Origin of the sequence: Photobacterium sp. BZF1 (genome assembly GCF_014349205.1) — a bacterium.
Lineage (GTDB): Bacteria > Pseudomonadota > Gammaproteobacteria > Enterobacterales > Vibrionaceae > Photobacterium.
Genome location: NZ_JACSOF010000020.1, coordinates 1 through 57,240, shown reverse-complemented (window position 1 = coordinate 57,240; position 57,240 = coordinate 1). Strand labels below are relative to the sequence as shown.

The window sequence follows — 57,240 nt, the reverse complement described above, 5'->3', positions numbered from 1 at the left end:
TAGGGATTTGAACCCTAGATACGCTATTAACGTATGCCGGTTTTCAAGACCGGTGCTTTCAACCACTCAGCCATCTCTCCGTAAGTGCGGCGTATAATACGGGCTGATTCGGCTGTTGTAAAGGGCTTTTCACGCCCATAACAATCGAACGGGCAACAAAGCCGCACCTCGTTCAAACACCCAGCAATTAGTTGTAGGCGCGAGCAAATTTACCTGTTGATGAAGCCTGGTAAGTACCAGCATTTGCAGGGATAAAGACAGACTCACCCTTATTGATAGTCACTGTTTCACCCTCTTCATGGCTCAACGTCAATGGCGCATCAACAGCAAATAGGATTTCAGCACTGTCAGTTGTCAGCGCTTGATTTTCCACTTGCTGGTAAACGCTGAACTTGAAGTCTGGCACTGGGATTGGGTAGTGCTCTGCACCATTTTCAACTTTCGGTGCCATCAATAGCGAATCGAAAGGAATTGGCTGGCAGGTAGTACACGCAACCAGCTCAAGCACGTCCATATACTTAGGTGTCAGGCCGGCACGCAGTACATTGTCAGAGTTCGCCATGATCTCAAGGCCCGTTCCCTTGATATATGCATGTGGGGTACAGGCATACAGGAACATAGCTTCACCTGGCTGCAAGGTCAGCGTGTTTAGCATCAGTGGAGCAAACAAGCCGATGTCGCCCGGGTACTGCTCTGCCAAGTCCAGAATCAGTGCAAACAGCTCTTGCTCTTTATTTGCTTCGGCATAAGCCAGTAGCTTGGCAACAGAAGTTTCTTTGACTTCGCCGTCCAGTGACAGCATCGCTTCAAAGAACGTCTCTAGGCCCGCTTCATTCTGGTTTGCTTCAAGTGCATCAACCAAAGCGTTGATCTCAGCAATTTCCAGTTTACGGAAATTAGCCACAATCTCTGCAAACTCACGGAAACCGTTCATGGCCTGGTAAGGCGTCAAGGCATAAACCAGCTCAGGCTTATGGTTTGGATCTTTATAGTTGCGGTTACCGGCCGTACGCAAAATACCCAACTCTTCTTCTTTGGCAAAACCGGCTTCCGCCTGGGCTTTGCTTGGGTGAACCTGGATAGACAAGGCTTTCTCAGCAGCTAGCACCTTGAAAAGATAAGGTAGCTCACCAAATGTCTCGGCAGTTTGCGCTCCTACTAAAGTCGCTTTATCCGCATCAATAAACTCTGACAGCAGAGTTGGCTTACCATCAACGTCAATTTGCGAACAACCATTTTGGTGTGCACCCATCCAGATTTCAGCCTGAGGCTTACTTTCCGGGTTTTCAATACCAAACAACTGACCAATCGAGGTTGTGCTGCCCCATGCATAATCTTGAATCACGTTATGCATACGATAAAAACGAGGGGAAGTAGACATAGCTTTCCTTATTTCTAATGCAGATTTCATTAAAGCCCGTAGCAAAAGGCTGGGACTCTGATGAAATTCGACTAGCTTGCCGCGCTCTGTTCATTCCAGCAGCGCATACTACCAAAATACACAAGCAAAGAGAGGCTTTTCATTACTTTTCGTCAATTCTTCATGGTTAATCATGCAAACCAACATCAGACATACAGAACAAGTCACCTCATGAGCCTTATGCCAAAAAGCTCCCTCAGACAAGGGAGCTTCAAGGACACGGTAACTCAGGCTTTACCGTATAGCGCTATTGCTAGCAGGGGGAATTAAGCAACAGCGGTTTGCTGTGTTTTGCCCTGACGCATCTTTTTCAGTGATACTGCAACGAGTGCTGTAACAACCGCACCTGCAGCCATACATGCTAGTGCTAGAACAGGTTTGTTCATCGCGCCAAGTAGCGCCACAACAGGGCCACCGTGAGCAACACTGTTTGTGATACCGAACGAGAAGGCCATAACTGCTGCAACCATTGAACCTAGCACGTTGGCAGGAATGACAGACATTGGATCCTGTGCTGCGAATGGGATCGCACCTTCAGAGATACCCACCAAGCCCATTGCGCCAGATGCTTTACCGGCTTCAATTTCAGACTCTTCGAAGATATTGAATTTACGACCAATCACTGTTGCTAGTGCCATACCCAGTGGAGCGACAGGGATAGCACACGCCATCGCACCCATAAATTGAGTCTGGCCGCTGGCAATCATGCCGACCGAGAACAGGAAGGCAACCTTGTTGAATGGACCACCCATATCGAAGCCGGCCATGCCACCCAAGACGATACCTAGCAATACAACGTTACCGGTACTCATGCTGGTAAGTAGCGCATTCAAACCATCCATCAAGCTCGCAATCGGTGCACCGATAACGAAGATGAACAAGCTCGAGATAAACAAACTACCGGTAATTGGCGCAATCATAATAGGCACAAGCGGCTGAATAAACTTGTGGTAATTACGAGTAACGATAAATTTAACGAAGTAACCCACCAACAGGCCGGCAACGATAGCACCGATGAAACCGGTCCCCGCCTCTGCACCGTAGAATGAGCCATTGTTGGCAATCCAACCACCGATCAAACCCGGGGCAAGCGCGGGACGGTCAGCAATCGCGTAGGCGATATAACCGGCCAGAATAGGGATCATCAATGTGAATGCAACGACACCAACATCCAGTACCTTGTTCCACATACTGCCATCAGGAATCGCCATACCTGCTTCTGTAGGCTGACCACCAATTGCCAATGCCAGGGCAATCAACAAACCACCGGTAACAACAAACGGGATCATGTGTGATACACCGTTCATCAGGTAGCGGTAGAGATCCGAACGGGCCTGGGTCACTTTGCTTTCTTTCTCGGCTGGCGCATCATCGCCAGACGCTTGGTATTGAGGCGCAGCCAAAGCTTGGCCAATCAAGCCTTGGGCGTCTTTGATTGGGGCCTTAACACCAGTCTTAATCAAACGCTTGCCAGCAAAACGGGTCATGTCCACCTGCTTGTCACAGCTGACAATAATTGCTTCGGCACGCTCGATATCTTCGGCTGTTGGGCTATTTTTCACCCCGATAGAACCGTTGGTTTCAACTTTGATTTCGTAACCCATTGCTTTCGCGCCTTTCTCTAGCGCTTCTGCTGCAAGGTAAGTATGCGCAACGCCAGCAGGACAACCGGTTACGCCAATAAGGAAACCATTTTCAGCTGCTGGTGCCTCTGCAGCTTCTGTTTTTTCCAGCAGTAAGGCAAGGGCATCTTTTTCAGATTTTGCTGCAAGGAAGGCATCAATAAAGCCGTCCTCAATCAACTTGGAAGACAGCTCTGCCAACACTTCAATATGATGGTTGGCACCACCGTCCGGAGAGGCAATCATGAAGAACAGCTTTGAAGGTAGACCGTCTTCGGCACCGTATTCAATACCACTGCGGCTGATACCGATAGCGACAGCCGGCTCGCACACGGCGGCACTCTTTGCATGAGGCAGGGCAACGCCCTCTTCAAAACCGGTATTGCCCAGCTCTTCGCGGGCATGGATGTCGGCCAAAAACTGCTGCTTGTCGCTGACTCGACCCTGCGCGTGCAGGATGTCGATCATTTCAACAAACACCTCTTCTTTCGTCGTTGCCTTAAGGTTCAGGCAAATCAACTGCTCATTAATCAGATTGGTGATCATGAGTGTTCCCCCTTTGATTATTTATATCGGCATACTGTTTGCCGTTGGGGATATTTTCGGCTTTTTAGCACACCTCTTATAGTGTACCAGAGGGGCATTTACTGGATATTTGTAACACCAGCATTGTTGTGTGATCGGACTCTCATACTGACAGCCTTAATTAAAGACAGCTTAAAACAGCATTTAACCATTAATAATCAATTACATAAAAGCAAAACAACAACTATAAATCCTGCATATATAAAATCAAAAATGAATAATAGCTAGATTTAAGTAACACGATTTTTCACCCTAGCACAGTGGATTTTAGTGATCCGCTTCACGATATCTGACCAAGTACAAGGACAATAGAGGCAAGCTCAAAAGATAATAGCCATTACGCAATCACTTCTGCCAAGGCCAATTTGTACTATGAGCCAAGTCTTCCACCAGCTACTAGAGACCCTGCTTGCCGAACGGGAGCATTTCAACCGCATTTGGTTTGCTGGCGATCATGTCACCCCACCACCATTTAGCTACCAGGTTAACTTTCCCCGGTTGGAAATGGTGATCAGTGGCGAGTACCTCAACGAGTTGGAAGATCCGGATCATGGTATTTCTGAAGTGAAGATCATGGCCGGAGATGCGCTGTATATTCCACCCAATAGCTGGAACAAACCCAATTGGGATACCGACTGCTCGGTGCTGAGCCTGCTGTTTGGCAAGCGCCAGCTTGGATTCAGCCTAGTCAGTAAATCCAAGGGGCAAGCGAGTTTCTACGATGTGCAAAAACACAGTATCCAGACCCGAACGGGTTTCGCCATAGACCACATACTTGCGGCATTAAATGCACTAGCCAAAGAGCCTCTGCAAAAACCGATGGATGAACATCTACTGCAAGCCTTAATGAGCTATTGCCAGCAAATGCTAGCGGCCCCGAGCAGTACCAATAAAAAACGCAGTGAAGATCTCTACCAAGGGATTTGTATCTATATCCAGGAGAATTTCCACCGCCCTATCACCCGCGACTCCATCGCCAAGCGATTCAATATCACGCCCAACCATCTATCGCGGCTGTTTCGCCAACAGGGGCATATGCGTATGGCTGATTACATCACCTGGGTGAGGATTGAGCGGGCAAAGTTCATGTTGAAAAAATACACCTTCCGTTTGAGCGAAGTAGCGACCCGTTGTGGTTTTCAGGACGTGAACTACTTCTACCGGGTATTCAAGAATAAAACGGGGATGACCCCGTCAGATTACCGGGGCAGGGATTAGAGTGGCACCTAGCTCAAGGGTCACTAAAGCACCAGCTTACCGGAAAGGAAGTGACAAGCTGTCGAGGACGACAGCACGCAGCACCTCTGGGCGCGCTTCCTCCGTTAGCAACTGGCAAAAATCAGGCTCCAGCAACCGTTTGGAGAATGACGAAAAGGCGATCAAATGCTCCCGCTGAGGAGGAGCTGGAAGCGCCAAACCGACAACACAGGTCACCGGGCCTCGTTTTGAACCCCAATCCAGCGGCCGCTCCAACGGCGCAATCACCAAGGTAGGTATGTCGACATCAGGGGTAAGTATATGTGGCAGAGCGACACCGTTTCCCATCGCCGTCGACGATACCGCTTCCCTCGCCTGCATTTGCTCGAATAACCGGTTGGCTTTGGTAGGTTGATTAGGCGAACACTGGCGGCAAATCTCGGTTAACACGTCTGATTTTTCAAAGTTACTGACCGATAACTGGGAAAGCGGGGGCAAAAAGCTCAGCTCGTAATCAAACGGTAGGGTGATACAACCGGTTCCCTCACGCTGGCTAATGTGGCGATGGCCGGTACAAATCAAGTGGCAATGCTCAGAGACAAAGTCGGTCAGCACCATACAAGCCAGTTCGGCATCTGAACCTTCAATCATCAACTGGCACAGGTCGCCCGGCATCGAACCCAGGCTCATCATCCGCATCGCCTGCTCGGCATTGGCCATTTTAAGCTGGGAGACATTATGTATCACCACTACCGAACGGAAAAAGCTCGCCAATGTTTTTAACCGGTTGAGCTTCCAGGCAGGTAGCCCCTCAGCATCGAGGGTAAAGGTGATACGGCGTTCAATCATAAGTTGTTTGAGTCTTTCATTATCTCGCAGGGTTGGGGGGATTACAGTTCTTTGCAGCGGTTGATCACCCCAACCGGGTCGGTCAACACCTCTTCGATTGTCACACAGTGGATCTTGCTGCCGGTAAATCGGGCCCGGTGTTCGATTTCGATATCCGAAGCAATCAGGACCACATCGGCCCGGCCGATATCCTGAAAACTCAGTTGGTTCTCGATTCCCATCGCACCTTGAGTCTCGACCATCATTTGTACTCCCAACTGCTGGGCAGCTTTGGTCAGTTCAGATGCAGCCATGTACGTATGGGCAATCCCTGTAGGGCAAGCGGTGACAGCAACAATTTTCATGGGTATTACGTCTCTTTATATTTCTCTTTTATGCCTGCTTTGTACCGTTTTCACCGCTAATAATCTAGCTAGAGAGAGAAGATTGGTTCAAATTTCAAAACAGAACTTGATCTACCCCAGCAATCAACCCGCCTTTCACACGGCCTTTCAATCTATACCCCTAGCCAGACCGCCTTGGTTCCTGATAAAATCCGCCTCCAACAGAAATCCCAAATATCTAAAAGAGAGTGATTCCTATGGGACGCAGTTTCGAAGTCCGTAAAGCCTCTATGGCAAAAACACAGGGCGCAAAAATCAAAGTTTATTCAAAGTACGGTAAAGAAATTTACGTAAGTGCGAAAAACGGTGGTATTGATCCTGATAGCAACCTTTCCCTGAAACGCCTAATTGAAAAAGCGAAAAAAGATCAGGTTCCAAGCCATGTTATCGAGAAAGCGATCGACAAGGCGAAAGGTGGCGGCGGTGAAGATTTCGCAACTGCACGCTATGAAGGTTTCGGTCCAGGTAACACCATGGTGATCGTTGACTGTCTAACAGACAACAACAACCGTACGTTCATGGACGTTCGTCAGGCGTTCGTTAAGAACGGTGCGAAAATCGGCTCTCCTGGTACCACTGCACACATGTTCGAGCACCAAGCTGTATTCCAGTTCAAAGGTGACGACGAGGAAGTAGTACTTGAGAACCTAATGATGGAAGATGCCGATGTATCTGACATCGAGTGCGAAGACGGCGTAATCACTGTATTTGCCCCTCACACTGAGTTCTTCAAGGTGAAAAACGCACTGGCTGCGACTATGCCAGAAGTAACACTAGACGTTGAAGAAATTTCTTTCGTACCTCAAACCATGACTGAAGTTGCTGGTGAAGACGTTGCGAAATTCGAGAAATTCCTTGATGCGCTAAACGATTGTGATGACGTGCAGAACGTTTACCACAACGCAGAAATCGCTGAATAATAGCGAAATCTCGAAAAATCAGCCGGCATTGCCGGCTGTTTTTTTATCTGCGTTTTTTCTCTAGCACTATCAATACTTCAGCTGGCCATAGCTGTTGAATGCCGAGCGGCTGGCAACGGTCAGGGTCGTCGTCACAGACAACGTGGCTGAGATAAAAATTGCCACCATAATCACCAACTGGTATTTCACCGCCAACAAAGGCTCGGTACCACCGAGGATCTGACCTGTCATCATTCCCGGCAAGCTGACTATTCCCAATGTCGTCATTGACGCCAATTGTGGTGCCAAGGCGGCTTTGACTGCCGTGCGAATAAATGGCTGCTCTGGCTTAGGGGCCCCCATCGCCAGATAAAACTGATATTCGTCCTGCTTGTCTTTCAAGCTGCTATACCAACGCTCCAATGCCAATACATTCGCTGCGAGGCAATTTCCCAACAACATACCCGCAACCGGGATCAAATATTGCGCCTGCCACCACGGCTCAGCCTGGATCACTCCCGCCAATAACAAGGGCAACACCACCAACAGCGCAACCATATGACCACTCAACACAGCGGGTAAAACAGATTTAGGCGGTACGCCTGCCCGGCGGCAGATACTAAACCCGGCGACTATGACCATCACCGACAACCACAAGGTGTTGAGCCATGGGTTCTGAAAAGCAAATAGCGTTTGTAAGTAAATGCCTACTATCGACAACTGTACTGTCATTCTGAGCACAGCCGACACCAAGGTCTTGCTGAGGCCAAACCCCCAACGGTGGAACAAACCTAGGGGAATAAGAAAGAGTAGATAAAACCCTCCCAGTGCCCAGTTACTGATCACCAGAGTATCACTCATTACTCCCTCCCATCATGTGCTGCAGCTGTGCCGAGTTAACCCATACAGGGTCGTGAGAAACAGATATCACGGTGAAGGACTGCTTGGTGAGCAGTGAAATGACGTTATCCCTGCTGGCAGGATCTAATGCCGAAGTTGGTTCGTCCATCAACCACAGAGAACGCTCCATCAACAGCGCACGGGCAATCCCTAAGCGTTGCTTCTCGCCGCCTGAGAGTTTGTGAGTTAGTTGCTCGAGAGAATGAGTGATTCCCAGTGTGGCCAAAACCTGCTGACATTTCTGATCTGAAGGGACAGGAAGCGAGCTGGCCTTTAAATACCAGGGCAGCAATAGTGCCTTCAATATCGTTTCTCCGCCCATGACAGCTTGTTGGGGTAAATAGCACAGCTGCTGACGCCACCAAGTTAGGTTTTGCTCTTTAATCGAGGTTTGTTGCCAGCGAATAGATCCAACAGATGCAGGGCGTAAACCTGCAATGACCTGCAACAAGGTTGATTTTCCGCAACCAGAAGGACCACTGATTGCCAAATGTTGCCCGGGCTGAAGGCTCACTGTCAAATGCGAGGCCTGATCGGCTTCAAAGCCAGAACCTAGCCGCTCGGCGCTGAATATTTCTGTACGTTGTTCTGTCATACACTACTCCAATCGTACAGAGATTTTACTTCTCCACCTACTATGATTCAAACCGTTGGTAATCATCAGAAACATTAGTTTAATTAATAACACCCCCAAGCTACTTCAAGATGCAGGTTCAGCGAGAAATTATAAGCTTCTAGACAAGACTTTGTTGTAAATGCACTGACAACCCTCTGAACCCTGCACTTTGAGGTGGTTTGGGTACATTACCGATTAACAGACTGAAATAACCGTCAGTGATGTGTAAATTCCGTTGCCTTGGATGCCCTAAATACCCTTTTCATGGTATGGTTGCCACTGCTAATAAAACAACATCCAAAATGGCGCGCAGCTGATTTTGCTGTGCTTTTTTCCTTTTGTCTTTCGCCTTCTTGCAATCATTATGCGCCCAGAAAATAACAAACATGCTGCGAACGAGCAGCCCACGTCGCCAGACGCATCAAACAGCAATGCATCAGCCGGAAGCAAGGCTGCTGCGACAGCGACAAAAACGGTCAAGTCACCCCTGAAGAAAATCACCAAGTGGGTAGGTCTTGGCCTGCTAACGCCTACTGCCATTATCACTGCCGCACTTGCCGTCGGCGTTAAGGTTGACCTCACCCCATACCGAGACGATATCAACCAGTGGCTAACCACCAACATGGAGCGCGAAACCCGTATTGATGGGGAGATGGGGTTGGTGCTGTCATTCCGCCCCGAAGTACACCTTGAAGGGGTACACATTGACAACATTGAAGCCTTCAACTGGCAGCCAATGCTGACCTCAGGCAAGATTAATGCAAAGGTCGCCGTGCTACCGCTGTTAAAAGGTACTTTGGCTGTTGATTATCTTGAGCTAGAAAATATCAACCTACACCTTGCCAAAGCCCATGATGGTCAGGCGAACTGGTTACTCGGCCCTCAAGATAACACTGCCAACTCAAATGATGACTCAGCAGCAGACAGCTCATCTGCTGGCGAGGGTTCATCGTTACAGTTAGCACTCACTGACCAAATCAGTGCCAGCAACCTCTCTGTTGTTTTCGAAGATCAAAGCCAAGGGCAATATTTCGACTGGTATCTGGACTCCCTGAACCTCAGCCAACCCGACGAACAATGGGAGTTTTTGGCTAGAGGGGCAATAATCGGCCAGCCTTATGATATCCAGCTAACTGGCGATCTGGAGCAACTGTTCAACCAGCAAACCGGCAAAGTCAAAGCCAAGGGCTCTTTCGCCGGAGCCGAGCTGAATATCGAAGCCGATGCCGCTGATATTGTCAACGCCGATATCAACCTGCAATGGCAGGATACCGGCCCCATTGAAGCGCTTTTCGGCCTAGATGTTAAACACGTAGCCCCACTAACTATTTCCACCCACGTTAGTGCGGCGGCCAATAACATCAAGGTCAGTGATCTAATTATCGACAGTCCGATCACCCACGGCGCTGGCTACCTTGATATCGAACTCGGCGATCACAACGTTATCGATGGTGAACTGAACATCCCATTGATAGACCTACGCCCTTGGTTGCAGCCAGAACCACAGCCTATGATGCGCGCCTTTTCCGCTGCCCCCCAACAGTCTCCGCTGCAGCGCGCGCTTGAACAATGGTTGGAAAAAACAACAACCCGTGTCGATCTCTCGATTGACGAAATAAAAGGGCTTGGTACCCCGGTTGAAAATCTCTCCTTGTCGGTCAATGGCAAGGCAGGTGTGCTATCTGCACCCATGACCGCTGACATTGCCGAAGTCCCTTTCCGTGGCCAAGCCTCCCTTGATGCCACGGGTTGGGTTTCTAACCTGGATATCCGCTTGGGTGCCGAGCAATCACCCTTGGGAGAAATGGCCCGCTGGCTGACCGGTATGCCCTACTCCCGTGGTCACCTTGACCGTGCCGAACTTGCTGTTACCACCAACGGCACCAAACTAAGCGAATGGCTGGAGCGTGCCGAACTGTCCCTTGCTATCGACAAGGCTTTGGTTGAATGGGGCAGCGAAGCCAGCTTCAGTATTGACCAAGCCAGGCTCAACGCAGGTATTACCCGTCCGTTCCAGTCAGATATCCAAGGCCAACTAATGGGCATTCCGGCCCATGTCAAAGCCGAAGCCGGAACCCTGCAAGATATCATGATGGGCCGTGACTGGCCGACAACGCTAACATTCGACTCCCCGGCAATATCGGTCGAAGCCAAAGGTTTACTGAAGCATACCCGCTGGGAAGAAGGCAGTTGGTTTGATCTCAAGGTCAATAGTGAAGATGCTAGCTTGCTTAACCCGTGGTTAGGGACCCAGACCAACATCTCCGGCACCATCAATATTGACGGTAAACTCAGCTATCACAATGGCTGGATAGATCTTGCCATGCCGGATCTGGCCCTATTGGAAAGTTACGGTGATGTCACCCTGCGCTGGCAACCTGACCAGCTGCGTCCCTTCCTAGTGATGGATGCGCAGTTCTCGCAGTTGGATTTCACCCAGTTCGGCCAGTTCATCAACGATGAAGAGCTACCGCAGGTCGAACAAACGGTACCAACCCAAGGGGTAAACCTCGATGTGCCGCTATTGGGAAGCGAGTTAATCATTGCCGATGCAGACCTTAACTTCCGGGCAGACAAACTGAAATGGGCAGACCAGCAGCTAGACAAGCTGTCTTTCAGCGGTAAAGTCCGTGACGGCCAAATGAGCAAAGCACCGATCAGCGCAAGTTTTGCCGGCAGCACCTATCAGGGTGATTTGAGTTTGGGTGTGAATGCCGCCAATATCGAAGCCAACCTCAACCTTGCAGTGAATCAGCCGGATATCGGCACCATCCTGAGTCGATTCGATGTGACCGATGACTTTGATATGCAGCTCGATCGTGCCAAGCTTGCCGTCTCCCTGTCGGGTCGAACTATCTTGGAGCTTATGGAGCACACGGAAGTCGATGCAGCTCTGATAGGCGGTCAGGCCAATATTGCCGATAGCTACACCGGCAAAGCGCTCGCCGTTAAACTCGATCAAGGCCGGTTTGTGACAGGGCCGGATACCTCAACCCGCCTAACAATCAATGGTATGGCTGCTGGCAAAGCAGCCTCGTTCAAACTGTCATCGCTATCTCTCAAGGAAGCCAATGACGGCCGTTCAACGCTACCGGTCACATTGGCAGCCAATCTGGGCGACATGCGTTTCAATGCCAGTTCCAACCTGACACTGCCGATTGACCCGCAAGCGCTCAACCTCACCTTTGAGGCATTTACCCCGAACCTAGACCGGTTGGAGGCCTTCAGCGATATTGATTTGCCGCCTTACGGACCTATCACATTGACAGCAAGCCTGGCGATGGATACCAAGGGCTACCACCTCAATGATATGAAGGTACAGGTCAATGACAGCCAACTTAACGGTAAGGGCGCATGGTTCCCGCCACTCAAGGCTGACCAACTCCCGCGCCTTGAACTAGCATTCCGTGCGCCGTTTATCCAGCTTGATGACTTCAAAGTTGGTGACTGGCAAGCTTGGGAGAAAGAAAGCACCGAACAGGAAGCTAGCGACGAACAGCCAGGTGACGACACGCTAAATACTGCCCTGATCAGTACTGAAGGTCTAAACATGCTTAACGCCACCTTCTCGTTGGATGTCGATGAAGTTCGTTCAGGCAAAGACTGGTTAGGTGCAGGCCAATTGCATTGGGCGCTGGAAAACGGAGTTTTCACCCTCAAGCCGATGACGGTCCAACTGCCGGGCGGCAATATCGAGCTTGCAAGTGAAATCAAGGCCAAAGACGATATGTTCGATATCCAGCTCACGGGTAACGTCAAAAACTTCGATTACGGGATTTTGGCCCGCCGCTTGGCGCCGGAAAGCGGAATGCATGGCAATATTTCCACCCAGTTCAACCTGACCAGTTTGGCCAATTCACCAGATACCCTGATGAACAATGCCAATGGCTTCATCGGTTTTGCTGCCTGGCCGCAGGAGTTTGAATCAGACCTGATCGACCTTTGGGCAGTGAGCCTGACCGACGCGATCATTCCGAACTTCACCAACAATGATCCGTCTGTGCTCAACTGTGTCGCTGCGGGCTTGGATATCCGTCAAGGCACGATGAGCCAACGTGACTTGCTGCTTGATACTTCGCGCATCCAAGTCAACGGTCAGTTCGATGCCAGCTATGCCAACCGCGACTTTGCCCTGTACCTGAGACCACAATCAAAACGTGCCCAGATCTTCAGCTTGCAAACGCCAGTTGAAGTCTATGGCAAATTTGAGGACTTTGACTTCTCGGTACCGCTATCGGCAATTTTGGAAACTTCGGTACGCTTCACCACCAGCCCGGTAGTCTCGCCACTACGTTGGCTGGTAGAAAAACCGATTGCCCAAGATGGCAGCCAGCAATGTGAGTTGATCTGGCAGGGGCAGAGTTAGGAAAAGGGCTATGGGCTATGGGCTATGGGCTATGGGCTATGGGCTATGGGCTATGGGCTATGGGCTATGGGCTATGGGCTATGGGCTATGGGCTATTTAGCCTAGTGGCTTAAAAACAAGCCGCCAGCATGAGTGCTCATGCTGGCGGCTTTTCTTTTTGCTCAATCGCCTGAATTAATCACCCTGGCGGTAGCGCTGTTCGACCTCGTCCTGGGCTTCGAACTCATCAAATTCAACCGGCGTTATTTCATCCGAACTGAACTTGAGTGACGCAGGTGCCGAGTAGTTCGGTACGTTATCGTAGTTGAACACCGAGTAGTACTTGGCCAAGTTGGCATTACCAAACTTATCGAAGGTATAACCGTCTTTGCCGGCATACAGCTTGACACCATCGAATGGGGAACGTGGAGGATGGAAGCTGTTACGAACCACATAGGTCCCCACCCAGTCGCTGTCTTCTGGGTTATCCCACGTAAGTTTAACCATGCCACCCTCAAGGCTGGCCCGGAAGTTTTCCGGCGTCTCAAGCGGCTGTTTGCGACGCTCGATATACTCCACCACCAGTTGGGTCGACATGGTGCCGTCGTTCGAGTCCGTCTTCCACTCAACCACTGCATCATGCTGGCGGGAAGCCGAGGTTGCCTTGATGACCAGCTTTACAGCCCGGTTCTGATCATAGCAATCTTCAAGGTATTGCCGGGCTGAACTGTCGAACATAAACGTCTGGCGGGCAGTTTTGGCTAACCCTTCGCTACTGACTTCGTAGCCAATAAACTCTATCGGCTCACTCGTGGTCAGTTGTTCAAAATCAGGCTCATCAACATCCACCATCTCGACAAGGAAGCGCATTGGCTGGTTGATCCCCGTCAGTGATGCACTTTCCAGCACAAAGTAGGCATCTGTAAACACCACATCACTTTGCTCTGACATCCTCGGTAGGGTGAAGTCCACCACGCCGAAAATGCGCTCACCGTTGGCATCATAGCCGCTCTGCAGCTTACTCGCCTCAACTGCGCCGGCTTTGACTGTATGGCAGGCACTGGCCCCAACCGCCAACTGGTAAGGCTTGCGCTGATAAATCAAATCCAGATTCGGGCGATAATGGATTCCGCCACCGAAGCGGCCATAACCGATATCAAACTGCATCATCTGCGAGTCATTGCCCATCGGCAAGCTCACCGGTCCCTGCAACCTAAGTAACAAACGTCCCTTCTCAAGCTGCTGCTCAATCAGCTCTTTCTCCATTGCGCTGAAATGCCAGCTTTTCCAAATCCCCTGGGTCAGCTGATCGGAGTCGATGGCATCACCCAGCGTTTGGATTGGCGTCGCGTTGTGGATCTGCTCGAAATCGGTAATATCGCTGATATCGTCCGGGTCGAGGATCGACACCGACCATTCCCCGTAGTTTTCAATTTTCGCCCCGACACGATTCATCGGATAAAGCGAGAACAGTGCGTCTTTGATCTTGGCATCAGCCGGCAACCGGCTCATGTCATAATCAATCACCCCGTAGCAGATCCCTTTGGTTTTATTGACTCCAATAAACAGCGAGTTATGGCCAAAGTGTTCGGCATTATTGCCTCGGGTCAGCTCCCCGACATAACCGATTTTTTCCGGACTCGGGAACAAGGTAAACGAGAACTCATCACGCTCCAGCAAGGTTTTGATTTTAAGCTCAGGGGCAAACGGGGATTTAATCCGCGTTACCCGGTTTACCTTGCGCAAATTATAAAAATACCGCCGGCCAGATTTGAGCTGCTTGTCGGTGTAGCGTAACTGCGAGGTGATTGCGATCAGGTTATCGCGGGTGCAAGGTGCTTTTGGCGTTTCACTGCGGTAGATCTGGTAATAACAACCTTCATCCTCAGCACCGGACTCCCAAACCAATTCAATGGTATTGGCTGTGATTTCCTTGGTCGAGAAACTCTCCGGACGGCTTGGTGCAAGCTTCGAATAATCAATTGTCGTCCGCAAAGCATAAAGCAGCGCGGGAATGTTTTCATCGACACTCTGGGACATATTGATCAGGTAATCCGGTATGTTCCGGCTCCCCACCTCGACCACGGTCGACAAGATACCACGATCGTAATAATACTCTCGCCCACTACCGTGGATAAGGTTAGCGGGCGGCTTACCGCGATGAATCCCATACTGGCGATTGGTAACCTTGTAGATCTCCCGAGCCATATTGGCGCAGAGGATATTCAAGTCAGTCCCTTCAATTTCAGCTTCGTGGTTGAACTTGTGGGCAGGGAAAAACACATTGCCTTGCGAGTGGTAATCCAGCGCCACACAGATATTGTCACGGCTTTCCACAAACTGTTTGATCGCTTGTGTTTCCGGCTCGGAAAACGGCCCCGGACCACCGTAGATATTCGAATTGGTCTGGGTCGACTGGCGGAAGTTGATACCGAAGTTACGATTAAGATCGACCCCGAAAGTACCGTCGCCGTTATCCCTGCGGTTTTTGCGCCAGAATGAAAAATGCTTACGGGAGTATTCGAAACCATCAGGGTTAAGGCAAGGCACCATATATAAGGTATTACGGGTCAGTGCCTCTACCACATCAGGGTTGGACGGGTAGTTGTCCAGCAAATACTGGACAAAGCTCACCGCCAACTCAATACCAATCCACTCTCTGGCATGAATGGTGCCAGTATAGAGCAGAGCCGGTTTGAGATCGGCATAGGCCACATCCTGCGATATGGTGACCATCATGATGGGCCGCCCTTCATGGGTATCGCCAATACTCTGCAAGCGGATCAAATCCGGGTATTTCGCCATTGCCTCTTCCAGGAAGTCCATCATGTCCCGGTAAGAGATATATTGTTTTTTCATTCAACCGCCTCTTCGTAGCGATACTGGTGTTCTGCACAATACTCACGCCATGCATCCATGATTATGGCCAACTTCTTGTGCTTGAGGTTTCTGAACTGCAACAGGATTTCTGGTTGATGATTGAGAACCCGAACGGCCTCAACCGCGCCAAGGGTGGTGACGATATCACCGGCCAAGGTTTTGCCGACGCTCTTCACCTGAAGGAAAAACGCGAGCAACTCTTCTTCGCTCAACGGTTTGCTATCAGCGGCTACTTCTTGCTCGGGGGCAATGGCCACCTCTTGTTGCTGCTCAACGCCGGTATCAAGCTCCTGCTCCATACCAGGACTGGCTTTCGCAACTGGCTCACTACCTGCAGCAATGACTTTATAAGGCGTATTACCCTGGAAATTCCATGCTTCACTCGGCCACTCTTCTTCGCGCTGGTAACTCGTCTCAATCAGGCGATAGCGATCATCTTCCGGTGCATATTCTCCGGTATCGGTCGAGTAGTCTGCCTGGCCGAAACTGATATAACGCATGGTACGAAGAAGGGATGAATCGATTTTGCCGATTTCTTCCCAGTTACGATGGGCAAAATACGGTTTACGGAAGTCTTGTGGTGCCAACAGCCACATCAAGTACTGGCCAATCCAGTCACGGATATATGGGAAGGCGGCAAAAGCAGTCGCACACTCCAAAATGGTGTAGTCATCATCCATGCTCACCGCAATATCACACGCCCAGTACTCGGCATTGGCCGCCTTGGAAGCTTTCACCGCCAACTCAAGCACACCATCTGGTACTGCTTGGTAATCCATACTGCCGCCTTGGCTGGTGTTGGTTAACCACTCACCCTCCGGCGGACGACGCCAGAACGCACAGACAGGTTGGTGCCCCACCAACATCACCCGAATATCAGCCTTCATCGGCACAAAGTCTTGGATATAGGCGGGGTAATAGCGTTTTTCCGAGAATAGGCGCAGGGCCTCTTCGACATCATCAACCTTATGAACGAAATAGCCACCGTAGTTGGAAGGGCCATATGAGCGCTTGACGATTTTCGGGTAATCCGTGCTGGTCAGGAAGGCCAATGCCTCTTCGACTTCATAAAAAATACGGGTGCGCGGGATAGGCAAATCGTATTTCTCACAGAAGTGAGTCACGTTTTCTTTTGATTTATTGCTGAACTGGCTATCGAGTGACGGCAAGAAACGAACATCTGGCAACTCACGGGCGATTTCACGGAACGTCTCGTAAGCGGTAGCCGGAATATTGCCGATCAATACATCAATTTTCTTACGTTTGACCTCAGCAACAAACCGGTCTTTGTCATTACCCCAATGGTAAGTGACCTGTTCGATCTTATCCGGCCATCCCTTGAAGTTAGAGCGGTTAAAGAAGCGCAGTACATGATCTAGGTACAACAGGCCGATTTTTGGACGAGTCTGGTTCAGGGTGTTCATACTGCAGCTTCCTCGGTAAGCAAGTTAGGTTTGATAAGCGCTTCTGAAAGTGAAGGGATGAAGCCTTTGGCAGGCTCTTTGGTATCTTGGGTAACGGTGCGGTCTATTAGATCGACTAAGTATTCAATCTTGGTGTCATTGAAATCGAGTCCGAACGCCTCTTGATCAGGGGTAGCAAACGCAGGGATACCGTTGACTTCAATAACGACATAGCGCTGATGCTCAACGTCATAGATAATATCAACACCAGCTACTTCCAAACCTGTCACCTTCGCGGCTTTCAGTGCCAGTTCGATCACTTCAGGAACAGGTTCGCGTTTAATCACGCTGCCGCCACTGGTGACATTGGTCTTCCAACTACCCGGAGCCGCTTTACGGCCATAACAGGCGACATATTTGTTATCGACAATATCAATACGGTAATCAGAAAAGTCATTCTCGATAACCCGCTCGATATAGAACTGCGGCGCTTGTTGGTGGTTGATAAACGGCATAAGCAGTTCGAGATCGCGCTCGCTCTCCAACTTGATGATGCCATTGCCGCCCCAACCATCGACCGGCTTGCAGATTGCCTTGCCACCCCAGAACTGCATGTGGGCCCGGACCTGCTCCAAGTTGTGTTTATTACAAATCACATAGTCGGTCGTTGTGATGCCGTTGGTCTTCAACACATGAGCAGTACGGAATTTATCTTCCGTCAACGCAAAGGATTCATAGTTGTTGATCATCGGCATCATCGAGTTGAGTACCTGATAGAGGTACACCTGATACGGCGTCTGCTGACCCGCGTTATAAGAGAAAAACAGGTCGAGTTCGTTAAGTTGTTGCCCATTACATACAATATTGCCGTCAAATGCGGTTGCGTACGCCAAATTCAGCCCAATTAAGGCATCAATTTCCCGCTCTCGCAATTTAGTGACGATTTTTTGTTCTATTTCTTTGCCTCCACAGTTTTCATACATCCATAAACCGACCCGACGCCTTGCCATGTGTCACTCCTTTTGTGAGCAGTTCTAAAAAATGCCGAAATGGCATTGTGGGAAAAACCAACCAAGTATTAACATAGTTTGACATCATAATGTTGCATATATGTGGTAACAGTGAGCTATGTGGAACTTTCACTCAAACAGCGCAGAAAAAACACTAAAGCTGTGCAAGGAATCAAATTATGAAACCTATCGATTTCACTGACTTAAAAACTATTGTTGAAATAAACAGCTGGACAGGGAACAAAGAAGGCGTAGATCTAAGTGGTCAGACCATGAAAAACTGGTTAAAACCACTTGGTTTCAATGTGGAAGTGTTCCAGCGAGAAAATGTGGGAAACCATTTACTGTTCACGACACCACAGCAAAATAACGCACCCAAAATCTTACTACTCGGCCACCTCGACACTGTATTCCCACCGGGAATATTTGAAGACTTCTCTGAGGACGATGAGTGGGTCTACGGACCAGGCACCTGTGATATGAAAGGCGGCAATTTCGTTGCATTGAGCGCTCTTAGAAACCTACACCAGCAACATGGTCAAATCTGTAACATCGATGTGTTGCTGGTCAGTGATGAAGAGACTGGCAGCGATGACAGTAAATTTGTTACCCGCCAAATTGCCCATCAATATTCCGCCTGTATAGATTTCGAGGCCGCTGGCCCTGATCACGAAGTCGTCGTCGGTCGCAAAGGGGTCGCTACATACAAAATAGGGCTTACTGGTGTCGCAGCCCACGCCGGCAATAACTACCATCTGGGTAAAAATGCCAATCTTGCAGCTGCCAAATTGCTGATTGCTTTAGATGAATTAACAAACATTTCGCAGGGAACAACCGTCAATGTCGGTAAAATCAAAGGTGGTATCAGTACCAATACGATTTCCCCCCATGCTGAATTAATGGTTGAAGCACGCTTTACCCAGTCAGAAGAACAGCAAAGAGTGCTGGGTGCCATCCCTGAACTGATCCACCAGCATGGCATAGAAGGGGTAACTGCAAACATTGAGGGTGGATTGCAACGGGATGTCATGACCCCCACCCCAGAACAGCGGGCATTACTTGAAAAAATTACTGCTATTTTGGGCTATGAATTGAAAACAGAACAGCGAGGCGGGGTCAGCGACGCCAATATTATGGCGGGAGCTGGCGTCCCGACTTTGGATGGGTTTGGTCCTTTTGGTGATGGTGATCATACCGAACACGAGCGGGCATCAAAGAGCAGTTTTGAGCGGCGGATAAAAGAGGTCACTGCTATCCTCGGGCACTACAACTTAGGACAATAAACACTAATAATGGGCAAGCCACCTTGTGAGATTGCCCATTTTCACTTCCGAATTTCTCAGTGTCGTTAGCAAAAGAAAAGTATCATAGCTGTAATGAAAAATAAGTTACCAGTTTATTACTTGAAAAAAGATAAAAGAGATAAATAATGCCTGAACGCATTAAGGCTTTATTTTTCCCTAATTGAGTGCCTTAATGACTCTAAGGGGTTAATCCCCCTCATTAGAAAACCATCAAGATTGTGCTTTTACATTTTTCTTAAGAAATAACTTCTTCTCTGCTAATGGGATAGTAACAAAACTTGATTGCACATCAGTAAGATAACACCACTTTAAAAATTTCACATCTCCATTATCAGAATAACTATTCAGTAAAAAGTAATGGCTGGTTGATTTTCATCAGTACTCTAATGTCGCCGAAACAGACAAGTAATTGTATTTCTGCAAACAAAAGAATGTGTTAATTGTATCTCAAAATAAAATAGCTCATAATACTGCGCCTTATAAACAAGCATAATAATAGACAGCTACAGGGTTTGAGTGATGGAACAAAAAATTTTGGTCGTCGAGGATAGCCGCCCATTCCGTCGAGTTATTGAAAGTGAACTAAGACAAGCAGGCTATACCCCGGTCATTGCCAACTCCATCGCTGAAGCTGAAGCTGTTTTGGACAACAGCACAGATTTTCTCTGCGCCATTCTCGACTATTGCTTGCCGGATGGCCAAGACGGTGAGATTATCGATGTGTGTTTATCGGTTGGGATAAAAGTCATTGTTTTGACGGCACTTATGGATGAAATGACCCGTGAAAAAGTTCTAGCAAAAACGGTTATTGATTACATTCCAAAAGACAGCCCAACCTGTATATCTAGCATTATTCCCATCCTGCAGCGCCTGGAGCGCAACAATGACCATACTGCCTTGGTTGTTGATGATTCAGTCACTGCACGAAAATACATCCGTAGCTTGCTGGAAAGGCAATATCTCACCGTGCTAGAGGCCAAAAATGGCGAACAAGCGCTGGAAATGATCAACAAGCATAAATCAATCTCTCTGGTTATTACCGACTACTCGATGCCGGAACGCGATGGCGTTAGCCTGATCAAAGAACTCAGAAAGCGTTTTCGTCCAGGCCAACTTGCTGTCATTGGTCTATCAGCCAGTGAAGAGCCAGCCCTTACCGCAAAGTTCCTCAAAGCAGGTGCCAACGATTTTCTCAAAAAACCCTTTAATCAGGAAGAGTTCTACTGCCGGTTGCATAGCACCCTAAACATCCTTGACTCAGAACGTAACCTTTACCTGCTCGCTAACCGTGATTACCTCACTCAATCATGGAACCGCCGTTATTTCTTCAATCACCAATTGGTGAAGAAAAATAACGGACCGCGATGCCTTGCCCTGCTCGATATTGATAACTTCAAACATCTCAACGACAACTATGGTCACCATATCGGTGACATGGTACTGATTGAGTTGGCGAACACCTTACAGGTCTACTTCCCTGATGCTTTGGTGGCTCGTTTCGGTGGTGAAGAGTTCTGCATTCTGTTCGGTAATTCCCCAGAGATTTTCGTCCAAAGGTTAAACAGAATGATTGAGGAAATTGCTAGCTCTGAGTTAACCATCCTTGGCAATACCATCAAGTACACCATCAGTATGGGGGTGACTCATGCGGAGAGTGACATTCACTCATTGATCCGACGCGCTGATAACTGCTTGTATCAGGCAAAAGAAGAAGGGCGCAACTGCCTTGTGGTGGAATAAGCGAACATAACTACGCTGTAACCCCAAAAGCTTACGCCCTTTTTTATAATGATGGAGAACCCGTTGCGCTTACAGCACGGTGACTAGCGGCTCTTCAACGCCTTGCCAGTCAACAAGGGCCGTCAATACGCGGCCCGGGCCATTGCTACCCTCAGCGCTAGTGACCACGAGTTGGTTACCTTTCTCGCCTCCCAGTGCGACCATTGTCGGGTTGTCGGCAGGGACTGGGATCACGTGGGTCACTACCCCATCAGTACCAATACGAACCACCGACTTACCGCTGTACATTGCCACCCAGTAAGCCCCTTCGCTGTCGACGCTGGCGCCATCAGGGCGGCCATCAAAATCTGTCAAATCGCAGAACACGGTGCTTTCGCCGTATTCACCGGTTTCAGGGTTGTAGTCCGCACGGTAAACCAAGCTAGAGCCTGTATCCGCCCAATACAATATCTTGCCACAAGGCGAGAATGCCAAGCCGTTGCATGTCCAGGCAAACATCGGCATCTTTTCCAATTTGCCGCCCGCCATCAACTGATGGAACTGGCCCTGATCACCTTCTTTGGCACCGTTGCGCGTGCCGGCCATGAAACGGCCACCCGGCGCAGCACGGCCATCATTGAAGCGCATTCTTGGGTGGGTTTTCTCCAGCGGGGCAATTTGCTGACGTTCCGCATCCCAACTTTCCAGCAGGTATACGCCAGATTTTGTTCCGAGTACAAAACCATCTTCACCCCACATTGCCGCACAGCCAAGCATGTCATCCCACTGGCGAGACTCGGCTTGACCATCTTTCAAGCGCCATAACTCACCGGCAGGGATATTTACCCAGCACCAGGCTTGCTGGCGCCAGTCCCAACGAGGGCATTCGGCCAGGTCAAAGCCCTGCTCCACCAAAGGGGAAAATTCGAGGTTCAATTGCTGACTTTCTTTCATTGTTCTTCCTGCTAACTTTTTATTTTCCGTTCGCTTGCCTTAAGCGTAATAGGTACCTTGGCAATCCTGCCATTAAACCACTCGTTACCGGTAACATCCAGCCTAACTTGTATTTATGTCAAGCGCATTGCCATCTTGAAATACGGGACATCGCCTTTGTAAAACCGCTCACCTTCTGGTGCCATACCAAATCGACGGTAAAAACCACCAGCCGTTTCCCGGGCGTCGCACCAAAAAAGGCTCACACCTTTTTCTTTCAGTGCTTTTAGAATATGTTCAATCATCGAAGATCCTATTCCTTGGCCTTGGTACTCAGGCTGTGTGGCAAACTTGCGTAGCCTAGCCTTCTCACCCGAAACAAACACCGATGCCACACAGACCAACGCCCCATCATGGTAAACACCATAATGCAGGCCATCCGCATCATCTGGCACCCGGCAAAATTCAACACTCTCATTGGGCCACAGTACCCGGTGTCGAATAGGTAATGTTTCTTCCGCTGTTATTTCTGTAATGTTCACAATGATATCTACCTAATCCCTCATAACAGAACCTTTGACTCTGTATACTTGCCAACGCTCATCCCGAAAGAAAAAACAAACGAGGATAAAAGTAGAATCAGGCAAGATTGATGCACAATTATGTCTTAACCTCTTAGTTGCAGAAATGTACAATCTGCAACCATAATGTGTAAACTCAGACGTGAGTTTTACTCCAACACATTTCTTTTTCCTGTCGGGATAACGCTCCGGTTTCACTTCCCCCTATGCCTCACATGCTGTTCGCATCAAGTCATAGCTTTCCGGGCTTTAGCCTTCGATAGTGCTATTTTGCCAAACACATCTGCCAGACTGGAACCATCAATATATGTACAAACGTTTCGAAAAGCTCGCACAGGCCTTTCCGCCACACGAGCCAGAGCAGCCACCCAAAGGACTGTTCGCCTTCTGCCGCCACTATACCCGCGGTTTTGAACTCCCCTTACTGGCTATGTCGGTGCTCAGTGCACTGATTGCCATTGTTGAAGTCTCTCTCTTTGGTTTCATGGGCCAGCTTGTAGACTGGCTGGCCGAACATAACCCAGATACCTTCTGGGCCGAAGAGGGCGGCAAGTTGCTGGGCATGGGGTTATTGGTGGTGATCGTCGTCCCGATCCTTATCACCCTTCACTCTTTGGTTGTTCACCAGACCCTGCTGGGCAACTACCCAATGTCGATCCGCTGGTTAGCGCACCGCTACCTGCTGCGTCAGAGTGTCTCTTTCTACCAGGATGAATTTGCCGGGCGCATTGCAACCAAGGTCATGCAAACCTCCCTAGCCGTCAGGGAAACGGTGATGAAACTGCTTGATGTACTGGTCTACATCACCGTCTATTTTACTTCTATGGTGGTAATGATTGGTCAGTCAGATGCCCGTTTGATGATTCCGATGCTGCTGTGGCTGGCGGCTTATGTCGGCATTCAATTGTACTTCGTCCCCAAGCTAAAAGCGGTTGCTACCGAACAAGCCGATGCCCGCTCAATGATGACCGGCCGCATTGTTGACAGCTATACCAACATCTCTACCGTAAAGCTGTTCTCGCACACTAACCGCGAAACCGAATATGCCGAGCAGGGCATGAGCGGCTTTATGGACACCGTATACCGCCAGATGCGATTCGTCACAGGCTTTAACATCTCGGTAGAAGCCATCAACTACCTGCTGGTTTTCATTATTGCCGGCATGTCTATCTGGCTTTGGTCGAGTGCCGCTATTTCCATCGGAGCTATCGCGATTGCAGTCAGCTTGGCACTTCGTATCAACGGCATGTCCAAATGGATCATGTGGGAGGTCGGTAGCCTGTTTGAAAACCTCGGCACCGTGGTTGATGGGATGAAAACCCTATCCAAACCTGTCGATATCCAGGATAAGCCTAGCGCGCCGGATTTGAAGGTTGAAAAAGGTGGTATCGAATTCAGTGATGTCAGCTTCCACTACGGCGAACAGAAAGGGGTGATCGAAAAGCTCAACCTGAACATCAAACCGGGTGAGAAGATTGGCCTGATTGGCCGCTCCGGAGCGGGCAAGTCCACCTTGGTTAACCTGCTAATGCGCTTTCATGATGTGGAAGCTGGAGCGATCAAAATTGATGGCCAGAAGATTTCCGACGTAACCCAGGATTCTCTTCGCGGCCAAATCGGCATGGTGACCCAGGATACATCTTTGCTGCACCGTTCGATCAGGGAAAACATCCTCTACGGCCGCCCAGATGCGACTGAAGAGGAGTTGCTCAGCGCCACCAAGCAGGCCCACGCCCATGAGTTTATCGAAACACTGAGCGATCCCCATGGCAACGTTGGTTACGATGCACAGGTCGGTGAGCGCGGTGTGAAATTGTCAGGTGGCCAGCGCCAGCGTATTGCCATCTCCCGTGTGCTGCTAAAAGATGCACCGATCTTGATCCTTGACGAGGCAACCTCGGCGCTTGACTCAGAAGTCGAAGCTGCAATCCAGGAAAGCCTGTACCAGTTGATGGAAGGTAAAACGGTAATTGCCATTGCCCACCGCCTGTCGACTATCGCTGCAATGGACCGCCTGATCGTTCTTGATAAGGGCGAAGTCGTTGAGCAGGGCACCCATCAGGAACTGCTCGATCATGACGGTATCTACGCCCAGCTCTGGGAGCACCAAACCGGTGGTTTCATTGCCGACGAGGTCGAGCTGAAACAAGCCTAACCACACTTTCAATCAACAGCCTAGCATTTGCTAGGCTGTTTACTTCCCACCCTGCCTCATTTCATTAAACCTCACCGCTAAAAAGCTCAACAAGCATACTGCTCGGTGGAGTACCATTTTTCCGAGTACTGATTGATAAGGCTTTATGAAATCAACAAAATCTTGTGCCACCTGCAATGAGATATCTTGTACTTGTTCTTGAGAGCTCAGCTCCTTTCCGCACAATAAAGAGACCGCAAACTTCTTGCCGTCTTCAGTACAATATTCACGCCATAAGTTTTTCCACCAGCCTACTCGCTGAGTCCGCTTTAGCTTTTCCTGCCCTTTTGGCCGACCAACAAAGTAATACAAAGCCGTATTCCTGTTTTTTACAGCATCGGAAAATTGCGTAATACAAGCTCCCCGCAAGAATACTTCATGCTCGAGGGAATGCAGGCTTTGACCATGGCCAAGCTTATAAAGCAGGTTGAAGTGCGTATGGGCCGTTAGAACAGGTAAGGCAAACGTATAACGCTTTGAAGCAGAGTGGCACTCACCAATATTCAAGCGGTCAAATTGAGACCGCAGGATAAACTGATTCTCTTTAAATACAGCCAAATCAATACCGGAAATGTCACTAGGGATATCTCTATCTGCCATCGTCAAAGCAGAATAGCGGCCAGCTTCAGGTAAACAGAGCGGAATACACATTGGCGTTAGCCACAACACTCGACCACTGCCTAGGCCGCAACTTATCATTATCCAGCACCACCCTCCTTTGAAAGGCATTCGGTAGGTAATGGTAGCGACCCGTTCTTCTACGGGTTGCAAGACGAGATGTGAAATAGCTTCCTGCTGCAAAGCATCAAAACAGCGGTCAATCTGAGTTGCCGACAAGCCAAGTACCGTTTCGGGCTTTTTCTCGCGATGGCTTTCCAGCCACAGCAACAATTCTGCACACCTATCTGTAGCTTGTTGGGAAAGGGCTTTCTTGGTAAATGTCACACCACAATGTTTACAACGAAAACGCTGCGCTTGTGTCTTGGTAAAACCAAATCTTTTGTTTTGGTCATTTCCACACCTGGGGCACCACCTCCCAGTCGTATTGCCAATCACTTCCTGCCAGTAATCAACCATCATATTGAAACTATCGTTATCCAGCATGGGAGGATTAGCTCCACAACGCAGGCAGTGAAGCGCTCTAAAGCCCAAATTATAAGTATCGTACTCGTAGTCGGGAGAGCCACTCACACCGAGGTTGGGGCAGGAACTGGTTTTGCAAACGTTTAAATCACGCAATTGGCAACACTTTCTGTAAATTTGACAATATTATTGAGTATTGGCGAAATTTATGTGATCTGCATCGCCTTTATCAAGCTCCCCCTCCCCTATTTTACCGCCAGCCCCAACACTGACGAGTTAAGACCATGAGAAAGACCCTGATCGCTTCATTGCTTGCCTGTACAGCGCTACCGTTAATGGCAAAAGATCTCACCATCCTTTACACCAACGATATCCATTCTAAAGCAGATCCTTTCATTGCCCGTTACATCGATGAAAATCGCGAGGTCGGCGGTTTTGCCAATATCGCTGCCTATGTAGAGCAAGAGAAAGCTAAGAACCCGACTTCTGTTTTCCTAGATGCCGGTGACTACTTTTCAGGTTCAACAATCGATAGCCTAACCAAAGGCGAAGCTATCATCGATATCATGAACAACATGGGCTACGATGCAGTTTCTATTGGCAACCACGAATTTGATTACGGTTGGGACAACACCCTTGTCCAATTGTCAAAAGCCAATTTTGAAGTACTGCTTGGCAATGTGTTTTTCGAAGGCTCTGACAAGCTGTTCTGGGACAAGCCCTTCACCATTATCGAGCGTGATGGTATTAAGCTAGGTATTATTGGCCTGCATGGCGTCTTTGCCTTTGATGATACTGTTGCAGCTGAAATGCGCCAAAACATCGAAGCAAGAGACGAAGTTGCCTTCCTGCAGAAATACATTGATGTAATAAAGCCGCAAGTTGACATTACCGTGGCCCTAATCCACCAAGGTACACCTGCCCGCCAGTCAAGCTCTGGGGCAACGGATGTAAGACGTGCACTAGATAAAGATATCGAAACAGTTAAGCAGGTCGAAGGGCTGGATCTCTTAATCACGGGGCATGCACATGTTGGAACACCCGAACCAATCCAAGTCAATGACACATTAATTTTGTCTACCGATGGATATGGGATCAATGTGGGCAAGCTAGTGATTGACTTTGATGAAGACAAACGCCAAATCCGTGGTTACGACTTTAATCTTCAGTCCATTTGGGCTGACGAGTGGACACCGAAAGCCGAAGTACAAGCATCAATAAACAAATGGAACCAATACGCAGCAGCTATCACGGATGAGCAAATCACGACGGCTCCAGAAGCACTAACCCGAGCCTATGGAGAATCGTCGAAGCTAGGTAATTTAGTTGCAGACAGTATCCTTGCAACCTTCAAAGACGCAGAATTAGCCTTCACCAACAGTGGCGGTATTCGTGAGGATATCAATGCTGGTGAAATGAGTTACGGTGATCTGATTGATGCCCTACCATTTCCTAACTACCCAGTATTCCTAAAACTAACGGGCAAGCAAATTGAAACGTTGCTTGAGCATGCAGCGGGACTAACTAACGGTGTCATGCAAACATCTACTGGCTTCTACTACGAGTATGATTCATCGCGTCCAGTAGGTGAACGAATTACCAGCGCAACCTTGAATGGTGATAAGTTACAGCCAGAGCGCGTATACCACGTTGCTACCAACAACTTCCTGGCTGATGGTGGAGACGGGTTTAGCGCATTTACCGAAGGTACAGATCGCATCAACATTCCAGACGAACCACTACACGATACTGTAAAGCGTTTTCTAGCAAGTAAAAATGCTTTTGAAAATATCAATGAAGTTCGCATCATAGATATCGCACAATAATACCTCTATAAAAGAGATTAAAGCATTTTAATCATAGCCCTGTATGGTACTTATTTATCCATACAGGGCTTCTACCAAGCAGGAAGTATTTCCCCCTTCGCCTCACTGTAACATTTTGATTAAAATCAACTAACACTCAAAACAGTCCTTCAGATAGGTTCCCTCTATCACAACTATCGATACAGCCATCTGTAAACATTTCTCATTCTCGCTATATTCATACTGATTTTTCTAAACATATCGACTGCCGCACAAGTTGCTGACAGAGAAGGAGTTCACTATGAGTAATGGTCAAGAAAGTACTACAGGTAAATGCCCCGTTATGCATGGCGGGAATACAACGCTAGGTGGCAAGGCCACCAAAAACGTTGATTGGTGGCCAAACCAATTGAATATCAGAATCCTGCACCAGAATGATAAAAAATCAAATCCGCTAGGTGAAGATTTCAACTATGCGGAGGCCTTTAAATCGTTGGACCTAAAGGCGGCCAAAGCAGACCTTGAAGCCCTTATGACCGACTCCCAAGATTGGTGGCCTGCAGACTACGGCCATTACGGCCCGTTCATGATCCGTATGGCATGGCACGCCGCAGGGACATACCGTACTTCAGATGGTCGCGGGGGCGGTAATACTGGCAACCAGCGCTTTGCCCCGCTAAACAGCTGGCCGGATAATGGCAACCTCGACAAAGCCCGCCGCCTACTATGGCCGGTTAAACAAAAATACGGCAATAACCTGTCTTGGGCTGATTTGTTTATCCTCGCCGGTAACGTTGCCCTCGAATCCATGGGACTGAAAACCTTTGGCTTCTCCGGTGGTCGCGCCGATATTTGGGAACCGGAAGAAGATATTTATTGGGGTGCCGAAAGCGAATGGCTGGGTGACGAGCGTTACTCAGGCGAGCGAGACTTAGAAAAACCACTTGCCGCAGTGCAAATGGGCTTAATCTACGTAAACCCGGAAGGGCCAAACGGCGACCCTAGCATTCTCGCTTCGGGCCGCGATATCCGTGATACCTTTGCCCGCATGGGAATGAACGATGAAGAAACCGTTGCCCTAGTGGCCGGTGGCCACACGTTTGGCAAGACCCACGGCGCAGGCCCAGAGGCAGAGATGGGGCCAGAGCCTGAAGCTGCACCACTGGAAGAGATGGGCTTTGGCTGGAAGAACAGCTTTGGCTCCGGTAAAGGTGACGACACGACAACGTCAGGAATTGAAGGTGCCTGGACACCAAACCCTATCCTTTGGGATAACGGCTATTTCGATATGCTGTTTGGTTACGACTGGGATCTGGTGAAGAGCCCGGCTGGCGCCTGGCAGTGGGAGCCTATCGGTGTCGCTGAGGAGCACATGGCGCCTAAGGCTCATGATGCGTCACAAAAAGTGAAAACCATCATGACAACCGCTGATATGGCAATGCGCATGGACCCGATCTATGGTCCAATCTCAAAGCGCTTCCATGACAACCCTGAAGAATTTGCCGATGCGTTTGCCCGTGCCTGGTTTAAGCTGACACACCGTGATATGGGGCCGAAAAGCCGCTACCTTGGTGAAGAATCGCCGTCAGAGGATTTGATTTGGCAAGACCCATTGCCACAGCCAAGTTTTGCAGCGCTATCAAGCGGCGATGTTGCCGAGCTCAAACAGGCTATCATCAACTCGGAACTCAGCGTCTCGGAACTAGTATCAACGGCTTGGTCCAGTGCATCGACCTACCGTGGCTCAGACTTCCGTGGCGGTGCAAACGGTGCTCGCATTCGCTTGTCGCCACAGCGTGACTGGGAAGCAAACCAACCTGAGCAGCTCGGAAAAGTGCTGGCTACCCTGGAAGGTATCCAAGCTAACTTCAATAACACCGAGCGTGGCGTCTCTATCGCAGACCTGATTGTATTGGCAGGTAATACCGCTATCGAGATAGCGGCGAAAGAAGGTGGTTTTGATGTCGATGTGCCATTCCTGGCTGGCCGCGTTGATGCTATAGCAGAGCAAACAGATGAAGCTTCATTTGCAGTATTGGAGCCAGAAGCTGACGGTTTCCGTAACTTCGCCAAAAAACTCTTCTCAGTTCCAGCCGAAGAGATGCTGCTTGATAAAGCACAACTGCTTGGCCTAACCGCGCCGGAGATGACGGTACTGATTGGTGGCCTGCGTGTCCTTGGCGCTAACCATAACAATACAGCACACGGCGTATTCACCGACAAAGTCGGCGTGCTAAGCAACGACTTCTTCACCAACCTCGTTGATATGGCGACGGAGTGGAAACCAGTATGCCCTAACAACAGCGCTTACTTGGGTACGGACCGAGCGACCGGTGAGAAGAAATGGACCGCAACCCGCGTAGATTTGGTCTTTGGTTCTAATTCGCAATTGCGCGCGATTGCCGAAGTCTACGCTCAGAATGATGCCAAAGAGAAGTTCGTCAAAGACTTCATCGCAGCATGGACCAAGGTGATGAACGCAGACCGTTTTGACCTAAAGTAATCCAAACAGGCTTAGCCAAGCCCGATAGTTAGATAGACCCTGACCTAGTTTCACCCCCAACAGCTTAAGTAGGGAGAAGCTAGGTCTGTTTTTTTTGAGTTTCTTACATCTGCCACCAGCAAGACAACCTGCCACTTACATAAGTAAAACCAGCACCTTATAGTCCAGCCTATCAAGAAAGATATAGGCTTGTGCTGATCGATACCCAACGCCAAATCGTTACTAAAGTTATATACAAACGGCCATCAATATCGGTCACTCTCACCTGAGACAGGAGGGAAAATGGACAATAGGCTCACTTCAAAAGAATTCCTCAGGGTGTTCGACCGCATCCGCTCCAAGGGCGATAAGCTGGAGCATAAATATCAATTGGGCCAACTTCAGGCTTGGCACGATTATGACGGTTACACCTGCTGGCTGGGCTACAAAGACGTGACTGTGACTATGATGTTCCACGGTTCACTGAAAATCGATTACGACAAGCCTGCAAACTATAACGATTTCATCAAGCAATGTTTGACCTTGACCGCGAGCAGACCTTCATAACCGGGGCTAATATGAACAGGCGGATAACGCGCTTTCACAGCACTTTCAATTTCTTGGCCCATTTTTGTTTTTTGCTCATTGCCACCTCTTTTTCTAGCAACGCTAATTCAGCAGGGACGATTATGATCGACTTCACACAACCCGATGAATACCGACAGTGGCAAGCCACCAACGACAACGTGATGGGTGGCATTTCTCAAGGGCAAATTACTTTTGACGGCCAATCAAGCCGGTTTTACGGGGAATTATCGCTCGCCAATAACGGGGGGTTCAGTTCCATCCGCCGCCCCATCGCCCCCCTTCCTGTCGGCGTTGAGCAAGTCGCCATCGAATTCGTCGGTGACGGTCGCGCTTACCAACTCCGGCTTGCGACATGGAAAAATGGCACTCGAATCACTTATAAGCACGAATTCTCCACCACTTTAGGCTTACGGCAGAGAAAAATATTCGACCTTCACAACTTCCAGGCGGTGTTTAGAGGGCAGCTCATCACCGGTGCACCAGCCCTAGCCGCCAATGATATCAGGCAAGTCGGCCTACTCATCGCCGACAAAATGGCAGGCCCCTTTGAACTGAATCTTGTCCAGGTTCAGTTTATCCCTACATCTCAACGCCAATGAACCTCTGCTACGACAGAAGCTAGAGTTTGTTTTTGATGCTAAGTCGATGGGGTTGTTTTTCATGACACGCTTGCTATGTTATAACATAACAACAATCAACCTTTGCTCTGTACTGTTATAAGTCCAGAGTAATTGAAGTACGCAGGCAATCCGCTTGTAACATGGGAAGACATACAATGAATGCTGCTGTAACAGAACAACTCTCGCCTGACGACATCATTGGGATTAAGGACAATATCGAAGAGCCCGAGCGAGAAACGTTTGCCGCCTCTGGCAAAAAACCGACGGTATTGACTGATATTTACCAACAGCAAATCAACATCGCTATTTGGCAGCGCTCCATAACCAAAACGCTCAGCAATGCCGTCAGCCAATTTCTTGAAGCTAATGAGAAATTTGAAAAGTCCATCACCCTTTCCCCTTCTTCGGCATACGCTGATCTGGAGGAGTTAACCAAAGGGACTGCCCCACGAGCTTTATTAGAAAATATGGCCGAGCTTGTCGATATGTTCTGTTGCCTGTTTGACCTCAAGCGGGCAGGTCTTCGCTTGGCTATCTTAGACACCGCAATGTGTCCGCGCTTTCATGTCGATAGAGTCCCTTGCCGCCTGGTGACAACCTATCACGGTCTGGCTACAGAGTGGCTACCTAATCATCTCATCGATCGTGCCAAGCTAGGGCACGGTAGCCTTGGCCGGCCTGATTCGGTTTCGGGTTTATATACTAGAGAAGCGAATGTCCAGCAACTCACAGCCGGTGACGTTGCGCTTCTCAAGGGAGAGCGCTGGGAAGGAAACGAGCGTACTGCCCTTGTACACCGCTCGCCGACATTGCTCAGTGATGAAAAGCGGTTATTTCTGTCGCTGGACTTCAGCGACTAGCATCAAGCCCCGGCTATATGGGGCTAGATTAAACCGATGACGACAGCGGATGCGCTTTGAAAAAATCAATCAACGTCCTTACCTTCTTCGGCATCAGTGTTTTGTGCTGGTACACCGCATAAAGGGACACTGTAACACCATGCAACTCAGGTAATAGCCGGACAATCCGACCTGATTTCAGCTCATTCTCAATCACAAAGCTTGGCATCACGGCGAACCCTTCTCCCATCAGCACGAAATCACGCAACATAGCTGTCGTTCGCACCGAGAGCGACGGCTCTTTGTTTAGCACACTTACCTGCTGCTGGTTGTTCTTCAATACCAAATGCTTGTGCCCGTGGACGATGGCATGGCTAAGCCAGTTCATTTGGTCAAGGTCTTGTAACCCATTGACCGGTGGAAAGCGCTCAAGATAACTCCTTGAGGCACAGAGCATGTCAGTAAACTCGCCAATCTTGACCGCATACAAACTTGAATCAGCCAGCGCAGCCGATGCACGGATAGCGATATCGCAACGCTCTTCGGTCAAATCCTGGTAGCCATCGCTTTCAAGGATATCCAAACGGATTTTGGGGTGCAGCTTTAAAAACTCGCTCAGTAGCCTGACTAATTCAGGACTGCCCACTGGGGTTGAAATACGTATCAGGCCACTTGGCTCAGCAGTATCTTGCTGCACTTCTGTGTTGGCCAAATTGGCGATGTCCTGTATCTCTTTACATTTTTGGTAATAGAGCGCCCCAGCTTCCGTCAGTGACAAAGAGCGGGTGGTCCGGTTAAGCAGCCTTGTCTCTAAGTTAGACTCCAACCTCGACACCACCTGTGATACCCGTGCCTTGCCAAGTCCCAGCGTATCAGCCGCCTTGGTAAACGACTGCTGCTCCACCACCACAGCAAACACCACCATGTCATCCAATGAGATATTCATACCTGACCTATTGTTTACCAAAACTAAACAGTAAGTTTATCTTCATGCTAATTATCAATCAAAGAGTAAACGATATAGTTAATACCAACAGCACATACGGCGAAACCAGCCGACGATGTCACTATCAGGAGAAACACCATGTCAGATCGCAAACTTCTTATTACAGGCGCTTCAGGTAAACTTGGCCAGCAAGTCATTGAATACCTTTTGAATGATTTCAATATTCCAGCGAACCAACTGATTGCAACAAGCCGTAACGCTGCAAGCCTCAGCGAACTGGCTGATAAAGGTGTCGATGTCCGTGAGGCTGACTTCTCGAATCCAGCCTCACTGGAAGCCGCTTTTGCCGGTGCCGACAACCTGCTGTTGATCAGTATTGATGCCATTGGCCAGCGCAGTGAACTCCACCGCAATGCGGTACTGGCAGCGCAAAATGTGGGTATTAAGCACCTGACCTATACTTCAATGCCTGCAGCAGATACCTCGCCGGTCGTCTTTGCCTTTGAGCATGAAGCGACAGAAAAAGCGATTACCGATAGTCAAATCAGCAACTGGACTATCCTTCGCAACAACTGGTATTTCGAGAACCTAACTGAGTTCTTCGCCAGCACACTACAAACCCAAGCGTGGCTAACCGCAGCGAAAGAAGGCAAAACTGCACAACTCAGCCGCCTTGACCTTGCCTATGCTGCCGCAGCTTCTGTCGCAAAAGCCCTAAACGGCAAACAGACCCTGACACTCAATGGTCCAGAGTCTCTGACCACTGAACAAATGGCAGCCAAGATCAACCAAGCGCTGGGGCTTAATATCCAGGTCATCCACCAATCAGATGAAGAGCTGAAGGCACAACTTGAATCGTTCGGCCTGCCGGAAGGTATCGTCTCCTTGGTCACCACCATGGACCAACATGCCCGTGGTGCTTACTCTGATGGCAGCAGCCAGGATTTCGAAGTGCTGACAGGCCGCAAGCCCCAAGACTTCTCACAGTGGCTTGAAGCCAATAAAGCCATGCTGAGCCAGATCGCGCAGGGCGCTTAACCACCAGCACATAAAAGAGCTATCGATGTTTGTTGTCATATTTTGTGATAACGAACATCGGTATCAATTCAAACTTGATAATCCCTTGAGCTATCTAAAGAGATAGCCAATATGGCTTGTTCGCTTGAGCACTCTACCGACTGTGCACATCACCACACTTTTCATACATTTAACGGCACTAATGCCGATTTTGGCTACACTTTAGGCATCATAACAAGAAAAAGGGTAGCCCATGGAAAGCCAGAATATCCCACCCTATTCCGATCCCAAACAGGCTGCCCAATCATTACTCGACTTGGTGACTGAACTGGCCAAGGAAGTCAATCCAGGCAATTTTGACAGCAGTACGGTTCAACTTGATAGCAGCCTAGACCAAGACCTTGGCCTCGACAGTTTAAGTCGGGCTGAACTTATCCAGCGTACCGAACAACAATTTGCCCTCACCCTGCCCTCGCAGACACTGGCAGAAATCGATACCCCCCGTGACTTGCTCAATGCCATTTTCAATGCCGAGCAACACCCAACCGCGATTAGAGCTACCGCAGAGAAAATAGAGCTTCCGACAGCGTCGAGTTATCCGGATCAAGTTCAAACCTTGCAAGAGTTGCTGCGATGGCATGTGGACCAACATGGTGACCGCCCACACCTGTATGTCTATCAAGATGCCGACAATGTTGAGTCCATCAGTTACCAAACCCTGTACCAGCAGGCACAGATCATCGCTAGCCGGCTCCAAGATCTCGGTATCGGCCCGGGAGATACCGTGGCAATCATGCTGCCTACCTGTAATGCCTATTTCTATTGCTTCTTTGGGATTTTGTTGTCGCGGGCGATCCCGGTACCGATATACCCACCCGCTAGGCCATCACAAATTGAGGACCACCTTGTCAGGCACAGTAAGATACTGCAAAACGCCGAGACAAAAATGCTTATAACAGTAGAGCAGGCCAAAGGCTTATCCACCCTGCTCAAGCTCCATGTACCGGCACTAGAGCATATTGTGACCGCAGAAGAAATTGAAACGCTGTCAGCCGAATCGGTCTCTTCCGAGCAACAACAAATTGGCAAAGCCCAGCTGGGCGACATTGCATTTTTACAATACACCTCGGGCAGTACCGGGGTACCGAAAGGGGTACAACTCACCCATGCCAATCTGCTTGCCAATATTCGGGCTATGGGCAAGGCCGTCGGCGCAACCTCCGATGATGTGTTTGTCAGCTGGTTGCCGGTCTACCATGACATGGGGTTAATCGGCGCCTGGTTCGGCAGCCTTTACCATGCAATCCCCCTAGTGATCATGTCGCCGCTCAACTTCCTGACCCAACCCAAGCGTTGGCTTTGGGCGCTTCACCACCACCGTGGAACCATTACCGCTGCCCCTAACTTTGCCTATGAGCTTTGCGTAAACAAAATACCGGATACCGATTTGGAAGGGTTGGACCTCTCCAGTGTCCGGCACTGCTGGAACGGCGCTGAACCCATCAGTCCTGCAACCATGAAAGCATTTACCCAAAGGTTCCAACCGTACGGTTTCACCCCAGAGGCCATGACTCCGGTTTACGGTCTGGCAGAGTCTTCGGTAGGTTTAACTTTCCCGCTTAACACCCGTACCCCGAGGGTTGAATGGGTCGACAGACAGGCCATGATGGATTCAGGCAAAGCAGTATTGAAATCAGGTAAAGCCACTACAGACAAACACTTAAACCCTGAAGGAAGTGAAGGCGAGCAGAAAGATATCAACGTCCTGCTCGAGCATAATATTCCGCTGATTGGCCTCGGGCACCCTCTTCCCGGGCACCAGATACGGGTTGTAGATAGCCAAGGCAGGGAGCTGCCCGAGCGGCAGGAGGGGGAGTTGGAATTCAAAGGCCCCTCGTCAACATCGGGTTACTATCGCGCACCGGATAAAACCGCTGGGCTTTACCATGGCGAATGGTTGCGCACGGGCGATCGCGCCCTAACGATGGAGGGAGAATTGTTTCTTACCGGGCGGGTCAAAGACATCATTATCAAAGCAGGTCGCAACATTTACCCGCAAGAGCTGGAATCAGCAGTCAGTCAGTTGGACGGTATCCGCAAGGGTTGTATCGCCGTATTTGCCAGTGCCAACCCCAAAACCGGTACCGAGCAACTGGTCGTTTTGGCCGAAACCAAACTCAATGATGAGCAGCAAAAGCAAAAACTCCGCGATGAAATACAAAACCTCTCAATCAACCTGCTTGGTATTCCCACTGATGTGGTAGCGCTTTGCCCACCCCATACGGTGCCCAAAACGTCCAGTGGCAAAATCCGCCGCTCTGCATGCAAGACGTTATTCGAGGAAAACAAACTCAATGCCCCGCAACGTGCGGTGTGGTGGCAAGCAACCCGTTTGTTCATATCCAGTGCCAAGCCAGCTTTTACCCGATTCAAACGCTTGGCTGCAGACTGGGGATTTGCGTTCTACATGTGGCTGATTATGGCGCTATTGGCACCACCGGTATGGGTTTTGGTAGCGCTTTTGTCTTCCCGGCAAGCATGTTGGTCCGTAGCCCGTTGGGGGGCCAGAATGCTTATGAAACTCACCCAGACCAGGATGGAGATCACGGGTATCGACAACCTACCCAGTGGTGATTCCCCCTACTTAGTTATCGTCAACCATGCCAGCTACCTTGACGGCCTGGTACTCTTGGCAGCAACCGGTAAAGACCATCAATTCGTCGCCAAATCCGAACTCAAAGATAATTTCTTTGCCCGAACCTTCCTCGAAAAACTGGGAACCCATTTTGTCGAACGGTTTGATACCCAAAAAAGCCTCACCGACAGCCGACAGTTGGCTGCCTTTGTCGACAGTCCGAGCCCACTCACCATATTTCCCGAAGGGACGCTATACCGCATGGCAGGTATCCATGACTTCCATCTCGGCGCCTTTCAAATTGCGGTAGAGAAACAGATTCCGATCCTGCCTGTTACGCTCAAGGGCACCCGCTCAATACTCAGGGATAAGTCTCTCTTTCCCCGCAAAGGGGATATCGACGTCATCATTAGTCCCCTGCTCAAACCTGATGGCAGTGACTGGCAGGCAACACTAGCATTGCGCAATGCGGCCAGGAAAATCATTTTGGCCAATAGTGGTGAGCCGGATTTGGCGAGGGAAACGACCCGCTGAGGAAAACAAAAAGAGCGCCTGTTTCTAGTCGAATGACAGGCGCTCTCTTCTTATATCAGGCTATTTCAACCATTAAAGCAAAGAGGTTTCGGTTTCAATATCAAACAGATGACAATGGGACATATCGAAGTGAAGCGGCTTTAGTTCCCCGTGGCTAATTGACTGCTGCGGGTTGAACGGTACTCGCGCCACCTGCTTAACATCGCCGATATTGAAGTAGAGATAAAGCTCATTGCCCATCGACTCCACCACATTGATTGTTTTCAGCTCAATGTCCTGGGTTGAGGCCGCCATATCCTGTTCATCCACCACGCTGATATGCTCGGGACGAAGACCAAACCAGACCTGCTGGCCGACCTTATCCATCACTTTACTGGCTTTGTCTGCCGGTAACAGCAGTTTCGGACCACTTTCAGGCTGTAGGTAAACATTGCCCTGTTCGAGAGAGACTTCTGCCTTGATCATATTCATCGCCGGCGAACCTATAAACCCTGCCACAAACTTGTTAGCCGGGAACTGGTATAGATTCATCGGGGTGTCAACCTGCATCACCTGCCCTTGGTTGAGCACACAGATCCGGTCGCCCAGCGTCATCGCTTCAACCTGATCGTGGGTCACGTAGATCATAGTGGCCGTTTGGCCTTCATTTTTCAGATCATTGTGCAACTGGGCAATGCTAACCCGGGTTGATACCCGTAGCTTTGCATCGAGATTGGACAACGGCTCGTCGAACAAAAAGACATCCGGTTTCCTTACCATGGCCCGCCCCAACGCTACACGCTGGCGCTGGCCACCAGACATCTCACCCGGCTTGTTGCCCAGCAAATGGGTGATCTCCAGTGTTTCTGCCGCTTCGCGAATACGACGGTCAATCTCATGGCGGTCTAGTTTTTGTTGCTTGAGGCCAAACGCCATATTGTCGTAAACAGACATATGCGGGTAGAGCGCATAGTTTTGGAACACCATGGCAATACCACGGTCTTTGGGTGGCAGGTCATTGACCCGCTTGTCACCAATCATGATGTCGCCATCGGTGATCTCTTCCAGACCAGCAATCATGCGTAGCGTCGTGGACTTTGCACAGCCTGACGGGCCGACAAAGACCATAAACTCGCCTTCTTTGATCGTCAGGTCGACCCCTTTCACCGCTTTAAATCCATTTGGGTAGACCTTCTCTACCTCACGAAGTACGACTTCAGCCATAATATTTTCCGTTATGTCTTTTGTTCTAATTAATCACTTACGCTGACTTGAGCAGGCAAGGTGTAAACTCGGCCACAGAATCAAGCACCAGTTCGGCATGGGGTGCCAGTTCTTCCTGAGAAGCAGTACCCGTCAACACACCTACGCTTCTTGCCCCGCTGTTAATGCCGAACTTCATATCCGACACCGTATCCCCCAACATGACCACTTCACCAGCCTGCAATTGGCAGTGATGGCAAAAAGCTTCCATCAGGGCTGGAGCAGGCTTCGGTTCAATGTCCCCGTCGGAATAACCGATAAAATCGAATAGACCGATAATGCCTGCCTGTTCAAGGGAGTAGAGGGTGGCATCTTTGGTATCAGCGGTGGCAATGCCAAGCTTAAATCCCTTTTGTTTCAGATTTATGAGTGTGCTTTCAATCCCCGGCAGGGTTTGGATCAGCTCCGGCATCTGCTCAACTTGCTGATTGAACAAGCCCTTCACTTGATGGTTAAAAGCCTCGAAATCACAGTGTGGTGCCAGCATCTCGAACCATTTCCCGGAGGTATCCTCAACCGGATTCGAAGCCAGCAAACCGTAGTTATCCACCCGCTCGCCGTACACACCAATCGCTTCGAGCAACGCCTCTGGCGTTACTTCATCATGCTCTGGGAAATGGGCCAACAGTGCCGCAACCACCCCTTGTGATACCTTTAGCCACATTTGATGAAATTCGAGCAAAGTCCCGTCTTTGTCGAACAATACGCCTTTAATTTCCATTTTCTTCCATCGTCTCCATCAGCTCACCCCAGGTTGATACCGAAGGCTGAGCAAATACTGCTTGTAGACCGTTAAATACCGGGTTGATCACCCCTTCAAATTCGCCTTTCTCATCTGCTGCCATACTAGCCAGATCACCACGGCGGATATCGATGCGAACCCAGTTGTGGTGACGCATCCCAACACCGAACTCAACGCCTTCCGGGCTGATTTGGCAGCGCGCAATCACCTCGCCGTCTGCCACACATTCGGCAAAATACGGATTAGATTTGTCTGAAACACAAAGGTGATAAATCAGCTCGCCTTCAGCGACATCCTGACCCGGCAGGACACTGCCATTATTGATTGAAACAGCTAATCCACACCGGCGCTCCAAGTAAACATGGCCCTGTCTCAATCCGGCCAAAATACCCTCGCCACTCAAACCATGGGAGAACACAAAGGTAGACGGATCGCCATAGATGGAAGGCTCGGTAGCTTTGGGGTTGCGCTCGTGGGGTTCAAGATGTGAGTCGCTGCCACCCACGGCATAGATACGGTGTCCGCAGTTCCACATTGCACTGAGTACTTCCAGCGCCGATTCTGTCGATGCCGGTGACGTCGACCAAGTCGGATCGCAACACAACTCCATGGTGTCGACACTTGCCAAAGGCATGTCAGCGTAGTGCCAGTGCCAAGGTTTCATCATCGGGTGGTTTATGCTGATATTGCCGGCAATCGCCAAACCTTGATGGATCAACGCCTCACTGCTGTAATCGGCATTACGCATCGCAAGACCGGCTAGCGGGCCGTGGACATTGAAATGCCCTTTGTCGGTCGTTACCTCGACACCCGGCAGGATCAGGGTTCGGTCACTCTCAGGCAAAGCTGGATGACAGATGTTGTGTTCGGTCAGGAACATGAAGTCCAATTGCTGGCGCTCGATAATCTCGGTTGCCGCTTCCAATGTATTGTGGCCATCAGACAGCACGGTATGTGCATGCAAATCGCCCCGGAACCAGCGCGATTCTGGCGACTTAATTTTGGAGTAATCAAACTCTATTTGATTCGCTGCGTTCAAACTGGCTGTGGTCGGCACGGCAATGGCAGAAGCTACAGCCTCGGTAGCAATGTCAAACGCAATTTCAGCCTGATACTGCATCGGTTTATGGTTACGGCCCTCGCCTTCAAGGTTGTAGATATGCAGCTCCCACTCACCGGCATGAAGTTCGCCGGCAATACCGCCAAGGGAGGCCATATCTTGGCTTATCACTACCTGCTTCTCTGGCTTTACCCACAAAATCGCCGTGCGCAGTTGCTGTTTGGCATCATAGAGGTAAGCGTAAAGGAAGCCCTGTTTTACCGTAGTACCTGTCATCGAAATATTTTGAGTACCCTCTGGCACCACAAAGCGTTCGACTTGATGGCCAAAAGCCAACTCACCCGAAAACGTCAGCATGAAAAATTCTCTTAAATGGTTTTTTGATAGTGAACAGGCACCAAATTTGATTGGTGCCTGTTCATCTGATTAAGAGCGGTTCGCTCTATCCAAGGCACGTTGCGCACGCTTGGCAGCATCCTTCAGGGCTTTTTCAGCTGGGATGTTTTCAATCTGCACCTGATCGGCGGCAATAGACAGGGCGTCCTGAATACGGCCATTGGTCGGGTCCATAAAGTCAACCGAAGCCGTTGTCGCCTGCTTGAGCGGGATCAGCGCTTGCGGGTTTTGCTTGGTGAAGGCTTGGTACTCAGGTACCTCATTCACGCTCTGGCGAACTGGGATGTAGCCTGTAAACATTGACCAGCGCGCGGTGTTTGCCGCATTGGTGTAGAATTCCATGAATTCAAACGCGCCCTGTGCAGCTTTGTCATTGGTTCCTTTAGGCATAACAAACATCAAAGAGCCTGCCTGAGGAGCTGCTGGATGATCGCCCCAACCCGGCTGGGTCGTTGCGGCCAATTTAGTGAAGTCCAAATCACCTTGGTCACCCGATGAACCGGTGTAGCCCAGTGCATTGTCCTTCATCACATCATCGATGGTCTTGTACCAGTATTCCCAGCCCTGACCACCGTGGTGGATACGCATCACATTGTCATCGTGGATCCATTGACGGAAACTTTCCCACACTTCAACCCACTCCGGCGAGTCAATCAGTACTTTTTTACCATCGTCACTGATCACTTTGGCACCATTGGAGAATGCGGCGTCAATCAGGTTGTCCTTACCCCACATTGGCTCCCAACCGTAGTACTCGGTATTGCCACGGGCATCTTTGACTGCGACTTTTTCTGCAACCTTGGCAAGGCCCTGCCAGGTCGCCAGATCTGCTTCGGTAAAGCCGTGCTCAGCCAACTTGGCTTTGTTGTAGTAAAGCACCTGCGTTGTGCCGTATGCCGGCAGGCCAAATACCGAGCCATCATCGGCTGTGCCCTGGGCACGGAAGGCTGGAATAAAGTCGTTATAGTTGAAATCTTCGGTGATGAAATCACGTAGATCTCGGGTCAGGCCACGGTTCTCCATCGAGCTTGCTTCAGAAGCCCCAACCAAAACAAATTCCGGTGCGGTACGTGAAGCCATACCAGCCTGCAATTTCTGGAATGTCTCCTGGTAGTTGCCCTGCAATGCGCCTCGGATAACGTAGTCATCCTGGCTGGCGTTGAACTCTTCGATTAGCTTGGTCATCATCTGCTGGGGTTGGGTACCGCCTGAATACCAGAAGTTCACCTCAGTCTGGGCCATTGCCGTTCCTGAAATAGCCATAGAGCCTGTAGCAAAAGATGCACATAGAATTGCGAGTGTTTTTAGTTTCATATCCATTTACTCTTTAACACCGTTATCGGCAATGCCGGACAAAATCGTTTTTTGACAAATCATGAATAAAACAAGCAGGGGGACGACAGCGATGGTGCTGGCAGCCATGATCTGCGACCAGTTAAGGCCGTAGTTACCCTCTGCAATAAAGAACTGGCGGATCCCGGTTGCAATCAGGTGCAACTCTTGGGTGGTGATCACCAAACTCGGCCACATGTAGCTGTTGTAGTTGGTGATAAATGTAATGAGGAACAAAGTGGCCAATGCTGCCTTGCACTGCGGCAACACGATAGCCCACAGAATTTTCAACTCGCCGGCACCGTCGATACGCGCCGCCTCAATCAGAGAAGGGTGGATCTTAAGGAACACCTGACGCAGATAGAACACCCCGAACACGCTAGCAGCACTAGACAAGATAAGACCAGCATGGCTATCAAGCAGCCCCATATTTGCCAACGTGATATACGAAGGAATGTAAGTCACGGCCCCCGGCAGCATGTAACTCCCCATCACCACGAAATACAGCAAGGTGCGTGAGCGGAATTTGAGCTGGGTGATGGCATAGGCAAACATGGCCGAGTTCACAATCACAAACAGCGTAGTGAAAAATGCCACTGAGAAGCTGTTGAAAATATACTGGCCAAATGGAGCCAACTGGAACGTATCTACAAAGGTCTCCCAGCGGAACTGCTCAGGAATAATGTTGAGCGGATTGCTGAAAATCTCATCATTCGACTTCATCGATCCCGATAACATCCAAATAAACGGGAACACCATGATCAGGCCGGAAAAGGCCAGGAATACATGCTTGGCTATGGTCGCCTTGGCAAGATTGGCCGTAACAGATAGCTTGCCCAAAGATGGAGACTTATCACCTGCTGTTGTTGCCGTTTCAGTCATACCGCCCTGCACCGACTTGGCCAATTTAATCGCCTTTGCCGCAGGCTGGTTTCCGGTTGGAAAATCTACAGATTGCATTGTCATAACACTGTCCTTAGTAATACACCCAACGTTTACCCATAACGGTATTGATAATGGTGAGCACCCCGGTAATAAGCAGGATGATCATTGAGGTCGCAGCTGCTGGCCCCATGTCATATTGTTCGAACGCCGTTTGGTAGAACAAATACAGCAGGGTACGTGTACTGCCACTCGGTCCACCCTGAGTGAGGATCTGGAACTGGTCGAATGCCTGGATTGCATTGATGACATTGACAATGACCAAGAAGAAAGTGGTCGGCGAAATCAGCGGCAAAGTGATCTTGAAAAAGCGTGTCAGCGGACTGCAGCCATCGATCAGCGTTGCTTCATATAAAGAGGTTGGGATCTTGTTCAAGGCGCTGATATAGAACAGCATGGTCCAGCCAATCGCCTGCCACACGGTGACAATAATCACGGCCACCATGGCGGTATCGCCGCTTTCCAGCCAAGGGATAGGAGCAAAGCCCACCTTGTCCAACAAGAGATTGGCAAGGCCAGCCTTGGTCTCGAACACCCAAGACCACACTATCGACACCGCAACGGTTGGGGTGATCCATGGCGAGAAAATCACTGCGCGGTAGAACTGGCTGCCGGCAAAATTCTTGTGCAACATGAGTGCGAACACTAATCCGAGGCCTACAGTCGGCACCACCACACCCAATGCAAACCAGAAGGTATTGAGCATCGCTTGGTGGAAATCTCGGTCCTCCAGCAGGTACTGGTAGTTTTCGAAACCGACATAGTAGTAGTCAGGTGAAATATAGTCCCAGTCGGTGAAACTGATATAAACGCTCCAGCCAAATGGGATCAGCCAGAATGCCATCAGTGGCGCCATCAAGGGTGCGATAAACAGCAAGACCCTGGCTTTGTCCGTTAGTATTTGAGATGTAATTTTCATGGAATAAGCACTTCCTTTACTCTATGTCCGCTATCCTAGTTGGCGTGTATGACAAGCTTGTTTGGCTCAACGTCATATTTTCCGATGCCAGCCATAAGAAAAACTTAGGGGTTGTTCTGCTTGGGTTTAGAAATGGTATGGGGCTAGGCACTAATTCGCTTCTCAGCGACCGGTTGTGCTTGGCTACCCTACGTCTGCTTATGAAGCCAGTCACAAAAGAAATTCACCTTGGCATCACGCTTATTGGCAGTGATCAGGTAGTGACCAGATTCCGAGGGCATGCTGCCGTCAATAGCCGTCACCACTGAGCCAGATAACAAATCTCGCTCGGCAACTAAGGATCGCACCAGCATCATGCCTATCCCTTGCTTGACGGCTTCGAGGCCATGGAGTGAGTTACTCAACTCCAACTGGATATTTGGCACCTCTGGCAGTCGCTGGTTATGGGCCAACCACTGCATCCAACTCTCTTCATAACCTTTAACTTGGATTGCAGGCAGTGAAGCAATGTCCCCCTTTACCAACTGCTCCGCATGGGATTGCTTGAATGCAGGTGAACACACCATTAACCACTGCTCTTCAAAAAGCCGCTCCGCCCTGGTCGACTCGCTCTCAAGGTAGCCATTGGTAATTTCAACATCGGCATCGATACAAGGCTCCCTAGATGGCCAATCGACCAGAGACAGATCCAGTCGAATGAAGGGAAACTTCTCGGTGAAGTCTTTTAGTTTTGGGATCAGCCAGTTATGGCCAATGGAGTGGTTAACTTTGACCCTAAGCACATCGGGCTGCTGCTTGCCGAACAACAGTTCAGTTTGCAGCTTGAGGTGATGAAGCGAACCGGTGACCGCAGGCAAATACTGCTGCGCGCTGGCTGTCAACATGACACCGCGCTGGCTGCGCTCGAACAAGGCACAATCAAGAAATTGCTCCAGGCTCTTTAACTGCTGGCTCACCGCAGCTTGTGTAACATGGAGCTCTCTGGCTGCTGCCCCAATAGAGCCTAGCCGGGCAACCGCTTCGAAAGCCACTAGGGCACGTAATGGAGGCAACATATTTCACCTTTATTTCAGAAAAAGGCAAAATAATTCAATTATTTGAAGCTAAGGTGACAGAGAAAAGAAAGTATAGTGACAGGTCGAATGCAGTTCTGTTACAAGCTCGAAAAATAGTTCGCAAAATTATTCACTGTTTTTGCCTATTCATGATTACGATCAACAAACTGCCAACAATTCAGCCTGCACGCTAGTCACACCACAACAACGGTGATATTACATTGCATGCCTTTTATTTCTGCCATTTTGGCACAATTTTTGTGCCACATATCCAAGAGAGATGAAATGCATAACAGCAAAGCTGACATGAAGTCAGTAGAAAATATAAGGAGTGTTAAATCATGTTGTGCCCAGATTGCAAACAACCTATGGTCAAAGCGAAGGACAACCATAACCATTGTGTTGAACTCAACTGCCCACCGACGCGGACCCACTGCCCGAAATGCGATTCTGAAAACACCCAGATCATCAACAAAAGCATCAGCGATGCCGAAATCTGTTGCAATGATTGCCAATCAACTTGGGTGATCTCGCGCAGTTAGTCACTTGTGAAATAGAAATGGCTGCGCAAGGCAGCCATTTCATTGCTCACAGAAGATGAGCTCAAGATGAGGGCGGCGATGAACTCCTTCTACGCCGCCTGTTCTGCCAGACTCAGCTGAGTGTAAATCCGCTGTTCTGTCTCGCCATCAAATAGCAGGGCATCACCAATATTGAAACCAACATCAATGGTTTCGCCCTCCTGGATACGGTAACGGCGATCAACACTGAGTAAAAACTTATGGCCGTCACAACGGCAGTGGATGATGCGATCGCTCCCCGTTGTCTCCACCAATTCCACATCCGCCTGCCAGCGTATATCTTTGGCAAAGCTCGCTTCCATGATTGCCATTTTATCGGGCCGAATACCCAGCAGGTAATTCCCTGATGCAATACTGCTATCAGGCACCAACCAACTGGCAATATCGCCCATAAGGTGTGCGCGGCCCGTGTTTACTGATAGCGGCATAATATTTGTTGGTGGCGCACCGATAAACGAGGCGACGAAAACATTGGCCGGGTTATCGTAGATTTCTTCCGGGCTGGCAAATTGCTGCAACACACCGCCTTTCATCACCGCGATCTTGTCTGCCAAAGTCAGTGCCTCGATCTGATCATGGGTGACGTAAATGGTAGTATTGCCGAGGTTACGGTGAAGCTGTTTGATCTGCGCCCGCATCGAGTTACGCAGTTCGGCATCCAAGTTCGACAGCGGCTCATCCATCAAATAGATACCGGCATCACGGGCAATCGCACGCCCCATGGCCACACGCTGGCGCTGGCCACCGGATAGCTGACCCGGCTTTTTATCCAAGTACTCTTCTAAACGCAGTGTTTTTGCCACTTCTTCCGCTCGCTGGTGGCGAGTTTTCTTATCCACGCCACGAAGCTCCAAGCTAAATGCAATGTTATCGCGCACGCTCAAATGCGGGTACAGGGCATAGTTCTGGAACACAAACGCCAGATCGCGATCTTGGGGTAGCACATCATTCATCCGCTGATCATTGATGATCAGATCGCCACCGGTGATCTCCTCGAGGCCCGCGATCATCCGCAGCAGCGTCGACTTGCCACAGCCCGACGGACCAACAATCACGATAAATTCACCGCTTTCGATATTCATATTCACATCGAAGACAACCTGGTTGCCTTCCTGATAGGTTTTATCTATGTGCTGCAGGGCAATAGCGGTCATGATGCTTTCTCCAACATAAATGCGTTGCGAAGTGTGATAGCCAAGTCTGGGCGGTCAGTCGTAAAAGCATGTACCCCATGCTCGAGGGCTGTTTGGATCAAATCTGCACTATGGGCACCGTAACACCCGTATTTAAGCCCGCTTGCCAATACTTGGGCTTTGGCATCTATATCTAGCTGGGTGACATGAACCGAAATTTCATTCACCTTCATCGAGTGGGCAAGGCTTATCGCAAACTCAGTGCCCAGCAACCGGGGCATATTCCTTTGCATCAACCAAATAGTAAAAAGCTCCGGGGCTTTGTCGGCTAACTCTGCCAATACTTCACAGTTGAACGATGAGATAATCGTTTGGCCGAACATGCCAGTTTTTTCAAGAGTCGCCAGCACCTTCTCTACCACGCCAGGATAAGGCACTTTGTTAACATCCGCTTTGATTTCCAAGCGCAGCACAATATCACTGCCCCGGTATAGCTCACACAACTCTTCCAGTGTCATCATGCGCTGGCCACCAGAGTGATTCACACTTCCCTGCGCCAACTCTTGCCAGGTTTTGGCATTGACCGGACCTGTCATGTCAGTCGTACGATCCAGTGTCGCATCATGGTGGACAACCAAGATACCGTCTTTGGAAGGGTGGACATCAAATTCAACCAATTCTACCGGCAGGTTCAGGGTGTTTTCGAATGCACGTCGGCAGTTCTCGCCCCAGACAAGTGTTCCGCCACGGTGTGAAGCAATTTGTGATTTCATCATTTTATCTCTTACTTTAACGCGCCCATGGCAATACCACGGACCAAGTGTTTTTCTACTAACTTGAAGCACAGCAGTGTCGGCAACATGGTCAGCGTCGCCCCAGCCATTACCAGTGGCCAGTTCACCATGCCGTCATCTGCAGCACTGGCATAGAGCCGGGACAGTGCGATCTGAAGGGTGCGCACTTCCTCACTGTCGGTAGCAATCAAAGGCCAGATATACGAGTTCCACTCACCAAGGAAAGTAAACAGTGCCATTGCGGCAATCGCAGGGCGTGCCATTGGGACAATCACTTTCCACAGCACCTGAAGGTGGTTGGCACCGTCAATCCAGGCCGCTTCGTCCATCGCTTTGGGGATCCCCTTGAAATACTGGCGCAGGAAAAAGGTAACGAAGCCACTGGCAATCGAGGGCAGGATCAACGTCCAGTAGCTATCAAGCAGGCCGACTTTTGCCATGTTGAGGTAGTTGGGGATCAAGCTGATATGCCCCGGTACCATCAAAGTTGCGACCACCAACCAGAACAACAACTCCCGTCCCTTGAATTCAATTCGGCTAAAGGCATAGGCCGCACAAATAGAAACCGTCAAGCTCAGTACCGTCACGGCCACCGACACAATGGCCGTGTTCAATAGGTAGAGCGGGAAATTCATCTGGGTAAAGGCATAGACATAGTTCTCAAGCGAGAAGCCAATCTGCCCAGAGGCATAAGTATCAAACGGCATAAATGAGAGAAATACACCGTACCCTATCGGGAACAAAAACATCAGTGCCAAGGCTGTCAACATCACCATCGACAGTGACCACCGGGTTTTCTTTGGCGCTAGCTGAACCACTTTAGCTGCCTTCATAGTGCACCTTCTTACCAATCAACTTCGATTTCACCACGGCCAATACCAGCAAAATCACAAACAAAATTACCGCCAGCGCCGAACCCTGACCAATATCAAACAAGACAAAGCCGGTGCGATAGAGCAGGTTCACTAACATATCGGTTGCAAATGCCGGCCCACCATTGGTCATTACATTGACGATGGTGAAGATCTGGAACGACTCCACAACCGAAATAATCAGCAAGAAATATGTGGTCGGCATCACCAACGGGAAGGTTACACGGCGAAACACATGCCATTTCTTGCCGCCATCCACCTGTGACGCTTCGTACAACTCATTGGGAATGGCCTGCAAACCCGCAACATAAATCACCATGTCATAACCCAGCTGCTTCCAGGTATTGACAATGATCACCACCCACAGCGCGAGCATCGGTGATTGCAACCAGGTCACTTTCTCCAACCCGAATGTGCTGAGAATACTGTTCACCAAACCGAAATCAGTAGCAAAAATCCAACTCCAGATCACCGAGATAGCAACCGTCGAGGTGACTGATGGCAGGAAGTAGGCTCCGCGCAAGAAGCGAACCAGCTTGGTCTCGTTGACCAAGAAGTTAGCCAGCAACAAAGCCAGGGCCAGGCGTACCGGCACCGAAATCACCACAAACACCAAAGTGATATAGAGGGAATTGCGGAACTCTTCGCCTTCTAGCAGGTAGCGGTAATTTTCCAGCCCGACGAACGGCATATCGCTGCTGAGGAAATTCCAGCTATGGAAACTATAAATAAAAGACGAAACTATCGGCCAATAAGTAAAAATGCCTATTAACAACAGGCAGGGTAAAACAAAAAAATACGGCGCAAATCTTTTCATGGTCATGCTTAATAGGCGGGATTACTCCCGCCAACTGTATAATTAAAGACGGGACTCAACGCGGCGGTTAAAGGCTTTTAGGGCTTTTTCCGCATCTTGCTGGCCAAGGGCAATAGACTCCCAGATACCTTGCTCCTGAGCACGGATCCAAGCCATTGCCGGCGGGCGGGCACGACCTTGGGCAACCGGCAATTGATCCATCGCCGCGCCAAAATCAGGGTTCTCGGCAAGTAACTGCTTAGATGACTCCACTTCCAGCGCTTGCTTGTTCACAGGCATATAACCGGTATGCTGGAACCAAGTGGCACTCTGGTCGGCAGACGCTAGGTATTGCATGAACTGCCATGAAGCTTCTTTCTTCTCATCGCTCACGTTGGCCATCATGCCTACGCCCGCACCACCGATTGGCACACGGCACTCAGCGGTACATGGCATAGGTAACACAACCAGATCATCCCCAAGCAGACGCTTGTAATCACCTAGGTTACCCGTACTGTCGAAGTGGATAGCAACACGGCCAGAACTGAAATGTTGTTTAACCAGTTTCTCGTCAGTCACACTTTCTGCCGAAGCCACTCGGTGCTTATGGTAGAGATCACCCATCCACTGGAACGCTTCAATGGTTGCTTGGTCTGCAAGGCCCGACTTGTTAGTAACAGGGTCTACCCAGTCACCACCGTTTTGCATCACCAGACCAAAACGGGTGAACTGGCTTGGCGTATTGATGCCGTATACGTTCTCTGCCCCCAGTTCGCTTTGCACGGTTTTCGCTACGGCAAGAATTTCATCAAACGATGTCATGGCTGGCATGTCCTCGTAGCCCGCTTTTTCAAGCAACGCTTTGTTGACATACATCAGAGGTGTTGAGGAATTGAACGGCATGACATAGTTGCCGTCTTTGTAGTTACCGATTTCCAGCGCGAACGGCTGCAGTTCTTCGGTAAACGCTTTGTTTTCAGCGTAGTAGCCATTCAGATCATTGAGGACACCGGCTTCGGCAAAAACGCCGTACTGGGTCACTTCCAAAACCGCCATTTCTGGGTTACGTCGCGCCGGAATTGATGCCTGCAGCTTGGTAATGATATCGGCATAGCTGCCGTTGTAAGTCGCTTTAACCTCAATATTGTCATTGGCAGTATTGAAGTCATTGATCAGGTTTTGCAGGACGACTTCATCGTCACCTGTCTGGTTATGCCAGAGTTCTACTTGTACCGGTTTTGCTATCGCACCCGCTGCAACAAGCGACAATGCCAACGCTGAAAGACGCAGTTTCATGATTCATTCCATGTTTATCTGAAGGACTGTGGAGCATGCTAGGCAGGAAAAATGACAATACCGTTTCAGTATTTCGTTGATTCGTTGAAGAGAGCTCTGCAACCGTTGCAGAGGTGCTGTAATAACCTGTTTATCTGTAGGTTTCATACTTTGCAATCAAAATTGCAGTTGCATGAATTCTGCAATTTTGACATTTAACAGTCATTTTCTATGGCTATATTCAAAGCAAATTAGCAACTTACGATAAGATAATGAACGATAGGCAGATCAGTTACCAAGTAAAATTTCGCGGTGCAATCCAGCAATTAACCACAGGTGTTGAAAGCAAGCTGACAAAATCCGAAGTCAAAGTCATCGACTACTACCTTGCGCATGCCGACCATGCAGGCCACAGCGGCAAGGATATTGCCAACGCTATCCAAGTGCACCCTTCGACATTGGTCAGATTGGCTCAAAAACTGGGCTTTCGCGGCCATCCCGAACTCAAGCAATACTTGATTAAATTTGCCAACCAATCCGCCGATGCGAGTGAACGCCACCAGCATACGCTGTCACAAATGGAAGGCTCGGTACTGCAATCAACCATCAACCAGGAGATCGAGCACCTCCAGTTAATCAGCAGTGCGGTTTCCCAACCCCTACTCGATGAAGCCTGTCAGCTTATCCTTTCCGCCAACAAAGTCTTCATCAACGGCCAAGATAATACCGAAGGGTTTGCCGAACACTTCTGCCGTCGTCTGAACCGTTCGGGCATTGATGCCGAGACCGTTTCGTTGGGTCGTTCCAAACTGGCGGAGTGTCTCACCGCCTCGCGGCCAGAAGATGTGCTGGTGTTAATCTTCAACAATACCATGAACGAAATGACCGAAAAGCTGATCAAAATAGCCCGCAACTTGCAACTCCAGGTCATAGGTATCAGTGATCTCAGTTCGCTAAGCGTGCCTCAGGATGTGTTACTGCTGCGGGTGTATCGTGGTGAAACCAAGGGGACCAAGTCTGTCAGCCCACCGCTTGTCATCACCAATGCGATTGTCCGTAACCTGACCGTGCTGGCAGAAGAGAGGGTTATGCAGGGACTGCGTCGCTTCGAGATGATCCGCGCGCTAGAAGACTAAATCCCACATAGTAAGAACCGGTGGTCATGACTGCGATCCGATAGACCAAGATCAAAGTAAAATGAATATATTATCACCACTTGTTATATGAAAATTATGTTACTTGAGGCACAATCAAGGGTATGAAACTATTGCGGAAATAATGAGAAAGCAATGAAATTACAGCAACTGCGTTACCTTAAGGCGGTGATAGACAACAACCTGAATATCTCGGTTGCTGCCAATTCCCTGTTCACCACCCAACCGGGTGTCAGCAAGCAAATCAGGCTGCTGGAGTCGGAGCTTGGGGTGAAAATCTTCGAGCGAAAAGGCAAGTCCATCAGTGCCGTGACACCTATCGGCAAGCAGATTATCGACGAAGCTATCGACATGCTGGAAAAAGAAAGCCGCATCAAGACGATAGTCCGCGATCACATCAAGCCCGAAGAAGGCTTTTTGAACATCTACACCACCAATACCATTGCCCGCTATCTCATTCCGGAGGCGGTAGAACGTTTCGTCAAACGCTACCCGAAAATCAAGTTCCACATCGGTACTTCGCAGCTCGACAAATACGGTCATATCCTAAAACGTGGCCAGTCAGATTTTTCGATCCTGGCCCAGAACGTCGAACGCGAAAAAGACATTATCGTCCTGCCAGCCTACAAGTGGAACCTGAGCTTAATCGTGCCCAAAGACCACCCGCTGGCTAATGACAGCGATATCTCCATCGAGAAAATCGGTGCCTACCCGCTGATCAGTTATGAGCCGGGTTCAACCGGCCGTTCGGCGCAAGACGAAGCCTTTAAGGAAAAAGGGATCTCGCCGTATTACTTCATGACGGTAATGGATGTCGAGGTTATCAAGAAATATGTCAACCTCGGCTACGGGATCGGGATTATTGCCCAAGTGGCCGCCCAGGATGTGGTGGACGAAAACCTAGTCAGCATTCCGCTCAACGATATTATCCCAGCGTGTGACGCTTGGCTTTGTTATAGCCGCAACTTGTTCCTGCAAAAATACATGCTAGATTTCATCGAACTGTTCTGTCCGCACCTCACACGGGAAGTAATGGAAGATATCGCCCACTGTTCAGATAACGAAATTCTAAAGATTTCCGAGCAATTTGAATTACCGGAATATTAATTTCCATAATAAAGCACTATCATAAACTTCACCTTTTAGAATATAATTCGAAAGGTGAAGTAATATTTCGTCACCAACTTTAGTATTTAAACATTTTTAACACTCCTCCCTTTTTTGTCAAAACGATTTATTTTTTATCTTAACTATAACTCTCCCCCATTTAATTCATATTCAACACCGCTTATTCTAAGTGTAATAAAAACACAACAGAAAAATGCATATACCGATATAACTAGGGTTAAAGCTAAGTAGTAATGTTTATCATCCCCAGAGTGAAAAACATTTGCTGACCTAAATATCAGAATGGAACTGAAATGAGGGAACACACATGTCGCTTAGTATGGCAGAAAATCAGCCCCGATTTACTATGTCACTCACCAACCAGATACTGATTGCCACTGCAGCAGGGATAGCGTTCGGCAGTATCGTGGGACCATGGGCAGAAAATATCAAATTCATCGGTGATATTTTCATTCGTTTGATCCAGATGTCCGTTGTCTTGCTCGTTATGACCGCAGTTTCAGCAGCAATCGGTAATGTTGATGGTAAAGGGGCCGGTAAAATGAGCCTCCACACCTTCAAATGGATCATCTCGATGACTATTGTCTCTGCATTAGTAGGGTTATTCCTAGCCTTGACCATCAAGCCAGGGGAAGGGATCAGTATTGAAGGTGCGGCAACCGCAGTAGCCGCACCGGAAGCCTCTATACGCGAAACTATCTTAGGCTTCTTTTCAACCAATATTGTTGGCTCTATGGCTAGCGGGGCGATGATCCCTTGCATTGTCTTTGCCATCATTTTCGGTCTTGCTATGGGGTCCTATGCCCGCACCTCCGGTAATACAATCGTCACTGAATTTATTGTCAGCTTCAACGCCGTGATCATGAACATCATCAAGATGGTAATGAAACTGGCGCCTATCGGTATCTTCTGCCTGTTGGCGAACGTTTCTGGCGCAATTGGCTTCAAGGTTATCGTGCCTATGCTTAAGTTCCTTGGAGCATTGGCTATCGGCGATATTATCCTGCTGCTAATGTACGGTCCTTTGACAGCCGCTCTGACTAAAGTCAACCCGTTGAAAATGCCCAAGAAGTTTGCCAAGCTTTCTATCATGTCGATGACCACCACTTCATCGGCTATCTGCCTGCCAACCAAAATGGAAGACTCTGTAACCAAGTTTGGTGTGAGCCGCAAGGTTGCTGACTTTACCGGCCCAATTACTATGTCGATGAATGCCAATGGCGCGGTAATGTGTTATGTGTTGGCTATTTTCTTTATGAGCCAGGCAACGGGTATTGTGCTTGAACCTTTCCAAATGGTTATGGCTATCATCTTATCTGTGATGATGTGCATGGGTACCATCGTCGTACCTGGCGGTATGATTATCGTCTACACCTTCCTTGCTACGTCAATGGGCCTGCCGCTTGAAAGTGTCGCTATCCTTATCGGTATCGACTGGTTCTCAGGCATGTTCCGTACACTGTTGAACAATGTGGTCGATGTGATGATCGGTATGCTGGTATCAGACAAGCTGGGCGAGTTTGACCGTGATGTCTACAACGACGAGAAAAAAGCTGAGTACCTAACCGTTTAATCCGCGTCGGTACTTTCACTAAAAAAGAGCAAATAACACTGTTATTTGCTCTTTTTCGTTAAACCTGTTCATTTACCTGATAACACCTGCTCTAGTCTTGGGTTCTTCAACCTAACCAAAAATACTTTCTGGCGCTTCAACGTCTACTGCTGCTTCAAGCACTACCTGCGCAGCACGGTTAGCCGACTCTATTGCCTTTAATTCAGCGATGAGAGACGAAGTGGCGCTCATTTTCTGTAGCTACAACTCCAAGGGTAATATCATCCGTTGCCTCTGCCTGTTTAATTGAATAGTGACGAATATTAGCGCTAGCTTACAGCACGATTTCTACTTAATTCACACCGCAGATTACCTTCGTCGCCCTATTAACCAAACCAGTCAATCCCCGCGACAAACTCTTTGCTACTTTGTTTTATTTGCAGCGCTTTATGACTGGTTGCATCGGTTGAAACATAAAATTCGCCGTCTTCATAATAAGCACAAACCATAAGGCTCGCTGGAAAGGGGGAGCTCTGGCCGCTCTGTGTCAAAGAGAGAGTTGCCAGAGAGATAATTACTTATCTTTCCTTTCCACAGTATTCATCTAGCAGCGATATGGCATTAGATCAGCAATCAAATAATTGGACCGACTATTAAACAAAAAGCCCCATCAAACATGACAGGGCTTATTTCTTACACCGATGTGAAAGGTTATGCTGTCGCTACTTCCCGTGCTTTGCTCCTGTGCGTTATTAGCGCAAAGATGCAGGCACCCACAGCCACTAACGCACCAGACATAATAAAGCTCATCTCTTTTGAGCCCATCACGTCAGATATAAAACCCGTCAGTGTCGGGGCGATGACCGCAGAACTCATACCAAAGAAGTTCAGTAGGCTAAATGTTCGGCCAAGGCTTTTAGGCGAAGCTTGCTCTGATACATAAGAGATCAAGATAGGATCGACTGCCAGTTTACCGAGCAATCCATAGAAAATTAGGCTTGTCATCAGTACCCAGGTGTTCGGTGCCATGACCGTCAGCAATAGCAGTAGGGCAGCTGCACCTTCAAGGTAGAGTAAGATCTTGACCTTTTTATTGCTGAATTTATCTGATAGACGGCTGAAAAACAGTGCTCCCGGAATACCAGCAAACGCGACTAACGCAGAAGCAAAACCAATCGCCATCCCCTCGAACCCACGTTCGGTTTGCAGAAATGATGGCAACCAAGTCACTATTAGATAGTAGCCATAACAGGTACAGAAGTAGAGGAAATAAGCACTACAAAGCTTGGGCGTGAACATTACTGACAGTGGTACTTTGCCTGTAGCTGCTTGGTCAGTTTTTTCCTCAGCTTTCAATGACTGGCTCTGGTGTGAACGGATAGCCAGCAAAAATACCGCAACCATCACCACCAAAATAGCCACAATCATGAACATGACATGCTGCCAGTTCATATTCATGTTTTTGACCAGTACTGTCGAGCCAATTAGGCCGATCCCCATACCGATTGCCGAGCCACTGTTGATGATGGCATTGGCCATTGCACGGCTGGTTTCGGGGACATTTTGAGACGATAAAGAATACGCTGAACAAAAGAAAGACGCACACCCTGCACCGGCTAGCATTGACCCGACATAGATCAACGATAGGCTGTGGGCGCTAGCCAGCAGTAAGGTGCCAATAATGAATAGAGAAAAACCACCAGCCAGCATCACCTTCTGGCCCAATTTGTCGACCAGAATGCCACAAGGTATTTGCATACAGCAGTAGGCTAGGTAATAGAAGCTTGCAATGGCACCGATCTCTGCATCACTTATCCCCCCCAGTGAAGCTTGGATTTCGGGGTATATAGGAGTAAGTACGGTTCGGTAAATCCAAATGGCTACCCAGCCAAAACATAAAACGACAACCAGTTTTTTCCAGTATTCGACACTGTGCTGATGGTTCTTTTCCATATCATCTTCCGTAATTATTTATATGCTAGCTCGTAAAGCACGTTGATCAGTGCCTCGACGCCAACAGTCAAATCGCTAATATCCGTATGCTCTGCCGGGTTATGGCTTATCCCAGCCACACTTGGAATAAAGATCATTCCTGTAGGGATGCGTGGAGCAAAAATTTGCGAATCATGACCAGCGCCAGAGTGCATGCGTCTGTAGTTGGCGCCTTTTGCTTCGAAGGTAGTATCAATCAGATCAACCAAAGTAGGATCCATTGGGATCGGCTCTTCATCCATCCACAGATCAACGTCAATTTCGATCTCCATTTCTGCACAGATCTGCTTCATATCCTCAACCATCTGGTTACTGAAGCTGATCAGCTTGTCCTTATCGGTATGGCGGCAGTCCATAGAGAACAAAGTCTCCCCCGGAACCACGTTCACGGTATTTGGCTTAGGCACGACTTTACCAAAAGTCAGTACTAGCGGATCGCCTTCAGCCTTGGCTTTATCTATTGACTGGCTACAGATTTTACTAAACGCATATACCGTATCTTTGCGGTAACCCATCGGTGTTGTACCGGCATGGTTCGCTTCGCCTTTAAGAGTGATATTGTAACGGCGTTGACCGGCAATACTGGTCACGACACCCAGTTGCTTGCCTTCAGTTTCCAGCACTTTTCCCTGCTCGATATGCAGCTCGATAAAGGCTTTGATATCTTTTCGGACAGTGCGGTCAGTAGCAAAATCAAAACCGCACTCTCTCATTGCATCAACAAAGTTAACGCCCTTATTGTCAGTAAGACCTTTCACCGCCTCATTGTCGGCAATACCAACGATATTCTTGCTACCCCAGAACACGTAAGGGAAACGACTACCCTCTTCTTCTGCTAGGGAGACCACCTCAAGGGTACGTTTTGGTGATCCATGCTTGTCTTTTA

At 49.2% G+C, this 57,240-nt stretch carries 44 protein-coding genes; 17 read left to right on the top strand and 27 right to left on the bottom strand.

All coding sequences use genetic code 11. The annotated features are described in order from the left end of the window. Nucleotides 1-187 precede the first annotated feature (187 nt). Nucleotides 188-1,381 carry a mannose-6-phosphate isomerase, class I gene (manA, locus tag BIZ37_RS06550; protein WP_187460809.1) on the bottom strand — a complete coding sequence of 398 codons (1,194 nt, stop codon included), beginning with the start codon at nt 1,379-1,381 and terminating at the stop codon, nt 188-190. Nucleotides 1,382-1,686: 305 nt separating this feature from the next. Continuing rightward, nucleotides 1,687-3,588 carry a fructose-specific PTS transporter subunit EIIC gene (locus tag BIZ37_RS06545; RefSeq protein WP_187460808.1) on the bottom strand — a complete coding sequence of 634 codons (1,902 nt, stop codon included), beginning with the start codon at nt 3,586-3,588 and terminating at the stop codon, nt 1,687-1,689. A 411-nt stretch (nt 3,589-3,999) separates the two neighbouring features. Between BIZ37_RS06545 and BIZ37_RS06540 the strand changes: the two genes are divergently transcribed. Next, nucleotides 4,000-4,845, top strand: a complete 846-nt coding sequence (locus BIZ37_RS06540; RefSeq protein WP_187460807.1) for an AraC family transcriptional regulator — start codon at nt 4,000-4,002, stop codon at nt 4,843-4,845. A 36-nt stretch (nt 4,846-4,881) separates the two neighbouring features. Here the strand turns inward: BIZ37_RS06540 and BIZ37_RS06535 are convergent, their stop codons facing one another. Next, a complete protein-coding gene (locus BIZ37_RS06535; RefSeq protein ID WP_187460806.1) occupies nt 4,882-5,673 on the bottom strand; it encodes a PTS sugar transporter subunit IIA in 792 nt (263 codons plus the stop codon). 41 nt (nt 5,674-5,714) lie between these two features. Continuing rightward, nucleotides 5,715-6,017 (bottom strand): PTS fructose transporter subunit IIB, encoded by a 303-nt coding sequence (locus tag BIZ37_RS06530; protein WP_107297288.1) that lies wholly within the window; start codon nt 6,015-6,017, stop codon nt 5,715-5,717. Nucleotides 6,018-6,253: 236 nt separating this feature from the next. Here BIZ37_RS06530 and BIZ37_RS06525 point away from each other — a divergent pair, with 236 nt between their 5' ends. Continuing rightward, the gene (locus BIZ37_RS06525; RefSeq protein ID WP_107297290.1) at nt 6,254-6,976 is read left to right on the top strand and encodes a YebC/PmpR family DNA-binding transcriptional regulator; all 723 of its coding nucleotides are present in this window, start codon (nt 6,254-6,256) and stop codon (nt 6,974-6,976) included. Between the two features lie 69 nt (nt 6,977-7,045). On the opposite strand, the gene BIZ37_RS06520 is transcribed toward BIZ37_RS06525, so the two are convergent. Then, the gene (locus BIZ37_RS06520) at nt 7,046-7,816 is read right to left on the bottom strand and encodes an ABC transporter permease (protein ID WP_187460805.1); all 771 of its coding nucleotides are present in this window, start codon (nt 7,814-7,816) and stop codon (nt 7,046-7,048) included. Beyond that, complete coding sequence (locus BIZ37_RS06515) at nt 7,809-8,450, bottom strand: ATP-binding cassette domain-containing protein (RefSeq protein WP_187460804.1); 642 nt, start codon at nt 8,448-8,450, stop codon at nt 7,809-7,811. The genes BIZ37_RS06520 and BIZ37_RS06515 overlap by 8 nt, the downstream gene beginning before the upstream one ends. A 385-nt stretch (nt 8,451-8,835) precedes the next feature. On the opposite strand from BIZ37_RS06515, the gene BIZ37_RS06510 reads away from it, so the two are divergent. Continuing rightward, nucleotides 8,836-12,837, top strand: a complete 4,002-nt coding sequence (locus BIZ37_RS06510) for an AsmA family protein (RefSeq protein ID WP_187460803.1) — start codon at nt 8,836-8,838, stop codon at nt 12,835-12,837. A 174-nt stretch (nt 12,838-13,011) separates the two neighbouring features. Here BIZ37_RS06510 and BIZ37_RS06505 read toward each other — a convergent pair whose 3' ends face one another. The 3 genes from BIZ37_RS06505 to BIZ37_RS06495 are packed head-to-tail and all read right to left on the bottom strand — an operon-like array spanning nt 13,012 to nt 18,109. Then, on the bottom strand, nt 13,012-15,675 hold the full coding sequence (locus BIZ37_RS06505; RefSeq protein ID WP_187460802.1) for a M14 family zinc carboxypeptidase: 2,664 nt from the start codon (nt 15,673-15,675) through the stop codon (nt 13,012-13,014). Then, on the bottom strand, nt 15,672-17,120 hold the full coding sequence (locus BIZ37_RS06500) for a RimK family alpha-L-glutamate ligase (protein ID WP_187460801.1): 1,449 nt from the start codon (nt 17,118-17,120) through the stop codon (nt 15,672-15,674). The genes BIZ37_RS06505 and BIZ37_RS06500 overlap by 4 nt, the downstream gene beginning before the upstream one ends. Beyond that, nucleotides 17,117-18,109 carry a RimK family alpha-L-glutamate ligase gene (locus BIZ37_RS06495; RefSeq protein ID WP_187460800.1) on the bottom strand — a complete coding sequence of 331 codons (993 nt, stop codon included), beginning with the start codon at nt 18,107-18,109 and terminating at the stop codon, nt 17,117-17,119. The genes BIZ37_RS06500 and BIZ37_RS06495 overlap by 4 nt, the downstream gene beginning before the upstream one ends. 179 nt (nt 18,110-18,288) lie before the next feature. Here BIZ37_RS06495 and BIZ37_RS06490 point away from each other — a divergent pair, with 179 nt between their 5' ends. Together BIZ37_RS06490 and BIZ37_RS06485 are read left to right on the top strand one after the other, a co-directional pair. Beyond that, on the top strand, nt 18,289-19,392 hold the full coding sequence (locus BIZ37_RS06490; protein ID WP_187460799.1) for a M20 family metallopeptidase: 1,104 nt from the start codon (nt 18,289-18,291) through the stop codon (nt 19,390-19,392). A 540-nt stretch (nt 19,393-19,932) separates the two neighbouring features. Continuing rightward, nucleotides 19,933-21,153 carry a response regulator gene (locus tag BIZ37_RS06485; RefSeq protein WP_187460798.1) on the top strand — a complete coding sequence of 407 codons (1,221 nt, stop codon included), beginning with the start codon at nt 19,933-19,935 and terminating at the stop codon, nt 21,151-21,153. Between the two features lie 69 nt (nt 21,154-21,222). On the opposite strand, the gene BIZ37_RS06480 is transcribed toward BIZ37_RS06485, so the two are convergent. Together BIZ37_RS06480 and BIZ37_RS06475 are read right to left on the bottom strand one after the other, a co-directional pair. Next, nucleotides 21,223-22,086, bottom strand: a complete 864-nt coding sequence (locus BIZ37_RS06480; protein ID WP_187460797.1) for an SMP-30/gluconolactonase/LRE family protein — start codon at nt 22,084-22,086, stop codon at nt 21,223-21,225. Nucleotides 22,087-22,199: 113 nt separating this feature from the next. Then, nucleotides 22,200-22,607: a GNAT family N-acetyltransferase gene (locus tag BIZ37_RS06475; protein ID WP_187460796.1), complete on the bottom strand. Its 408-nt coding sequence runs from the start codon at nt 22,605-22,607 to the stop codon at nt 22,200-22,202. Between the two features lie 346 nt (nt 22,608-22,953). Here BIZ37_RS06475 and BIZ37_RS06470 point away from each other — a divergent pair, with 346 nt between their 5' ends. Beyond that, nucleotides 22,954-24,801 (top strand): ABC transporter ATP-binding protein, encoded by a 1,848-nt coding sequence (locus tag BIZ37_RS06470; protein ID WP_187460795.1) that lies wholly within the window; start codon nt 22,954-22,956, stop codon nt 24,799-24,801. Between the two features lie 39 nt (nt 24,802-24,840). On the opposite strand, the gene BIZ37_RS06465 is transcribed toward BIZ37_RS06470, so the two are convergent. Further along, a complete protein-coding gene (locus BIZ37_RS06465; protein ID WP_187460794.1) occupies nt 24,841-25,944 on the bottom strand; it encodes an IS1 family transposase in 1,104 nt (367 codons plus the stop codon). A 263-nt stretch (nt 25,945-26,207) separates the two neighbouring features. Here BIZ37_RS06465 and BIZ37_RS06460 point away from each other — a divergent pair, with 263 nt between their 5' ends. The 5 genes from BIZ37_RS06460 (at nt 26,208) to BIZ37_RS06440 (ending at nt 32,278) form a co-directional block, all read left to right on the top strand. After that, entirely contained in the window at nt 26,208-27,749 is a 1,542-nt protein-coding gene (locus BIZ37_RS06460; RefSeq protein ID WP_187460793.1) for a bifunctional UDP-sugar hydrolase/5'-nucleotidase, read from the top strand. A gap of 280 nt (nt 27,750-28,029) precedes the next feature. Next, complete coding sequence (gene katG, locus BIZ37_RS06455; RefSeq protein ID WP_187460792.1) at nt 28,030-30,231, top strand: catalase/peroxidase HPI; 2,202 nt, start codon at nt 28,030-28,032, stop codon at nt 30,229-30,231. 282 nt (nt 30,232-30,513) lie between these two features. Further along, nucleotides 30,514-30,777: a DUF3081 domain-containing protein gene (locus tag BIZ37_RS06450; protein ID WP_187460791.1), complete on the top strand. Its 264-nt coding sequence runs from the start codon at nt 30,514-30,516 to the stop codon at nt 30,775-30,777. Nucleotides 30,778-30,899: 122 nt separating this feature from the next. Beyond that, complete coding sequence (locus BIZ37_RS06445) at nt 30,900-31,397, top strand: CIA30 family protein (protein WP_187460812.1); 498 nt, start codon at nt 30,900-30,902, stop codon at nt 31,395-31,397. 176 nt (nt 31,398-31,573) lie between these two features. After that, a complete protein-coding gene (locus BIZ37_RS06440; RefSeq protein WP_187460790.1) occupies nt 31,574-32,278 on the top strand; it encodes a DUF1826 domain-containing protein in 705 nt (234 codons plus the stop codon). Nucleotides 32,279-32,306: 28 nt separating this feature from the next. Here BIZ37_RS06440 and BIZ37_RS06435 read toward each other — a convergent pair whose 3' ends face one another. Next, nucleotides 32,307-33,203, bottom strand: coding sequence for a LysR family transcriptional regulator (locus BIZ37_RS06435; protein WP_187460789.1), 897 nt, complete (start codon nt 33,201-33,203; stop codon nt 32,307-32,309). A 138-nt stretch (nt 33,204-33,341) separates the two neighbouring features. Here BIZ37_RS06435 and BIZ37_RS06430 point away from each other — a divergent pair, with 138 nt between their 5' ends. Then, a complete protein-coding gene (locus tag BIZ37_RS06430; RefSeq protein ID WP_187460788.1) occupies nt 33,342-34,241 on the top strand; it encodes an NAD(P)H-binding protein in 900 nt (299 codons plus the stop codon). 232 nt (nt 34,242-34,473) lie between these two features. Continuing rightward, the gene (locus BIZ37_RS06425; protein ID WP_187460787.1) at nt 34,474-37,389 is read left to right on the top strand and encodes an AMP-binding protein; all 2,916 of its coding nucleotides are present in this window, start codon (nt 34,474-34,476) and stop codon (nt 37,387-37,389) included. Between the two features lie 72 nt (nt 37,390-37,461). On the opposite strand, the gene BIZ37_RS06420 is transcribed toward BIZ37_RS06425, so the two are convergent. The 7 genes from BIZ37_RS06420 to BIZ37_RS06390 all read right to left on the bottom strand — a co-directional run bounded on the left by BIZ37_RS06420 (nt 37,462) and on the right by BIZ37_RS06390 (nt 45,077). After that, nucleotides 37,462-38,592: an ABC transporter ATP-binding protein gene (locus tag BIZ37_RS06420; RefSeq protein ID WP_187460786.1), complete on the bottom strand. Its 1,131-nt coding sequence runs from the start codon at nt 38,590-38,592 to the stop codon at nt 37,462-37,464. A 37-nt stretch (nt 38,593-38,629) separates the two neighbouring features. After that, the gene (locus BIZ37_RS06415; protein ID WP_187460785.1) at nt 38,630-39,352 is read right to left on the bottom strand and encodes an HAD family hydrolase; all 723 of its coding nucleotides are present in this window, start codon (nt 39,350-39,352) and stop codon (nt 38,630-38,632) included. Next, the gene (locus tag BIZ37_RS06410; protein WP_187460784.1) at nt 39,342-40,790 is read right to left on the bottom strand and encodes a CehA/McbA family metallohydrolase; all 1,449 of its coding nucleotides are present in this window, start codon (nt 40,788-40,790) and stop codon (nt 39,342-39,344) included. The genes BIZ37_RS06415 and BIZ37_RS06410 overlap by 11 nt, the downstream gene beginning before the upstream one ends. Before the next feature lie 69 nt (nt 40,791-40,859). Beyond that, entirely contained in the window at nt 40,860-42,143 is a 1,284-nt protein-coding gene (locus tag BIZ37_RS06405; protein ID WP_187460783.1) for an extracellular solute-binding protein, read from the bottom strand. Nucleotides 42,144-42,149: 6 nt separating this feature from the next. Next, a complete protein-coding gene (locus BIZ37_RS06400) occupies nt 42,150-43,127 on the bottom strand; it encodes a carbohydrate ABC transporter permease (protein WP_187460782.1) in 978 nt (325 codons plus the stop codon). 10 nt (nt 43,128-43,137) lie between these two features. After that, a complete protein-coding gene (locus BIZ37_RS06395) occupies nt 43,138-44,022 on the bottom strand; it encodes a carbohydrate ABC transporter permease (RefSeq protein ID WP_107297312.1) in 885 nt (294 codons plus the stop codon). A 188-nt stretch (nt 44,023-44,210) separates the two neighbouring features. After that, the gene (locus BIZ37_RS06390; RefSeq protein WP_187460781.1) at nt 44,211-45,077 is read right to left on the bottom strand and encodes a LysR substrate-binding domain-containing protein; all 867 of its coding nucleotides are present in this window, start codon (nt 45,075-45,077) and stop codon (nt 44,211-44,213) included. A 341-nt stretch (nt 45,078-45,418) separates the two neighbouring features. Between BIZ37_RS06390 and BIZ37_RS06385 the strand changes: the two genes are divergently transcribed. Continuing rightward, nucleotides 45,419-45,619, top strand: coding sequence for a hypothetical protein (locus tag BIZ37_RS06385; RefSeq protein WP_107297314.1), 201 nt, complete (start codon nt 45,419-45,421; stop codon nt 45,617-45,619). A gap of 89 nt (nt 45,620-45,708) precedes the next feature. Here the strand turns inward: BIZ37_RS06385 and BIZ37_RS06380 are convergent, their stop codons facing one another. The 5 genes from BIZ37_RS06380 to BIZ37_RS06360 all read right to left on the bottom strand — a co-directional run bounded on the left by BIZ37_RS06380 (nt 45,709) and on the right by BIZ37_RS06360 (nt 50,549). Continuing rightward, nucleotides 45,709-46,812 (bottom strand): ABC transporter ATP-binding protein, encoded by a 1,104-nt coding sequence (locus tag BIZ37_RS06380; RefSeq protein WP_187460780.1) that lies wholly within the window; start codon nt 46,810-46,812, stop codon nt 45,709-45,711. Continuing rightward, complete coding sequence (locus BIZ37_RS06375; protein ID WP_187460779.1) at nt 46,809-47,567, bottom strand: glycerophosphodiester phosphodiesterase family protein; 759 nt, start codon at nt 47,565-47,567, stop codon at nt 46,809-46,811. The genes BIZ37_RS06380 and BIZ37_RS06375 overlap by 4 nt, the downstream gene beginning before the upstream one ends. Before the next feature lie 8 nt (nt 47,568-47,575). After that, on the bottom strand, nt 47,576-48,418 hold the full coding sequence (locus BIZ37_RS06370) for a carbohydrate ABC transporter permease (RefSeq protein WP_222939606.1): 843 nt from the start codon (nt 48,416-48,418) through the stop codon (nt 47,576-47,578). Further along, nucleotides 48,405-49,148: a carbohydrate ABC transporter permease gene (locus BIZ37_RS06365; protein WP_222549441.1), complete on the bottom strand. Its 744-nt coding sequence runs from the start codon at nt 49,146-49,148 to the stop codon at nt 48,405-48,407. Before BIZ37_RS06365 ends, BIZ37_RS06370 begins: the two co-directional genes overlap by 14 nt. Nucleotides 49,149-49,316: 168 nt before the next feature. After that, nucleotides 49,317-50,549, bottom strand: a complete 1,233-nt coding sequence (locus tag BIZ37_RS06360; RefSeq protein WP_187460777.1) for an ABC transporter substrate-binding protein — start codon at nt 50,547-50,549, stop codon at nt 49,317-49,319. Between the two features lie 251 nt (nt 50,550-50,800). Here BIZ37_RS06360 and BIZ37_RS06355 point away from each other — a divergent pair, with 251 nt between their 5' ends. From BIZ37_RS06355 to BIZ37_RS06345, 3 genes are all read left to right on the top strand, one after another. Next, complete coding sequence (locus BIZ37_RS06355; protein WP_187460776.1) at nt 50,801-51,664, top strand: MurR/RpiR family transcriptional regulator; 864 nt, start codon at nt 50,801-50,803, stop codon at nt 51,662-51,664. A gap of 153 nt (nt 51,665-51,817) precedes the next feature. Continuing rightward, nucleotides 51,818-52,789: a LysR substrate-binding domain-containing protein gene (locus tag BIZ37_RS06350; RefSeq protein WP_107297315.1), complete on the top strand. Its 972-nt coding sequence runs from the start codon at nt 51,818-51,820 to the stop codon at nt 52,787-52,789. A gap of 328 nt (nt 52,790-53,117) precedes the next feature. Further along, complete coding sequence (locus tag BIZ37_RS06345) at nt 53,118-54,383, top strand: dicarboxylate/amino acid:cation symporter (protein WP_222939605.1); 1,266 nt, start codon at nt 53,118-53,120, stop codon at nt 54,381-54,383. A gap of 690 nt (nt 54,384-55,073) precedes the next feature. Here the strand turns inward: BIZ37_RS06345 and BIZ37_RS06340 are convergent. Both BIZ37_RS06340 and BIZ37_RS06335 read right to left on the bottom strand, forming a co-directional pair. Next, nucleotides 55,074-56,315 (bottom strand): MFS transporter, encoded by a 1,242-nt coding sequence (locus tag BIZ37_RS06340; RefSeq protein ID WP_107297317.1) that lies wholly within the window; start codon nt 56,313-56,315, stop codon nt 55,074-55,076. A gap of 14 nt (nt 56,316-56,329) precedes the next feature. Further along, a partial coding sequence (locus tag BIZ37_RS06335; RefSeq protein WP_187460775.1) for a hydantoinase/carbamoylase family amidase occupies nt 56,330-57,240 on the bottom strand: 911 nt, incomplete at its 5' end.

Coding starts and splice junctions, on each gene's coding strand:
- manA (WP_187460809.1), bottom strand. CDS start 1,381: ATGTCTACTTCCCCTCGTTTTTATCGTATGCATAACGTGATTCAAGAT.
- BIZ37_RS06545 (WP_187460808.1), bottom strand. CDS start 3,588: ATGATCACCAATCTGATTAATGAGCAGTTGATTTGCCTGAACCTTAAG.
- BIZ37_RS06540 (WP_187460807.1), top strand. CDS start 4,000: ATGAGCCAAGTCTTCCACCAGCTACTAGAGACCCTGCTTGCCGAACGG.
- BIZ37_RS06535 (WP_187460806.1), bottom strand. CDS start 5,673: ATGATTGAACGCCGTATCACCTTTACCCTCGATGCTGAGGGGCTACCT.
- BIZ37_RS06530 (WP_107297288.1), bottom strand. CDS start 6,017: ATGAAAATTGTTGCTGTCACCGCTTGCCCTACAGGGATTGCCCATACG.
- BIZ37_RS06525 (WP_107297290.1), top strand. CDS start 6,254: ATGGGACGCAGTTTCGAAGTCCGTAAAGCCTCTATGGCAAAAACACAG.
- BIZ37_RS06520 (WP_187460805.1), bottom strand. CDS start 7,816: ATGAGTGATACTCTGGTGATCAGTAACTGGGCACTGGGAGGGTTTTAT.
- BIZ37_RS06515 (WP_187460804.1), bottom strand. CDS start 8,450: ATGACAGAACAACGTACAGAAATATTCAGCGCCGAGCGGCTAGGTTCT.
- BIZ37_RS06510 (WP_187460803.1), top strand. CDS start 8,836: ATGCGCCCAGAAAATAACAAACATGCTGCGAACGAGCAGCCCACGTCG.
- BIZ37_RS06505 (WP_187460802.1), bottom strand. CDS start 15,675: ATGAAAAAACAATATATCTCTTACCGGGACATGATGGACTTCCTGGAA.
- BIZ37_RS06500 (WP_187460801.1), bottom strand. CDS start 17,120: ATGAACACCCTGAACCAGACTCGTCCAAAAATCGGCCTGTTGTACCTA.
- BIZ37_RS06495 (WP_187460800.1), bottom strand. CDS start 18,109: ATGGCAAGGCGTCGGGTCGGTTTATGGATGTATGAAAACTGTGGAGGC.
- BIZ37_RS06490 (WP_187460799.1), top strand. CDS start 18,289: ATGAAACCTATCGATTTCACTGACTTAAAAACTATTGTTGAAATAAAC.
- BIZ37_RS06485 (WP_187460798.1), top strand. CDS start 19,933: ATGGAACAAAAAATTTTGGTCGTCGAGGATAGCCGCCCATTCCGTCGA.
- BIZ37_RS06480 (WP_187460797.1), bottom strand. CDS start 22,086: ATGAAAGAAAGTCAGCAATTGAACCTCGAATTTTCCCCTTTGGTGGAG.
- BIZ37_RS06470 (WP_187460795.1), top strand. CDS start 22,954: ATGTACAAACGTTTCGAAAAGCTCGCACAGGCCTTTCCGCCACACGAG.
- BIZ37_RS06465 (WP_187460794.1), bottom strand. CDS start 25,944: ATGCTGGATAACGATAGTTTCAATATGATGGTTGATTACTGGCAGGAA.
- BIZ37_RS06460 (WP_187460793.1), top strand. CDS start 26,208: ATGAGAAAGACCCTGATCGCTTCATTGCTTGCCTGTACAGCGCTACCG.
- katG (WP_187460792.1), top strand. CDS start 28,030: ATGAGTAATGGTCAAGAAAGTACTACAGGTAAATGCCCCGTTATGCAT.
- BIZ37_RS06450 (WP_187460791.1), top strand. CDS start 30,514: ATGGACAATAGGCTCACTTCAAAAGAATTCCTCAGGGTGTTCGACCGC.
- BIZ37_RS06445 (WP_187460812.1), top strand. CDS start 30,900: ATGATCGACTTCACACAACCCGATGAATACCGACAGTGGCAAGCCACC.
- BIZ37_RS06440 (WP_187460790.1), top strand. CDS start 31,574: ATGAATGCTGCTGTAACAGAACAACTCTCGCCTGACGACATCATTGGG.
- BIZ37_RS06435 (WP_187460789.1), bottom strand. CDS start 33,203: ATGAATATCTCATTGGATGACATGGTGGTGTTTGCTGTGGTGGTGGAG.
- BIZ37_RS06430 (WP_187460788.1), top strand. CDS start 33,342: ATGTCAGATCGCAAACTTCTTATTACAGGCGCTTCAGGTAAACTTGGC.
- BIZ37_RS06425 (WP_187460787.1), top strand. CDS start 34,474: ATGGAAAGCCAGAATATCCCACCCTATTCCGATCCCAAACAGGCTGCC.
- BIZ37_RS06420 (WP_187460786.1), bottom strand. CDS start 38,592: ATGGCTGAAGTCGTACTTCGTGAGGTAGAGAAGGTCTACCCAAATGGA.
- BIZ37_RS06415 (WP_187460785.1), bottom strand. CDS start 39,352: ATGGAAATTAAAGGCGTATTGTTCGACAAAGACGGGACTTTGCTCGAA.
- BIZ37_RS06410 (WP_187460784.1), bottom strand. CDS start 40,790: ATGCTGACGTTTTCGGGTGAGTTGGCTTTTGGCCATCAAGTCGAACGC.
- BIZ37_RS06405 (WP_187460783.1), bottom strand. CDS start 42,143: ATGAAACTAAAAACACTCGCAATTCTATGTGCATCTTTTGCTACAGGC.
- BIZ37_RS06400 (WP_187460782.1), bottom strand. CDS start 43,127: ATGACAATGCAATCTGTAGATTTTCCAACCGGAAACCAGCCTGCGGCA.
- BIZ37_RS06395 (WP_107297312.1), bottom strand. CDS start 44,022: ATGAAAATTACATCTCAAATACTAACGGACAAAGCCAGGGTCTTGCTG.
- BIZ37_RS06390 (WP_187460781.1), bottom strand. CDS start 45,077: ATGTTGCCTCCATTACGTGCCCTAGTGGCTTTCGAAGCGGTTGCCCGG.
- BIZ37_RS06385 (WP_107297314.1), top strand. CDS start 45,419: ATGTTGTGCCCAGATTGCAAACAACCTATGGTCAAAGCGAAGGACAAC.
- BIZ37_RS06380 (WP_187460780.1), bottom strand. CDS start 46,812: ATGACCGCTATTGCCCTGCAGCACATAGATAAAACCTATCAGGAAGGC.
- BIZ37_RS06375 (WP_187460779.1), bottom strand. CDS start 47,567: ATGATGAAATCACAAATTGCTTCACACCGTGGCGGAACACTTGTCTGG.
- BIZ37_RS06370 (WP_222939606.1), bottom strand. CDS start 48,418: ATGAAGGCAGCTAAAGTGGTTCAGCTAGCGCCAAAGAAAACCCGGTGG.
- BIZ37_RS06365 (WP_222549441.1), bottom strand. CDS start 49,148: ATGCCGTTCGTCGGGCTGGAAAATTACCGCTACCTGCTAGAAGGCGAA.
- BIZ37_RS06360 (WP_187460777.1), bottom strand. CDS start 50,549: ATGAAACTGCGTCTTTCAGCGTTGGCATTGTCGCTTGTTGCAGCGGGT.
- BIZ37_RS06355 (WP_187460776.1), top strand. CDS start 50,801: ATGAACGATAGGCAGATCAGTTACCAAGTAAAATTTCGCGGTGCAATC.
- BIZ37_RS06350 (WP_107297315.1), top strand. CDS start 51,818: ATGAAATTACAGCAACTGCGTTACCTTAAGGCGGTGATAGACAACAAC.
- BIZ37_RS06345 (WP_222939605.1), top strand. CDS start 53,118: ATGTCGCTTAGTATGGCAGAAAATCAGCCCCGATTTACTATGTCACTC.
- BIZ37_RS06340 (WP_107297317.1), bottom strand. CDS start 56,315: ATGGAAAAGAACCATCAGCACAGTGTCGAATACTGGAAAAAACTGGTT.